Genomic DNA, 53,122 nt, shown 5'->3' with positions numbered 1-53,122 from the left:
AGGACGTGGCGCTCTTAGTCGGCCAGCGCTTGTCGGGGCTGACCAAGGCGCTTGCGCTTTTCTAATATGTTGTTTGAAAACGGTTCAATAATTCGATAAAATGACAGAGCAGCATAAAATAAAAACGGTTATTTTTTAGAAAATTCAATATTTTTTGTTACGTTTTTGCAACAACCGATGAAATTGACTGCAAAATAAGGTAAAATAAAGAGAAGGCAGTCTTCTTTTGGAAAGGAAGAATTGTTTTGGACATTGAAAAATTAATTGGAGAAGCAAAAAAAGCAAGAGAAAAAGCATATGTTCCCTACTCAAAATTCCAAGTGGGAGCAGCCCTTCTAACAAATGATGGCAAGGTTTACCATGGCTGCAATATTGAAAATGCCGCCTACAGCATGTGTAATTGTGCAGAGAGGACAGCTTTGTTTAAAGCGTATTCAGAAGGTGACCGCGTATTTACGGCTATGGCTGTTATTGCTGATACGAAAGGGCCGGTCTCGCCTTGCGGAGCCTGCCGGCAAGTTATTTCAGAGCTTTGCCCGAGGGATATGAAGGTTATCTTAACCAATCTAAACGGAGTAACCCGGGAGTTTACTGTTGAACAATTATTGCCGGGAGCATTTTCACCGGAGGACTTACATGAGTAATACGACAGAAACGCCAAAGCACAAATCCGGTTTTATTTCGATTATTGGCCGGCCCAATGTTGGCAAATCAACCTTTCTTAACAGGGTGATCGGCCAGAAAATCGCGATTATGAGCGATAAGCCGCAAACGACACGCAACAAGGTCCATGGAGTCCTTACGCAAAACGATGCACAGCTCATCTTTATCGATACACCGGGAATCCATAAGCCAAAGCATAAACTGGGCGACTTTATGATGAAGGTGGCAATTAACACACTAAAAGAAGTTGATCTTGTTCTTTTCATGGTGAATGCCGAAGAAGGATTCGGAAAAGGTGAGGAGTTTATTTTAGAAAAGTTTGAGTCAGTCCGAACACCTATTTTCCTTGTCATTAACAAAATTGATCAAATTCATCCCGATCAATTGCTGACCGTCATTGAATCCTATAAGGAAAAGCATGACTTTAAGGAAATTGTTCCTATTTCCGCACTCGAAGGAAACAATGTTGATGCATTGCTGGAGCAGATCAAAAAATATCTTCCCGAGGGCCCGCAGTATTATCCGGCTGACCAGGTAACAGACCATCCGGAGAGATTTATCGTATCCGAGCTCATCCGTGAAAAGGCTCTGCACTTAACAAGGGAAGAGGTTCCCCACTCCCTTGCCGTGGTAATGGATAAAATGGAACGTCGCGAAGACAGCGACGTCATCCATGTGATGGCAACAATTATTGTTGAACGCGATTCGCAAAAAGGGATCATTATTGGCAAGCAAGGAAAAATGCTCAAGGAAATCGGACAAAGAGCAAGGATCGATATTGAAAATCTCCTCGGCTCCAAGGTTTTTCTGGAGCTTTGGGTAAAAGTCCAGAAGGATTGGCGCAATAAAATGAACCAGCTCCGCGACTATGGTTTCCGCGAAGATGAATATTAAAAGGGTCGGGTAACTTAAGGGCTATCTTCGCCCTAACTAAGTTATTATTGAAGCTTCAAGTTTATGCATGTAACAGATTAACAAATTTTTCGTCTCATGATTTTTGAGTGACAGGCTATGATAAATGTAAAGGAATTGGGACCAGAAGTGCTAGTGAATAATCGAAAGGTGGGGGTTTTCGATGTTGGATTTTACCTGGAAGGTTTTTTCGCAGACAGGTAATATTGACACATATCTTCTCTTTAAGGAATTGGAGAAGGACACACAAGAAATACCCGGAAGTCAAGAAGTTGAGCTAGCAGAGGTAGATTTTCCCATCTCATAGGTTTGTCTAATGTAATGGATGGTGGCAGCTATGCTTCAAAAGTGCGAAGGCATTGTCATTAAAGCTACAGACTATGGTGAAACGAATAAAATTGTCACTTTATATACACGTGAATGGGGAAAGGTTGGTGTGATGGCTAGGGGAGCTAAAAAGACAAACAGCCGGCTCTCCGCAATCACCCAGCTTTTTACATATGGTTATTTTTTAATCCAAAAAGGAAGCGGTCTTGGCAATCTCCAGCAAGGGGAGCTTGTTTCCTCGATGCGGTCGATCCGCGAAGACATTTTTTTAACCGCCTACGCGAGTTATATTGTTGACCTGACAGATAAAAGCACGGATGAAAAGAAACCCAATCCTTATCTTTTTGAACTGCTTTACCAGACGCTGCAATACATGAATGAAGGATACGACCTTGAGATATTGACGAACATTTATGAAATGAAAATGCTGGGTGTCCTTGGTCTCCATCCTGTATTAAACCAATGCTCTGTGTGCGGAAGTACCGACGGGCATTTTTCTTTTTCCATCAAAGAAGGCGGGCTTATTTGCCATCGCTGTGAGCATCAAGATCCATACCGCTATCAAATAGCTCCTGCGACGGTAAAGCTGCTCCGCCTCTTCCAGGCTTTTGACCTTTCGCGGCTCGGGAATATCTCGGTCAAACAAGAAACGAAGGATGAGCTGAAAAAAGTGATATCGGCCTATTACGAAGAATACTCGGGGCTTCATTTAAAAACAAAAAAGTTCCTGGACCAAATCGATAAAATGCGTGATATGCTATCATAATATTGACAAACAGATTGGTTATTGCTAATATTCAAATTAAAATTAATAGGTTGCGGTGAAGGAAAAGAGTACCCAGCTCACCTCTATAAAAGCGATTCCGGGATGGTGCAAGCCGGAAAATAGAAAGCTCGGGGAAAGGCGTTCCGGAGCAACATTTTGCTTTTTGCAAAAATGAAGGCGGCTGCCGCGACGGCAGCAAATAGGGTGGAACCGCGGGTAACTCTCGTCCCTATGCGTAATGCATAGGAACGGGAGTTTTTTGTGCTTTCATTTCCTTATGTATTACATGTTAATCCCTGGCCACTGTGATATGAGTCACCTGAATGTGCAGTGTCCTGAATGTGGAAAATACGAAAATTTTAAAAGAAAGAGGTGGTCATGTGAACATTCAAAACATGATTTTGACATTGCAAAAGCATTGGTCCGGCCAAGGCTGTATTTTGATGCAGGCTTATGATGTCGAAAAAGGGGCGGGAACGATGAGCCCTTACACATTCCTGAGAGCGATCGGGCCTGAGCCGTGGAATGTCGCTTATGTAGAACCATCACGGCGTCCCGCTGACGGCCGCTACGGAGAGAATCCAAACCGTCTATACCAGCATCACCAATTCCAGGTTATTATGAAGCCTTCTCCCGACAATATTCAGGAACTATACCTTGACTCACTGAAGGCGCTGGGCATTGACCCGCTCGAGCACGATATCCGTTTTGTTGAAGATAACTGGGAAAATCCTTCACTCGGCTGTGCCGGACTAGGCTGGGAGGTTTGGCTTGACGGGATGGAAATCACGCAGTTTACCTACTTCCAGCAAGTCGGCGGATTGGAGTGCAAACCTGTCTCTGTTGAAATTACTTATGGAATCGAAAGGCTCGCTTCCTACATTCAGGATAAGGAAAATGTCTTTGATCTTGAGTGGACGGAAGGCTTTACCGTGCGCGACATTTTCCTTCAGCCCGAATACGAGCATTCAAAGTATACGTTTGAGACGTCCGATCCTGACATGCTCTTCAACCTTTTCAATATTTATGAAAAAGAAGCGCACCGGCAAATGGACGAAGGGCTTGTCCACCCTGCTTATGACTATGTGCTAAAATGCTCCCACGTGTTTAATATCCTTGATGCGCGCGGCGCGATTTCGGTAACAGAAAGGACCGGCTATATTGCCCGCTGCCGGAATCTGGCGCGGAACATCGCGAAAACATTTTATGAAGAACGGGAGAAGCTCGGCTTCCCGATATTAGCTCAGAAACGGGGTGAAAAAAGTGAATAAACGTGATTTATTGCTGGAAATCGGCCTTGAAGAACTGCCTGCCAGGGTGATTACAGACTCGGTAAATCAGCTTTCCGAAAAGGTTCAATCATGGCTGGAAGAGAGAAAAATCAGCTTTGATACGGTAAATTCGTTTTCAACTCCGCGCCGCCTTGCTCTTTTAATCACGAATGTTGATGAAACACAGGAGGATATTCACGAAGAAGCAAAAGGGCCGGCAAAAAAGATTGCTGTCAACGATCAGGGGGAATGGACGAAAGCAGCGGAAGGATTTTCACGCGGCCAGGGCAAAAGCGTTGATGATCTTTATTTTAAAGAGATTAACGGTGTCGAGTATGTTCACGTCAAAAAGTTCACGAAAGGCGAAAAAACAGCTGCCTTGCTTCCTGAATTAAAACAGGTGGTTACGAGTCTGACATTTCCAAAAAACATGCGCTGGGCAAACGAAGATTTAAAATATGTCAGGCCGATAAAATGGATTGTCGTCTTGTATGGCAACGAAGTGATTCCAATGACGATTGCGCGTGTAGTCTCAGGGAACAAAACGTACGGACATCGCTTTCTCGGCAAAGAGATTAGCCTTTCATCCCCTGATGAATATACGAAAGCGCTGCTCAGCCAGTTTGTAATCGCCGATGCAGCTGAAAGAAAACAGGCGATCATCACCCAAATCAGCCGGATTGCAGAGGAAAAGCAGTGGACGATTCCGATTGATGAAGAGTTGTTGGAAGAGGTTAATAACCTTGTTGAGTATCCGACAGCATTATTTGGCCAGTTTGAGCAGAGCTTTCTCGAACTTCCCGAAGAGGTGTTAATTACATCCATGAAGGAGCACCAGCGCTATTTTCCGGTAAAATCGCAGAGCGGTAACCTTCTTCCCTACTTCGTGACGGTCCGGAACGGGGATCATCAGCATCTTGAGAAGGTTGCAAAAGGAAACGAAAAGGTTCTGCGGGCCAGGCTGGCGGATGCAGCGTTCTTTTTCAGGGAGGATCAAAAGCTCAAGATTGAAACAGCGCTGCAAAAGCTTGATTCGATCGTTTATCACGAAGAAATAGGCACTCTTGCCAGCAAAGTCAGCAGAGCCAGAGAGCTTGTGAACCGGCTGGCAGACTTGCTTGGCTTTACTGAGCGTGAGCGCGAGGCAGCCGACAGGGCGGCACAAATTTGCAAGTTTGACCTGGTCACGCAAATGGTCTATGAATTTCCCGAACTGCAAGGGACGATGGGTGAAAAATATGCATTGCAGCAAGGTGAGGCACCTGAGGTTGCCGCAGCCGTTAATGAGCATTACATGCCCCGCAATGCTGAAGACCGCACTCCTGCTGCAAATGTCAGTGCAGTGCTTGCGGTTGCGGATAAGCTTGATACAATCGTTTCATTCTTTAGCATCGGCAAATTGCCTACCGGTTCCCAGGATCCATATGCGCTGAGGCGGCAGGCAACGGGCATCATCCAAACGCTGATCAACAAAGGCTGGCGGGTTCCTTTCGAGCAATTCCTTATTGAGGCGCTTCAGCTCATCATGAAAGAAAATATTTCGGCCAAGGAAAGAGAAAGCTTATTCACCGAGCTTGTCCAATTTTTCAAGCTGCGCATTAAACATCTGCTCCAGGAACGGGGCATTCGTTACGATTTAATTGAAGCAGTGCTTGGCGGGCGAATTGGCGCTCCGGCGTCACTCGTAAAAAAAGCTGAAATTCTTGACCGGAAAAAGGATGAACCCGGCTTTAAAGAAAGCATGGAGGCCCTTAGCCGTGTTTTGAATATCGCCGGCAAAGCTAATGCTGATGGTGAAATTCATCGCGAGCTGTTTGAAAATGAATACGAAAAAACGTTGTTCCAAAGCTATTTAACGGCGTCAGAACAAATGGACTCAAACGAGGGAGATGAAGAAGCATTCGAAGTGCTTGTTTCTTTAAGGGATCCGATTAACGATTATTTTGACCATACAATGGTTATGGCGGATGACCCGTCCCTTCGTGCAAACCGCTTGGCTTTGATGGGCAAACTGGCCCGGCTTATCAACAATTTTGCGAAAATGAATGAAATCATCGTAAAATAGATTTCCAAAAGCCTGTCCTGTTCGACAGGCTTTTCAACTTTTGATCATAATCATTCTTCCTATTTTCGATAAATGGTATATAATATTTCTATAAAAGTATGTCATTATCGGCTTGGACATAAATGAAAAGCGTTCCAGTCCAGCAGCAAGTATTTAAGAAGAACGGCTATTTTACAGGGATGCTAGGCGGTGAGAACAATCGAACTAACGAAACGGCAAGAATTAATATTGGAAATTGTGAAAGAAAATGGCCCGATCACAGGCGAGCATATTGCCGAACAATTAAATCTGACGAGAGCGACCTTGAGGCCCGATCTCGCCATTTTAACGATGGCAGGATTTTTGGATGCCCGGCCAAGAGTGGGTTATTTTTATACGGGAAAATCGGGGACGCAGCTGCTCACTGAAAACCTCAAAAAACTTTACGTCAAGGATTACCAGTCGATTCCGGTTGTCGTCAATGAAAATGTTTCCGTTTATGATGCGATTTGTACGATGTTCCTTGAAGATGTCGGAACGTTGTTTGTTGTCGATGAACGGTCGGTTTTAATGGGTGTCTTATCAAGAAAGGACTTGCTCAGGGCCAGTATTGGCAAGCAGGAGCTTACGAGCATACCGGTCCATATCATCATGACGAGGATGCCAAACATTACGATGTGTCATAAAGAGGACCTTTTGATCGACATTGCTAAAATTCTGATAGATAAACAAATTGATGCTTTGCCGGTCGTGAAAGAAACCGAACAGGGATTTGAAGTAACCGGACGGATTACGAAAACGAATATTACAAAAGCGTTCGTTTCGCTTGCTCATGATTGACAAAGGGGAGATTTAGGAAATGGGTAATTTGCCGATTATTTACGTCGTATCCGATTCCGTTGGAGAAACGGCCGAGCTCGTTACTAAAGCGGCAATCAGCCAATTCAACGGCAGCGACGTTACAATAAAACGTTTTCCATATGTGGAAGAGAAAACGAATATTGATGAAGTGATTACATTGGCGAAAACCAATCATGGAATGATTGCCTATACACTCGTCAAACCTGAGATGAGGGCATATATGCAGGAGGCCTCGGTGAAAGAGGGCATCTACGCATTCGATATTATCGGTCCGCTGATGGACCGCATCCAGCAAATTTGCGGGGAAACACCTTTATACGAGCCCGGCCTTGTCCGCAAGCTTGATGAGGAATACTTTAAAAAGGTTGAGGCGATCGAATTTGCCGTAAAATATGATGACGGCAGGGATCCGCGTGGAATTTTAAAAGCAGACATTGTTCTGGTCGGTGTGTCGAGGACTTCAAAAACACCACTGTCCCAGTACTTGGCGCTTAAACGGCTTAAGGTCGCCAACGTCCCGATTGTTCCTGAGGTAGATCCTCCGGAAGAGCTTTTTTATGTCTCCCCGGAAAAGTGCTTCGGTTTAAAAATTAGACCCGAGAATTTGAACAATATTCGCAGGGAGCGACTGCGCTCACTCGGATTAAATGATAAAGCCAGCTATGCGAATATTGAACGGATTAAAGAAGAACTGGTCTACTTTGACAAAATCGTGCATAAAATAGGCTGTCCGATCATTGACGTCACAAACAAAGCGGTAGAAGAGACGGCAAATATCATCCTTAATCTTTTTCAAAAGAGAAATTCTGTGAATTAGCACTTATTTTTGATAGGTGCTTTTCTTGTGGTTACCGATACACAATTTTTTCACATCTATTTTTTAAGCAATATTAATGGAAAAATGAACATTTCTATACTATAATAAAAAATTGTGATAAAAATACACATGATTAGGTTTAGACTTCAATCTGAACGAATAAACTATTTATTGTCAGATGTCAAGAAAACCAGCCAAAAAATATTCGACATATTTCCAATTCAGAAAGTTGTTCAAAGAAAGAAGGAATATCCGGGGGGATGTAGAATTACTAGTAAAATGGGCATTCCAGATTTATTTGTGGATGCAGATTCGTGTCCTGTTCAAAAGGAAATTGTCGAAATTGCAGCTTCTTTCTCAGTCGAGCCTATTTTTATCGCTTCTTATAACCATGTCAAACGGAACGATGGCGAAGCGGTCTGGAAGTACGTTGATGCAGGAAAGGAAGCTGTAGATTTGTACATCATGAATCATGTGAAAAAGGGTGATATTACGGTGACCCAGGATATCGGTCTCGCCTCGACCCTGCTCGGTATCGGGGTTTATGTATTATCTCCACGGGGAACTTTATTTGAAGAAAAGGACATTGATACAGCTCTTGATTTGCGGTATCTTTCCGCCAAAGCGCGCAGGCGCGGTATTTATGGAAAAGGTCCCAAGCCTTACACGGACAGGGACAGGTCAAGATTTGTCAATAAGCTGACAAACATTTTGTCGAAATTTGCAGGGATTCGTTGATTTTTCCAGAATATCTAAATAGTTAAACGGAGATGCACTCAACATGGCAGAACGAATTGCCGAAGAAAAATTAAATGAGATACGGCAAGCGATTGATATTGTTGATGTCATAAGCGATTATGTTCAGCTGAAAAAGCAGGGACGCAATTATTTCGGCTTATGTCCTTTTCATGGAGAGAATAGCCCTTCATTTTCCGTTTCGCCTGATAAACAAATATACCATTGCTTTGGGTGCGGGGCTGGCGGAAATGCCTATTCATTTCTGATGGAGGCAGAAGGTTTGACGTTTATGGAGGCTGCGATTAAACTCGCTGATAGAGCGAATATCGATCTTCAGCTGGATCTTTCTGCAGTGGCAGCAGGGAAACCGGTTTCGAAAGAGAACCAACAAATGATCGAGGCCCATGAACTGTTACGGAAATTTTATCATCATTTGCTTGTAAACACAAAAGACGGTCAGCATGCGCTTGAGTACTTGCTCGGCAGGGGATTTACGATGGAATCCATCAACAAATTCCAGGTTGGCTATGCGCTTGGCACATGGGATTTTGTCTATAAGTTTTTGGCGAAAAGAGGTTTCTCCACCTCATTGATGGAGAAAGCCGGCTTAATCATCAAAAGGGAAAAGGATGGAAGCTTTTTTGACCGTTTTCGGGACAGAATTATGTTCCCGATACTGGATAAAAGCGGAAATACGATTGCTTTTTCCGGGAGATCATTGGGGGCCGATGAGCCTAAATATTTGAATAGTCCCGAGACGGCAATCTTTAATAAAAGCAAAATTTTATATAATTTTCACCTGGCCCGCCCGAGTATTCGGAAGCTTCAGCAAGCCGTTCTGTTTGAAGGGTTCGCTGATGTAATAGCTGCAGACCGGTCAGGCGTCGAAAATGGAATAGCGACCATGGGTACAGCGCTCACTGATGAGCATATTGCCCTTATAAAGCGGAACGTCCAGTCGGTTATCATCTGTTATGATGCCGATAATGCAGGAGTAGAAGCTGCTTTTCGGGCAGCAACCGCCCTGTTCCAGGCAGGATGCTACATAAGAGTAGCACAGATGCCTGACGGTATGGACCCTGATGACTATATCAAGAAATTTGGTCCTGATAAATTTCGCAATGATGTAATAGGGGCCAGCATTCCTTTCATGTCTTTTAAGCTTCTGTATTATCGGAGAGGGAAAAACCTTCAAGATGAAGGAGATCGGCTCCAGTATATCGAAGAAGTATTAAAGGAAATCAGCCGCCTCGACAAAGCAGTCGAGAAGGATCATTATTTACGCCAGCTTGCATCGGAGTTCTCATTGTCCCTCGATGCGTTAAAGCAGGAGCAGCAGCAGTATACCCGTGCTGAAAACCGCAAAAAAACAAGCAAGAGCGCTGAAAGGCCCGCGAAAACATGGGCAGGGGCAATGAAAGCCGATCAATTGAAGCCTGCTTATCATACTGCTGAAAGAAGGCTGATTGCCCATATGCTCAGAAGCAGTGATGTCGCTTATAAAGTGCAGGAGCTGCTTGCAGGTAATTCATTTAATATTGATGAACATCAGGCAATTATTACGTATTTATTTGGCTATTACGAGGACGGGAGAGCTCCTGATCCAAGCGCATTTTTAAATTATCTTCAAGATCCCAGGCTGAAAAGGCTTGTTGCGGACATTGAAATGATGTCTATCAATGAAGAGATCAGTCAGCAGGAAATGTCCGATTATATCAAACAGGTGTTGAATTATCAAAAGATGTTAATGATAAAAGAAAAAGAGGCAGAAGAAAAGGAAGCAGACCGCCAAAAAGATTTTGCAAGAGCAGCCGCTATCGCGATGGAAATTATCCAGTTGCGAAAGTCGTTATAGATCCGAATAGTGTAGGTAAGTGTTTGGTGATTTTGGAAGGAGGGGGACATATGGCTGAAAAGTCAGCCCGTTCGAAAGAGGTCGAGTCAGATATGACCCTGGAACAAGTAAAAGAGCAGTTAACTGAAGTTGGAAAAAAAACCGGTGTATTAGCTTATGATGATATAGCGGAAAGATTGGCAAACTTTGAACTTGATTCAGATCAAATGGATGAGTTCTATGAATTCCTTGGTTTGCAGGGAGTTGAACTGGTCGGGGACAGTGAAGATGCCGACCCGAATATACAGCAACTGGCAAAAGGTGATGAGGAATTTGATTTAAATGACCTCAGCGTACCTCCGGGTGTGAAGATCAATGATCCTGTCCGCATGTATTTAAAAGAAATTGGCCGTGTTGATCTGCTTTCTGCCGAAGAGGAAATCTCTCTTGCAGAGCGAATCGAGCAGGGTGATGAGGAAGCGAAACGGCGCCTTGCTGAAGCTAATCTCCGCCTTGTAGTCAGTATTGCCAAGCGTTATGTCGGCAGGGGAATGCTATTCCTCGACTTGATTCAAGAAGGGAATATGGGTTTAATTAAGGCTGTTGAAAAATTCGATTACCGAAAAGGTTTTAAATTCAGCACTTATGCCACATGGTGGATTCGCCAGGCGATCACGCGCGCCATTGCAGACCAGGCAAGAACGATCCGTATTCCGGTTCATATGGTTGAAACGATCAATAAACTGATCCGGGTCCAGCGCCAGTTGCTTCAGGACCTTGGCCGAGAACCAACACCGGAAGAAATTGCGGAGGATATGGATCTCACTCCGGATAAAGTCCGGGAGATTTTAAAAATCGCCCAGGAACCTGTTTCGCTTGAAACACCAATCGGCGAAGAAGATGATTCACATCTTGGTGATTTTATTGAAGATCAGGATGCGACATCCCCTTCAGAGCATGCTGCTTACGAGCTCCTCAAAGAGCAGCTCGAGGACGTGCTGGATACATTGACAGACCGGGAAGAAAATGTACTGCGCCTCCGCTTTGGGCTTGATGACGGACGCACCCGGACACTCGAAGAAGTCGGGAAAGTGTTTGGCGTCACCCGCGAACGGATCCGCCAGATTGAAGCCAAGGCGCTGCGAAAACTTCGCCATCCATCCCGCAGCAAAAGGCTGAAGGATTTCCTGGAATAATCCATCTAAAAAATATGATTGTCACAAAGTAGTTTACTTCTTACAATGGAAGTAAACTATTTTTTTTTACCATGTTTCCAGTTTTCAACTGGAGCAGATGTTAGGAAGTGTACAATAAATGAATCAAAATCGTAAAAGTACGATTATTAAAGAGATTTTGTATTGGAAGGAAAACAGGCTGCTTCCCGAGCAATACTGCAACTACCTTTTGGCGCTATATACGGAAGGGAATCGCCCGGTCGAAAAACATAAACAGAGAATCGCTTCATTCAAAAACCGTTTTCCAAGCGTTGCTATTTTCCTTCTCATTCCAATTTTTATATTTGTCATTTATTTTACTGAATTGTCTTTCATTTTGCAAATGGCTCTTGGCGGAGTTTTTATCATCGCCGGTTTGTTTGCTGCTTACTATTTTTCCAGAAAAGGGATTTCATTTCAAGTGCCCTTAATTGTTTCGGCCCTGATTTTTCTTTTATTGTCTGTGGAGGGGGCCTCCGTGCTGGCGCCAAACCATGACGGGATTCTCTATACCATTTGTTCGGCAAACTGTCTGCTCTGGATTTTGATTGGCTGGAAATTAAAACTTCTTTATTTTAAACTGTCCGGCATTATTGGAACGGCGATCATCATTATTTCTATTTTTATATAATAATTTATTTTAAAAATTTTAAAATGTTGTGAAAATTCATATTTCCCTTTTATAATAAGAGTGATGAAAGCGCATTCAAAAATGGCGAGGGGGAAGTTCAATGAATTTTGATTTAACTTCAGAACAGGAAATGATCCGCAAAACAATCCGGGAATTCGCAGATGAAGAAGTGGCTCCCGGCGCTCTTGAGCGGGACCGTAATAAACAATTTCCGGCATCCGTTTTTAAAAAGCTGGCCGGCATGGGGATGATGGGTTTGCCCTTTCCTGAAGAGTATGGCGGAGGAGGCGCAGATACGGTCAGTTTCGCGATTGTAACCGAGGAGCTGAGCCGCGCCTGCGCTTCAACGGGAATTACGTATTCGGCGCATATATCGCTTGGAGGGGCACCAATATACTTATTCGGCACAGAGGAACAAAAACAAAAATACCTGGTTCCTATCTGCACGGGGGAAACTTTGGGGGCATTTGGCTTAACAGAACCGAATGCAGGATCCGATGCTGGGGGAACGAGAACAACGGCAGTTGAAAAAGATGGGGAATTTGTGATCAACGGCAACAAATGCTATATTACCAATGCCAGCTATGCCAGGCACCTTGCATTAACGGCTGTGACGGGTGAACAGGACGGACAAAAAGAAATCAGTGCGATTATTGTGCCGACAGATGCGCCAGGTTTTAAAGTGATCGACAATTATGAGAAGATGGGCTTGCACGCATCGAATACAACAGAACTGGTCCTGGAAGATGTGCGCGTTCCGACTGAGCACTTGCTCGGCAAAAGAGGGGAAGGATTCAAACAATTCTTAATCACTCTTGACGGCGGGCGGATTGGGATCGGGGCTATGGCGGTTGGAATCGCCCAGGCAGCTTACGATAAAGCTCTTCAATATGCCCATGAGCGCAAGCAGTTTGGCCGCTCCCTGTCAGCCTTTCAGGCGATCCAGTTTAAACTGGCGGATATGGCCATGAAAATCGAGCTTGCCCGCAATATGGTGTACAAAGCGGCCTGGCTGAAGGACAAAGGAAGGCCGTTCACGAAGGAAGCTTCGATGTGCAAGCTGTACGCTTCGGAAATCAGCATGGAAGTAACCGATCAGGCCGTGCAAATACACGGCGGCTATGGCTATATGAAGGAATACCATGTTGAACGTTATATGCGTGATGCGAAGCTGACCGAAATCGGTGAAGGTACATCCGAAATCCAAAGGCTCGTAATTGCGAGAACAATCGGCTGTTGAAAGCGTCCAGGCAAATCTTTATCATCAATTTCAGCCTGTAGAGAAAAGTTTTTTCTACAGGCGTTTATTTTGTCCAATTTAAGAACATCAAGTGACAAAGTTTACATTAGGGCTTTTCCTCTCAGCAATTTTAAAGTAAAATAGAAATTGTTTGTATACGATAATATTAAACTGAGATGTTGTTACATAAGGGAGGTAAACTCATGAATCGTAACCCGCTTATTCCATTTGCTCTCATAGCGGTATTGGGGATTGGCTTAATGTTCTTTCTTTCAGTTAAAGGCCTTGGTGATGCTGAAGAAATGGCGAAAAAAGCTGAGGGCGGCGAAGAACAAGCAGAGACTGCTGCTGCAAGCCCTGAAGAAATCTATCAAAAAAGCTGTATTGGCTGCCATGGCGGCGACTATCAAGGTGGAGCAGGCCCTGCATTAAAGGGTGTAGGCGACAGACTGTCCCAGGAAGAGATTGCTGATATCGTAGTCAACGGTAAAGGCAATATGCCACCCGGCCTTGTTCCGCAAGACCAAGCAGCAGAAATGGCTGAATGGTTGGCAGGTATAAAATAATATTATGAAAAAATCGGTCCTTTGCATCTGTAAAGGACTTTTTTTATACTTAAGGAGTAAATTTCACAATGTAATAAGCTGGACCGAAAAACGAATGAAGTTATCTAAGTAAACAGGAGTATGCCCCAGGAAACGGATACTACTATCTTAATTTTATATAACTGTTCGTTTTTTAATTAAAGAATTGCTTTATGAAATTCATTCTTAAAAAAAACTATTATTAATGGGTGACTGGATGAATACAGAGAATCTATCAGATCGTTTAAAAACGGTTGTGCAATATATCCCTGCAGGCAGCCGGCTTGCTGACATAGGATCGGACCATGCTTACCTCCCGTGCCATGCTGTTCAACAAGGCATCGTGTCATTTGCAGTAGCGGGAGAGGTGGCCGAAGGGCCGTATCGGTCGGCGAAAAAGCAAGTAGAAGAAGAGGGATTTTCCGAAAACATCATCGTACGCAAAGGAGATGGACTTGAGGTCATCTCCCCCGGCGAAGTTGACTGCATCACGATCGCGGGAATGGGTGGAACGTTAATTGCTTCAATATTGGAAAAAGGCAAAGAAAAGCTTCCGGGGATTAAGCGCCTGATCCTCCAGCCGAATATCGGCGCCATTTCGATCCGAAAATGGCTGATTGACAATGGCTGGAAGCTGATCGGTGAAGAAATTCTGGAAGAAGACGGAAAAATCTATGAGATATTGGCGGCGGAACAGGGTGATCCGCTTTCCGGTTACGGCGAGCCGCCCGAAGCGGGACTTTTGCTCGGACCGATCTTAATGGAAAGGCAAAATGATGCTTTCCGAAAAAAATGGCTTGCTGAAAAGGAAAACTGGGAACGGATTTTGATACAGCTCGAAAAAGCGGATGACAACAGCGAGGCCGCCGAAAAAAAGCAGGAGCTTCTCAGGAAAATCAAAATCGTGGAGGAGGCTTTAAAACAGTGAAACAAGTCAATGGTTTTGAGGTTATTCAAATGTTTGAAACATTCTCGCCAAAGAGCCTGGCGATGGAAGGAGATAAAGTCGGACTCCAGATTGGCAGGCTGAACAAACCTGTCGAAAACGTGATGATCGCCCTCGATGTGCTGGAGGAAGTCGTCGATGAGGCAATCGAGAAGAATGTCCAGCTTATTATCGCCCACCATCCGCTCATTTTTCGCCCGCTGCAGAAAATCGCGACAGATACTTATCAGGGAGCTGTGATCGAAAAGCTGATCAAGCACGAAATTGCTGTTTATGCGGCCCATACAAATCTGGATGTCGCAATCGGCGGCGTCAATGATATGCTCGCTGAAGCACTGGGCCTCGAAAACACGGAGCTGCTCTTTCCAACATACGAAAACAAATTGAAAAAACTAGTCGTGTTCGTGCCGGAAGAAAATGCGGCCGACGTCAGGGAAGCACTCGGAACAGCGGGTGCGGGGGCAATCGGCGCTTACAGCCATTGTTCGTACTCAAGCAGCGGAACAGGCCGGTTCTTGCCTGGTGCCGGTACCAATCCGCATATCGGCAGGCATGGAACCCTTGAGGCAGTGCCTGAAGCGAGGATTGAAACGGTTTATCCGGAGACAATCGAAAAGAAAGTACTGGGCGCAATGCTGAAGGCACATCCATATGAAGAGGTGGCCTACGATATTTATCCCCTCGAAAATAAAGGTGAGCTGCTAGGTCTTGGCAGGGTAGGCTACATAGAAGAGACGACATTGGAAGAGTTTGCCCGCCATGTTAAAACGGTCCTGGATGTTCCGGCAGTCCGTGTTGCCGGGAACTTGAATACGAAAGTCAAGAAAATTGCAGTGCTTGGCGGTGACGGCAATAAATATATCAATCATGCCAAATTTAAAGGGGCCGACGTTTATGTGACCGGGGATATGTATTACCATACCGCCCATGATGCGATGATGATGGGCCTTAATATTGTCGATCCCGGGCATAATGTCGAAAAAGTAATGAAACAGGGGACCGCGACTGTTTTAACGAGGTTGTCCAGGGAAAAAGGTTATGCAATCAACATCTTTCCGTCAACTGTTCATACAGATCCATTCCAGTTTATTTAAATGCGATAAAAAACCCTTGCCGCTCAGGCAAGGGTTTTATCAATCATGGCTTGGCCGCCAACTTTTTTACTTTTGGAAGAATCTTTTCAAGCGGTACTTTCTTTGCACGAACCCATGTGGATGAATCCTCCGGATCGTATTGTTCAAGAAAGGCGATCACTTCTTTTGTGATCGGCGTCGGTGTTGATGCTCCGGCTGTAACCGCTACTGTACTTGCGTCTTTAATCCAGTCCAGATCAAGCTCCGATATGTCGGCAATTCGATAAGCCTTCGTACCGGCTATTTCTTCGGAAACCTGGGCAAGCCGATTCGAGTTATTGCTCTTCGGGTCACCAACAACGATCAGCACGTCTGCTTGACCGGCCTGCTCGGCGACCGCTTCCTGGCGTACCTGGGTAGCGAGGCAAATTTCCTGATGCATTTCGACATGAGGATATTTTTCTCTAACCTTTTCCATGATATCTGCCACATCCCATTGGCTCATCGTCGTCTGGTTGGTGACGATGATTTTGTCACCGGCAACTTGAAGGGCATCGACATCCTCAATTGAGGAAACTAAATGGACGATCCCCGGAGCGACGCCAACGGCACCTTCAGGCTCGGGATGGCCCTTTTTACCGATATAAATGACCTGGTAGCCTTCTTTTTCTTTCTGGCGGATTAAATCATGTGTTTTCGTAACATCCGGGCAAGTGGCATCGATTGTAACAAGTCCTTTTTTTGCCGCAAGCTCCCTCACTTCAGGAGATATCCCGTGGGCTGTGAAAATAACAGTACCATGGTCAACCTGCTCCAATATTTCTTTGCGATTCTGTCCATCAAGCGTAATAATTCCTTCTTGCTCAAAGGCATCTGTCACATGCTTATTGTGGACAATCATACCGAGTATATAGATAGGCCTTGGCAAAGACTGATCCAAAGCTGCATTACGGGCAATAACCATCGCATCAACCACGCCATAGCAATAGCCGCGCGGTGATATCTTTAAAACCTTCATATTGAGTCCTCCCCATAAAAAAGCAAATACATGCTTATGATTAATTATATATAACTTATGGGAAGATTACAAAGCGGAATCACTAATGTATATCATTAGCAATAACCGGGAAAATGCACATGCAAAATTCTTTTTTATTGTTAGAATGAATTTCATAAAGCATACTTTAATTGAAAAACGAACAGTTATTTAAAATTAAGATAGTATTATTCGTTCCTGCGGCATACTCCTGCTTATTTAGACAATTTCATTCGTTTTTCGGTCCAGCTTATTACATTGTGAAATTTACTCTGTTAAAAAAATATTTTCGGTACAGAATTTCCATTTTTCGGCCGCCTTAATGGCGCATCTTCCTGATCCTGCGGGGACTCAGATTCTGATTCAAGATCGTCCCAGGATTCAGATTCTGATTCAAGGACGGATCGTTTTCGGCTGCGATCTTTCTTGGTTTTTTTTGCGTGATCCCCGTCATTTTCAGGAGCGTCCTTGAGCCCTTTATATAATTTCAACATCGCAGGGAAGTTTTTGACGAGCGGCCCGTATTGCTGGACAATCGGCCCGACCGTTTGCACGGCATTAAGTATTTGCTGGGTATTATTTAGAAATCCGTTTATGGCGGCCGGATTGGCAAGTGTTTTCAAAAATGAGCTTCCACCTGCTGCAGGAGAACTCGCACGGCCGCCCACGCCAAAAATACCGCCCCCGGGAGCACCTTGATATCCCGTTTGGCTCCCACGGCCAAAAATTTTTGCCAGCAGTCCCCCTCCTTGTTTCACCTGCCTCTGCGGACCCATCATTTGGCCGAATGGCCCGCCGATCCTGCCATGGTTGAATCCCGGTCCGGGTCGCCGGTTATTCATAAAGCCGTGGTTGATTCCTCCGCCAAACGGACCTCGATGTCTCGGCTGCATAGTCATTACCTCCTTCATTGTTATCTCTTATTGTTAACATATGCGTTCAAAATCATTTTGGTTTTGGGCAGAGGTGGAGCACAAAAAAGCTCCTTTCATTAATTGCTGGAAATTGGAAAATACTATAAGGGCCGTTTCCTCAACCTGGGAGGTCAAAATACCGCAGTGGAGATTTAATGAAAACTTTATTATAATTACAGGACGGGTAATAAGGATCGACCTTTAATTCATGATATGAGGAGTTAACCAAATGACTGAAACGAAGTTTTTACAATACAAGCTTAAGCCTTTCCTGGTAGAAGCCGTGGCCGATCTTGGCTTTCAGGAGCCGACTGAAATACAGCGCCGGCTCATTCCGATCGTGCTGAAGGGTGAAAGCGCAATTGGCCAATCACAGACAGGCACCGGAAAAACGCATGCTTATATCCTGCCGATTCTGAATAAAATTGATCCTGACAAACAGGAAGTGCAAGCCGTCATTACTGCACCAACCCGTGAACTGGCGAATCAAATTTATCGGGAAATCCTGAAAGTTACAAAGCATTGCGACGAAGACAAAATGATTTCTGCCCGCTGCTTCATTGGCGGAACGGACAAGCAGCGCACGATTGATAAATTGAAAACGCAGCCTCACATTGTCGTTGGAACGCCGGGAAGAATCAACGACCTAGTTAAGGAGCATGCGCTGATTGTTTATACAGCCTCCACACTTGTTATTGACGAAGCTGATTTAATGCTCGATATGGGGTTTATTGAAGATGTCGACCAAGTGGCGGCAAGGATGCCGGAACAGCTTCAAATGCTCGTCTTTTCGGCAACGATTCCGGAAAAGCTGAAACCGTTTTTAAAGAAGTACATGGAAAACCCGGCTTATGTCCATATTGAGCCAAAACAAATTGCTGCAGAAAAGATTACACATTACATCATTCCAGCGCGGCACCGTTCGAAGATTGACATCGCTTTTGAAAGCCTGCAGATCTTCAATCCATACTTGGCGATCGTTTTCACGAATACAAAAAAAATGGCTGATCAAGTCGCAGATGGTTTGCTTGCAAAAGGCTTGAAAGTTGGCAGAATCCACGGTGATTTAAGTCCGCGTGAGCGCAGGAAAGTAATGAAACAAGTGAACGACCTTGAGTTCCAGTACATTGTTGCGACTGATTTGGCGGCGCGAGGAATCGATATTGAGGGCGTCAGCCATGTTATGAACATCGAATTGCCGTCTGATTTGGATTTTTATGTGCACCGTGTTGGCCGCACCGCCAGGGCAGGTGCGTCAGGGGTCGCTTTAACGATTTATGAGGATTCCGACGAGGATGCCCTGAACCGGCTTGAAAAGCTCGGAATCCAATTTAAAAATGTTGATATCCAGAAGGGCGAATTGGTCGAAACCGGCGATCGAAACAAACGCAAAAATCGCCAGAAGCAGGCGGACGACCTCGATGTCCGGGCGAAGTCGATGGTCCGGAAGCCGAATAAAGTAAAGCCCGGCTATAAAAAGAAAATGCAGGCCGAGGTCGCTAAAATAAAAAAAAGGCAAAAGCGGGTGCAAAGAAAAAAATAACTTTTGCTTAAAATAGGGAGAGAAGAGAATATGTTGAAAATTGGTTCACACGTTTCGATGAGCGGGAAAAAAATGCTGCTTGCTGCGAGTGAAGAAGCTATTTCATATGGTTCAAATACATTTATGATCTATACAGGGGCACCGCAAAATACACGGCGAAAGAAAATAGAAGATCTCAATATCGAAGAAGGGTGGCGCCATATGGAAGCGAACGGCATTGATGAAATCATCGTGCATGCCCCCTACATTATTAATATTGGAAACGCCGTTAATGCGGCTACATTTGAGCTCGGGGTGAACTTCCTGAGGTCGGAAATTGAGCGTACCGAAGCAATCGGAGCGAAGCAAATCGTTTTGCATCCCGGCGCGCACGTGGGCGAAGGGACGGAAGCAGGCATTAAGAAAATAGTCGAAGGGCTTAATGAAGTATTGACAGGTAAAGACAATGTCCAGGTAGCGCTTGAAACGATGGCTGGCAAAGGCTCTGAATGCGGAAAAACGTTCGAAGAGCTTGCGATGATTATGGATGGTGTCAATTACAGCGATCATGTTTCGGTATGCTTTGACACATGCCATACCCATGATGCAGGCTACAATATTGTCGAGGATTTTGATGGAGTTTTAAATGAGTTTGATAAAATCATCGGTCTTGACAAATTGAAGGTACTGCACATTAATGATAGTAAAAATGCGCGTGGAATGAGAAAAGACCGCCATGAAAATATCGGATTCGGGCAGATCGGCTTTAAGGCTCTCAACTATATCGTTCACCATCCTCAGCTGGCGAACATTCCGAAAATCCTTGAAACTCCTTATGTTGGCGAAGATAAACTAAACAAAAAGGCACCTTACAAGCATGAAATAGCGATGCTGAGAGAACAAAAATTTGACGACAACCTTCTCGACAACATTATGCGCGGATAATAAAAAAAGCTGTGAGATTCACAGCTTTTTTTATGGTTTCAATTTGATTACTTAGTAAGTTCGAGAAAAATCCGGTTGACTTCCCTTGCTGTGTCCGGGCCGGCAACCTTGGCAATTTCTTTGATTAATGCAGTCCGCTCGGCATCATTAAAAATATTAATTTGTTTTCCTCTTAAGTATGTCGCCACTTTTTGCGCTTGCTGCCTGCTGACCTTAATTTGAAATTGTTTTGCATATTTCAGTAATTCGTCAGCGGAGATTGTATTGATTTTGTGATTAATGATGTTTTGAAAAATTTTCACCGTCGTCACCTCTTTAGCAACATATGAGCGCAATTCAGGAATCGTGACAAAAAGTGAAAATTCAATATGGACTGGGTTTTCTTTACTTTAAAACCCGGTTGTTGTATACTACAAAATGTAAATCGTAATGATTCTTAAATTAGGTGATAGGATTGAATATAACTGAGACGATTGTAAAGATAGATAATGTTTCGTACCGGTATGAGAAGGAACTGGTGCTTGAGGATATTAACCTTCAGATTCTAAAAGGCTCCTTCCTCGGTATTGTCGGTCCGAACGGTTCCGGCAAATCAACACTTCTAAAATTAATCCTCGGGCTTTTAAAGCCGCAAAAAGGGGAGATCTTCTTATTTGAAAAGGAGATCAGCCGCTTTAAGGACTGGCAAAAAATCGGTTTCGTATCGCAAAAGTCAAACTCGTTTAACACAGGGTTTCCGGCAACGGTTTTTGAAGTAGTTGCCAGCGGACTGACAAAAAAAATTGGCATGTTCCGGTTTATGGACAAGGAAGACAAATTGAAGGTTTTCCAGGCAGTGAAATCGGTCGGGCTTGAAAAATTCATCAAAAAAAACATCGGGGAATTATCCGGGGGGCAGCAACAGCGGGTCTTTATCGCAAGAGCACTTGTCAGTGATCCTGAGCTTTTGATTTTGGATGAACCGACCGTCGGGGTTGATGCGCAACATGTACAGGCTTTTTATCAAATGCTCGGCGGTTTAAATAAAAAACTCGGCATCACCCTTTTGCTTGTTACCCATGATATAGGCACGATAACGGATAAAGTTACCCATGTTGCCTGCCTGAATAAGCATCTCCATTTCCATGGCAATACCGAGGAATTTGAACACTTGAGAATGGATGAAATGTCCGAATATTACGGTCATGACGTCCATGTGCTGACACATGACCATGCTCCCCATGGAGGTGTCGAATGATTGCCAACATTCTTCAATACGAATTTCTGCAAAATGCCTTTTTGACTGGAATGATCATTGGGATCATCGCCCCGCTTCTTGGCGTTTTTATAGTTGTAAGAAGGTTATCCTTGATTGCGGATGCGTTAAGCCACGTCACCCTTGCCGGAATCGCAGCGAGCCTGCTTCTTGAGAAGCGTTACACAGCACTGGCCGGGCTGAATCCCCTCTACATGGGAATGGCCTTTTCGGTAGCCGGCTCCGTTTTTATCGAAAAGCTTCGCACCGTATACAAGCATTATCAGGAGCTCGCGATTCCGATTATCCTTTCGGGTGGCATCGGGCTTGGTGTCGTATTTATTTCACTGGCAGACGGTTTTAATACTGATTTATTCAGCTATTTATTTGGGAGTGTCAGCGCAGTAAGCCGGACAGACCTGTGGACGATTGTCGTGATCAGCCTGTTTGTGATTGCCGTTATTTTCATGCTTTATAAGGAGTTATTTCTATTATCCTTTGATGAAGAACACGCCAAGGCTTCCGGAATCGCTGCTAAAAGTATCCATTTTATCTTTATTGTTATGGTGGCTCTCGTCATTGCTGCGTCAATGAGGATTGTCGGGATCCTCTTAGTATCCTCGCTGATGACACTGCCTGTTGCTGCAAGTATTCGCATTGCCAGGGGATTCAAACAAACCATTTTTTATTCCGTGATCTTTGGCGAAACGTCGGTTCTTGGCGGATTAACACTGTCGTATTATCTTGATTTGGCTCCAGGCGGCACAATCGTGATGATCGCTGTGGCAATTTTAATGATTTCAATCCTTTTTAAAAAAGTTTTATTGGCAAGACCTGTGTAAGTTTCAGCAGGAAATTTTGGATGGATCCGGCTCAGGCGGCCGGTTCTTCCGATTCATTGCGGATTAAGAGGTGAATGAAATGAATGTGGACGAAGCATTAAAGCTATTGAAGGACCAGGGATACAAACACACAGGGAAAAGAGAAGAAATGCTGCAGCTTTTTGCTGCCAGCGATAAATATTTAACGGCTCGGGATGTTTTGGAGGATATGAAAGACGACTATCCGGGACTGAGCTTTGATACGATTTACCGGAACCTGTCTTTATTTGTTGATATGGGAATTTTTGAAATGACCGAGCTGTCAGGAGAAAAGCATTTTCGATTTTCTTGTACCCATAAACAGCATCACCACCATTTTATCTGTCTTGACTGCGGAAAAACAAAGGAAATTGAAACATGCCCGATGAAAGGCTTGAACGAAGATCTGAAAGGCTATGATGTCTCAGGGCATAAATTTGAAATCTACGGGCGCTGCCCGGAATGCTACCAATAAAAAAACGGCTGACTTCCAGCCGTTTTTTTATTGGTTATTATTTGCTGGCCTTCAACCAATTTTCAACCCAGATTGCCGCCTGCTGCCAATTTTGGACGCGGATAACCCCTTCAGGTATTGGATCGCGGTTGTACGGGGTATCAAAGAGGATTACCGGAATCCGGCATGCTTCATGAATCATTACGGCATTATCATGTTTGTCTTCAAAAAAAATATCGACGTTATATTTTTTGGCTGTGGCGACTTTATCATGTGAACCAATTAATTCAACATGGTGGTATGTTAAGCCTTGTTTGGAAAACCATTCTTCTGTCAAAGCAAGCAGGTCTCGCCTTCGTGCGCTGATAAAATAAAGCTCGTGATCCTTTTGCCATTTGGCTAATACGTCCCCCGCCCCTTCGGCGAGCGGTGAAGTGGAATAAATGAGCGGCTCGTTTTCGGCAAACCATGCGGCAAATTCGTGCTCTCCAATATTGACCAGCGGGTTTAAATCGTACTGTTTGATGTCTTCTAATGTTATGTTCATGCTGAATGCTTTGTTTAAATGAGGGATCATCGACGTCGGACAAGTAACTGTCCCGTCGATATCAATACCAAAACGTTTTCCCATGCTGATGATCCTGCTCCTGTCTTTCCATTGTTGCTTTTATATTATCAAAAGAACAGTGATTTCTAAAGACTTGAAGTGGAAAATCATTTTTCCGTGGGGAACACAGGAAAAATGTAGACAAACATTAACATAATGAAACTGTGTAAAGTCGCAAACAATATGAATGCTCCATTATGAAAGCGAGGGATTAACATGGCGGAAAAGCAACGACAAAATAAACAAAATAAAGGTGCAAAAAATAATCGTAATATATCCGATGTCGGGACCAGCTATAACGATACAAACTTTCGTGAAGAGACAGCAGCTGAGGTCGCTGCTCCAGTCCGTGTCGAACGGAATAAGAATAACAACAATGCAAATGGGGGAAATACGGGTGAAGTGGCTGCAAGCGGCCGGGGTATCGGCTACGCGGCCCTTGCGCTGTCGATTTTATCCCTGTTTGTGATGCCAATCCTTTTTGGGGCGGCCGGGATTATTCTCGGCTTTGTGGCGCTGAGAAGAGGGGCGGCCGGCCTTGGCGGCTGGGCGATTGGAATAGGTGCGATCTCAATTATAGTCGGGATGTTTGTCCTGCCGTTTTTCTAAAGCTTTTCAAGATAACGGAGCAATTGAAAAGCAAAAGACCCGGCCAAAGTTCGCCGGGTCTTTTACAATTATGGTTGGACAACTTCTTGTTGTTCCAGAGCTTTCGCTTCAAAATATTCTGCTGCAATCTTATCAATTTCTTTTTTTAGTTCCTCGACCATTGTCTCTTCCGGAACCTTTCTGACAATTTTTCCTTTGCGGAAAAGAAGTCCTTCGCCTCTTGCACCGGCGATGCCGATATCGGCTTCACGGGCTTCCCCCGGACCGTTTACCGCACAGCCCAGCACAGCTACTTTAATCGGCGCTTTAATTTTTTGGATATACTCTTCAACTTCATTCGCGATACTGATTAAATCAATTTCAATCCTTCCGCATGTCGGGCATGAAATCAAAGTTGCCGCATTGGAGGAAAGGCCAAAGCTTTTTAACAGCTCCCTGGCGACTTTCACTTCTTCAACCGGATCAGCACTTAAGGAAATACGCAGTGTGTTTCCGATTCCTTTGCTTAAAATAGCTCCAAGCCCTGCTGCACTTTTAACCGTTCCTGCGAACAGCGTTCCTGATTCGGTGATGCCGAGGTGAAGCGGGTAATCAAAAGCCCGTGCTGCCTTTTCATACGCTTCAATCGCAAGATTGACATCAGACGCTTTCATGGAGACGATGATATCGTGAAAATCAAGATCTTCAAGAATTTTAATATGGTGGAGAGCACTCTCAACCATACCGTCCGCAGTCGGATAGCCGTATTTCTCGAGGATTTTGCGTTCGAGGGACCCGGCATTCACACCGATTCGGATCGGAATTCCTTTCTCTTTGGCTGCTTTCACAACAGCCTCCACTTTTTCGCGTTTTCCGATGTTGCCCGGGTTTATTCTAATCTTATCGGCTCCGCCTTCAATCGCCTTTAAAGCGAGCTTGTAATCAAAATGGATATCGACAACAAGCGGGATATTGATTCGTTTTTTAATTTCCGGTATCGCATTTGCGGCGCGCTCATCCGGGCAAGCCACCCTGACAATTTGGCAGCCTGCCTCTTCCAAACGAAGTATTTCCGCAACGGTCGCTTCGACATCGTGGGTCTTTGTCGTTGTCATGCTTTGGATAAACAATTCATTGCTGCCGCCAATCGTTAAATTGCCAACTTTAACAGGGCGGGTTTTCGTGCGATGTATTATTTCACTCAAGCGAGATTCTCTCCTTTAAACATTGGATTCACAAGCTGTGTTATAACCAATATGCTTCCATTGTATCAATGAACTGCTGAATTTGACAAGGATATGATACCCTTGCTGATCAATATTCAGGGAACTTATACGATTTGCCAATCTGGATTTCATTTGGTTTCACTCCATCATTAAGGCCCTGAAAATCGGTAATCACTTGTTCAATAGGGACGGGAACAGCTTTATCTATGTGTTTTTCAATAATTGACAATACCGTATCGCCCGGCTTAACACTTGATTCAAAATAAGCGGGCTTTGTTTCCATCTTCGCCTCGGTTTTTTGTTCCTTTACACCCGGCAGAGTACCTGAGCTAAGATCAAAATAGATGACATATATCAGCAATACTGCAATGAGGAATCCTGCAATCCGTTTCATGATTAAGCGGCCTCCAGTCGAAATGGGAGTTTGTCCAATATATATGCGCGCGCTCAATCAATTAGAACAGATTTTTTTAAGCTATAGGAAAGTATAAACGTTTCTAAATATAGTTGGGCGTTTCGATGTCCAGCTCCAGCGCCTAGCCCCTCGAGTCGCTTCGGTCCTGCCAATGAAGTCAAAAAGCGACTTCACTGTCAGGCCCTCCAGCGCTTGTCGGGGCTGACCAAGGCGCTTGCGCTTTTCTTATACAAATTTTATTTTTTGGCATTGTAACGATAATGTTTCGTCAATTCGGACAATGCTTCGGATAACGTCGTCAGTTTCTCGCCTGCAGAATGGCTGAGCTTTACTTTTTCCATTTGCTGTTCGGAAGCAGCCATCATTTCTTCTGCACTGGCAACAGTTTGCTGTGAGACAGAAACGAAGCTTTCCGAGGCATGCTCCATTTTCGGCAGTGTATCGTTCAATCCTGACAGTGAAGCTTGCACATTAGCTATCATTGCATTAACCTCTGCAATTTCGAGCATTAAGCTGTCAAATGCCTGTCTGCTGACAGAGGCATTGTTTAAATGGCTTTCAAATCCATTCAGCATGTTCTCAAATTCATGGGAAGCTTTCCGGGAAACATTTTCCATTTCATGGATCGTGGCCGTAATTTCGTCAGCAGCGCGTGAAGACTGATCTGCTAACTTTCTGACCTCACCCGCAACGACAGCGAAGCCTTTTCCTGAATCACCCGCCCTGGCTGCTTCAATGGCAGCGTTTAGTGCTAACAGCTTGGTTTGTTCGGCAATTTCTTGAATTAAGTTTATGACTTTTGCAATCGAAGAGGAATGGTTCCTAACATCGTGAATGGTTCCAGTAACCCCTTGAAACTCATCTGCGAAGCCGGTTATGGACTCAGTCATTGCGGCAACACTCTTTTCTCCATGGGCAGCTGAACGGTTCATCGCGTCCGCTTTAGCGGTAATCTGCTCAATGTTCATAAAAATATTGTTGATCGACCTTTTCATTTCCTGGAACATAAGAACACTTTCCTCTGAACTGCCGGCTGTTTGTTCGGCTCCTGCTTTGACGACCTGAATCGCCTCTACTAACTGGTGATTTTGCGCGATCACATCGCTGGATATTTCCCTGAGCTCATTACCCGTCATCGACAGGTTGTTTGTTGTTCTGGAAATGTTAAATAGCAATTCCCTCATTTGCAAGACCATCGCCTGAAAGCTTTTAACCAATGAATTGATTTCCGGTGTGGACGCCTTCGCCTCTATTTGAAGCTCCAAATTGCCATCCCTGATTTCCTTCATCACTTCCCGCAGGTTTGATAAAGGTTTTGTTAAACTCCTGACAAGAAGCGCGATGATAATCGAGGTTGCGACGAGGCTGATCAAAACGGCAATGATCATGTATGTAGCCATTTCATTAATATTTTTTAAATATAATTGCTGAGGAATGACGATCGTATATATGCCATTTAGCTCTTGTATATTATAAAAAGAGATCGTATAAAGCTGGCCATTTATCTCCCGGTGAACAATTCCTTTTTCCAGCGAACGAATCTCGGTTAAAATAGATTCAGGAAAAGAGAGCTTCGAGTTTCGGCTAACCTGAAACGGTTCAGCCCCTTTTTCATTGATTAAAAAATATTCCCCTTTTAAATCGTCCTGTGCCAGCCCGGCATCCTGCGATTTAATTACTTGCTCCATTTTTTCGCTGAATTTTTCTTCCTTCCCAACGTAAATCAACATTAAGTTCTTTGCCATTTCACTAATGGTTTCAGCTTCTTTTTCGAGGCGCTGCTCCATCAATTGCACCGTCGTTTCTTTTGATTTCACAAAAGAAATATAAGCGATGCTTGATACCGTGACAAGCAGCAGGCTGAGGATAATCGCCAGCAATCTTGCCTGCAAAGACACTCTGGAAAGCATTCCGCCCCAGATTTCGCCACTTGCCAATTTTATCTGTTTAAGCCGCTCCAAATAAATGCACCCCTCCCATTAAATCCAATTTTATTATGAAGGAGAATTGTTAAGAAATTGTTAAGATTAAGTTTTTTTAATCTAAACTTGGATCGATTTGCCCGGACCTTTACTCCTAATCATTTTTTAAAGGATATATCGTTTGCAAAAAAATAACGAGGCCTAAACGGCCCCGCTATTCTTTTGCAGCAGGTTTTGGTATTTCCTTGATTGCCAAATAGAGAATCAGCAGCGAGGCGAACCAATTGATTAAAAATCCGCCTGGAACCGGGGTTTTCAGGGCTCCCATAATGGCAAAAAATATTGTTGGCAACGTTACGCTGTATGCAGCCATTCTCCACAAATGGCGGTATTGCAAATTCCTGCCTGCAAGGTTTTTTAACATTAATCCAAAGAGGGCAAGGATCGATATTTCGATAAATTTCATTGCGCTTGAAAATAAATAAATGACGAAGATCAGTACGGGAATAAGGATCCCCATCATTGAATCAAGATTCGTAATTAACTCGGCCACATCATTTTTTGTGAGATCTAAACCCAGCATGGAATACTGATGAACTTGGGTTTCACCGCCGGCTGCCAATACAAATTCATTTTGCAGAAGCGCAACAGCATTATCTTCAGCGCGCAAGTCTTTCTCGCTTACTGACCCCGTTGGATCGACGATGATCGTAAAACCATCTTTACTGATTGTAACAGGGCGATTCTCTTCGGAAGAAAGCTGACCGTTCTTGATAGTGAAATCCGGCACATCCTCTTGAATCGACTCCCGGGCAATATTCACGCCGTCAATTAATGCCGTGCCAAGATAGTACGATGATGGAATAATCGACAGGAGGGTAAGAAAGAAAATGTACAAGATCGTTTTGCCAATTCCCTGAAATCGAAATAATGCAATGTCTTTTGGCGAATACAAGCTTTTAAAAAACTGTTTAAATATATTCATATATATACACACCCTTACTTAAGTCTTGCTTTCTTATTGTATCTTTATCACTTTTTAAGCACAAGCTTTGTTGCTCCCGGCCGTTCGTTATTTTTTATCCCAGTCAGGATAAAACCGTGCCGGTGAAAATTTTATGCGAAGCTATATTTGTCGAAAAAAATAATAGTATATATAATAGCCATAAGTGTTAAATAATAAATTGAAGGATGAATGGTATGGAATATGTATATTGGGCGGCCGTTATATTAATGTTTATCGTTGCCTTTGCCGGGCTGGTTTTTCCGGTCATCCCGAGCGCTTTATTCTTGCTGGGCGGTTTCTTGCTTTATGGTTTGTTTTTCTCGTTTGAACCGTTGGGCTGGTTGTTCTGGATCATACAAGGACTGTTTGTGATTCTATTGTTTGGCGCCGATTATATCGCCAATTTAATAGGAGTAAAGAAATATGGAGGTTCGAAAGCAGGCGTGTGGGGAAGTACGATCGGGCTCTTGATCGGGCCATTTGTTATTCCGGTACTTGGAATTCTAATCGGTCCGTTTCTCGGCGCGATCGTTGCAGAACTGCTGATCAATAAAAAGGATATCCAATCCGCAGTGAAAATCGGGTTTGGCTCAGTGATCGGCTTCGTCAGCAGTGTTGTCACAAAAGGGATCATCCAGGCTGTGATGATTATCTATTTCCTGATTTTAGTAATGTGAAAGGGAAGGACATTTTCAGACCGTGATCGACGTTTGGAAATGTCCTCTCTTGGAACAATCAAAATGCAGGGCAGCACAGATTGCTAATTAACAGGCCCGGCATTAATTTACGCCACAAATTTCAAACGGACAGTTTTGGCAGTCAACTTCCTGGCGCAAATAATTTAAGTCTTTGACCAGAAACTTTTGCTGATCATAGGAAATTACATCGAGCTCCCGCAATTCCTTCAGCATCCTTTGGATAACTTCCCTTGTGCCATATGTTAAGTTGGCCAGCTCCTGGTGGGTCAGTGGAATATCGATGAGGATGCCTTCATCAGTCATCACGCCATAGCTGTTGCAGAGGCGGATAATGATCGAATAAAGACCGCCCTTTTTTCCGTGCATGATTAAATCCTGGCACTTCATCTGCGCTTTTAAGTAACGGGTGCTCAGCCATGTTGTCAGGGCATTTAACGCCCGGTGATCATGTGTAATATAGTGCTCAAAGTGTTCACGCTTGATCATTAGCATTTCGCAGTCGCTGATCGTTTTGGCAAAGAAATGATACTTGTCGGAATTTTTAAACAGCTGGTATTCAATCAGAAGTTCTTCGCCATTGAGGATTTTCAGAATAAATTCTTTTCCTTTTAAGTGAATTCTCCCAAGGGCAACAGTGCCATCCAAAAGGATATAAATATGCTGGACAGGATCTTTTTCCTGAAAAAGAATTGTGCCGGCTTTCACTTTCTGAACCGTTTCTTTATCGATAAAATATTGCAGCAGTAAACTATAAAGTGATAAATTTATCTCGCCCATATATGCCACTCCTTTTAGTCCTTACACTTTTGATTTAAAAGAAGTATTTATAACATGTCAATATGGTTTTTCCAATTAATGGCTGCGTTTTTCGGTGAAAGCAACTTATATCATTGACAGCAAAGGGATGACTGGAAAAATGACAACTTTTCGAAACAATTGCTTTAATGCCCATCCGCCTCGATTTCTTCCATAACGCATGAGATCTATGATCCAAAATTCATTTTTAACAGTGAAAATAGTGGAATTATTATAAGCATTTTATTTGAAACGCTTACCGAACTTTGGTAATCTTATGCTGAAGTGCTTAAGATCGAATCTTGAGCATTAACTTTACGATACATAAGGAGGAATTAATGATGGCTTTTGAATTACCGCAATTACCTTATGCTTACGATGCACTGGAACCACACATCGACAAAGAAACGATGAACATCCATCACACAAAGCACCACAACACATATGTCACAAACTTAAATAACGCGTTGGAAGGAAACGCAGAGCTTCTTTCAAAAACTGTGGAAGAGGTAGTTTCCAACTTGGACGCAGTTCCTGAAGCGGTTCGTACAGCTGTGCGCAATAATGGCGGCGGACATGCCAACCATACATTATTCTGGCAAATCCTTTCACCAAATGGCGGCGGCGAGCCGACTGGCGAATTGGCGGATGCAATCAACAGCAAATTCGGCAGCTTTGAAGCTTTTAAAGAAGAATTTTCAAAAGCGGCAACTACTCGTTTTGGCTCCGGCTGGGCCTGGCTTGCAGTCAATAATGGCGAACTGGAAGTAACAAGCACGCCAAACCAGGATAATCCTTTAATGGAAGGCAAAACACCGGTTCTTGGACTTGATGTTTGGGAGCACGCTTATTACCTCAAATATCAAAACCGCCGTCCTGAATACATCACCTCATTCTGGAACGTTGTAAACTGGGATGAAGTTGCCAAGCGTTACAGCGCTGCGAAATAATTTATCAATGAAGACCCCTGTCACGATTTTTTCCGGCAGGGGTTTTTTAAATCTATTACAATTCTTAGTAAATTTGTGATTGGAACTCAGGATCGATACAATTGAAGGAAAACTCCGTATTTAGCAACTAACCTTCTGAACCTCCATCCCCTTTTTCACCGGAAAGTGCATACAAGAGTTGATTTTGTTGAAAACTACCCCTGTGATACAAAGGGGAGTTTTTTGATGAAATTGAACAAATTGATCGGAGATGTCGAGCTTACAAGAGATTTAAGTTTATTGCTGCTGATAGGCGGCCTTTATTCATTAAGTGTTGCCCTTTCCAATACCTTTGTTAATATTTATCTGTGGAAACAATCAGGCGAATTCACCGATTTGGGATTGTATAATTTAGCGGTCGTCGTGCTTCAGCCGATCACTTTCGTTTTGGCGGGAAGATGGGCGAAGAAAATTGACCGGGTCATTGTTTTGCGGATTGGCGTCATTTTTTTAGCGTCATTTTATTTAGCGGTGCTGTTTATCGGAACCGATGCTTCGAGCTTCTTGCTGCTGCTCGGGGGGCTGCTGGGGATCGGCTATGGTTTTTATTGGCTCGCCTTTAATGTGCTCACCTTTGAAATAACCGAACCGGAAACACGCGATTTCTTTAATGGTTTTCTCGGAATCTTAAACTCGATTGGAGGAATGATCGGCCCGATCGCTGCCGGTTTTATCATTTCGCGGCTTGAGAATTTTACCGGCTATTCAATCGTTTTCGGTTTGTCGTTAACATTGTTTTCCGCAGCAGTTTTTTTTAGCTTCTTTTTAAAAAGAAGGCCTGCAAAGGGACATTTCTGGTTTCAGCGCATCCTTTCCGAACGACAGAATAACCGGAATTGGCGGCTGATTACAAACGCGCATTTTTTTCAGGGGCTGCGTGAAGGCGTCTTTGTATTTATCATCTCCGTGTTTGTATTTATTTCAACAGGAAGTGAAATGGCGCTTGGTGCTTTTGGGTTGATTAACTCGGGGATTGCCTTTATCGCATACTATATTGTATCAAGGATGATTAAAAAGAGAAACCGGAAAAAGGCGATTTTGTTTGGCGGTTTGATTTTATATGTGTCGATCTTCCTGGTTGTCTTCGAACCGACCTTTACAAAGATGCTGGTGTACGCAGCGGTCATCGCGATTGCCTATCCGCTTCTTCTCGTTCCATATGTGTCGCTCACCTATGATGTGATAGGCAGGGGATGGAAAGCTGCGGAAATGAGAATCGAATATATTGTCGTCCGCGAGCTCTTTTTAAATTCAGGAAGGATCGTTTCAATTGCTTTGTTTCTGTTGGCAATTACCTTTTTTAATAACGAAAAGAGCATTCCTATCCTGCTGCTGATTCTTGGAGCCGGCCACAGCCTCATCTATTTATGTGTCCGCAATATTCATTTTTCTTCAACATGAGGGGAACTTCGACAAATTTCCTGTTTTTTTATGGAAAATACGGTTAACAATAGATAAATCGCTCTTTTTCTTATAGAATAAATGATAGAAAAATGAAATCCTTGTACAAGGGAAGTGTGGAGAGTTGAACAAAAAGAAAAAGAAGACGCATGTGCCGTTTCGGCTGAACATGTTGTTCTTTGCTGTGTTTTTGCTTTTTTCATTATTGATTTTGCGATTGGGCGTTGTCCAAATTGTATATGGTGACGATTATAAACGTGAGATTGAACGGACCGAAGATAAAATCGTCAGCAATTCGGTGCCGCGGGGGAAAATGTTTGACCGGAACGGAAAGGTCATTGTTGATAACACGCCGCTGAACGCGATCACATATACGAAATATCAAGGAACGAAACAGCAGGAGATTCTGAAAGTCGCCGAGAATCTGGCCAAGCTTATTGATAAAGATACAAGTAAAGTACGTGAACGCGATCGCAAGGATTTTTGGATTTTGAAAAATCCCGACCGCGCTGCCGAAAAAATTACCGACAAAGAACGAGCTTTATTTGAGGAGAAAGAGCTGACGGATAAGGATCTTTACAAACTGCAGCTCGAAAGAATTACCGAAGAAGAAATTAATGAATTCAGTAAAGATGAGCTTGAAGTGCTCGCTATTTACCGGGAATTGAGCTCAGGCTATGCCCTGACGCCGCAAATTGTCAAAAACGAGGGAGTAACCCCGGAAGAATTTGCGGTTGTCAGCGAGAACCTCGAACATTTGCCCGGAGTTGATACGACGACGGACTGGGACCGTTTTTATGCATTCGGAGATACGCTGAAGTCCGTGCTTGGCAAAGTGTCCGATGCGGATAAAGGTTTGCCCGAGGATCAGCTTGATTATTACCTGTCACGCGATTACAGCCGCAATGACCGCGTCGGGATCAGCTATATTGAGCAGCAATATGAGGATGTTCTGCACGGCCAAAAAGCGAAGGTGAAAAATATTACCGATAAAGCGGGCAATGTCCTGAAAACGGAAGTCATTTCTGAGGGCAAGCGCGGCAAAGACCTGGTCCTCTCCATTGACATGGACCTCCAGCTCGCGGTCGAGAAAGCGATTGAAGAAGAGCTTTGGGCTGCAAAAGGCGAACCCGGCACTTCCCTGTTGGACCGGGCCTATGTGGTGATGATGGATCCCAATACGGGTGAAATCCTGTCCATGGCAGGCAAGCGGATTGTAAAAAATGAAGAAACTGGGCAGGATGAAATGCAGGATGATGCGCTCGGAAATATCACAACCACCTACAACGTTGGTTCAGCTGTCAAGGGTGCGACGGTTTTAACGGGGTATCAAACAGGGGCAATTGGACCTGGAAGCCGCCACCTTGACGCACCGATGTATATTAGAAGTACACCAGTAAAAAAATCGTGGACAAACATGGGTACTGTTGATGATCTCTTTGCGTTAAAAAGATCTTCGAACGTCTATATGTTCAAAACGGCGGTCACGATCGGCGGCGGGGAATATATTCCGTACGGTCCGCTTAGGTTGAACCCGCAGGCTTTTGATACGATCCGTGACTCATTCAGCCAGTTCGGCCTTGGCGTCAGAACCGGGATTGATCTGCCGAACGAAACGATTGGCTTTAAAGGGATGGACACAAGACCGGGTTTCCTGCTTGACTTAGTAATCGGGCAATATGATACGTACTCCAACATGATGCTTGCCCAGTATGTTTCAACGATTGCAAATGGCGGCCACCGCCTTGAGCCGCATTTGGTGAAGGAAATCAGGGAGCCGGTCATGGAAAATAACCAGCTTGGACCAATTATGCAGGAAATCAAGCCAAAGGTTCTGAATAAGCTGCCGATGAAAGAAGAGTGGATCGACCGCGTCCAGGAAGGGTTCCGCCAGGTAGTCCAGGAACCGGGAGGTACAGCATACACCTGGTTTCCGCTCGAATATTTGCCGGCCGGGAAAACGGGAACAGCCGAAGCTTTTTATGACGGGCCGCTAAGAAAGAATTTTGGCAAAGAAGCTCCCGAAGTCATGAACTTAAGCTTTGTCGGTTACGCTCCGCATGAGAACCCCGAGGTCGCCATCGCCGTGTTGGTGCCGTGGGCTTTCCAGGGTGACAAAGACCATAAAGCCAACCTTAAAATAGGAAAGAAAGCATTTGATGCATACTTTAATTTAAAGAAGCAGCGTCTTGAACAAAATATGAACCCGGCAAATCCTGTCCAGGAAGAGGAAAATATTGAAGAGGTTCAGGCAGGACAGGAAACAGCACGGGAAGAAAATGAACAAAGCGTCGACAACTAATATGCGAATACAGTAAAAAACTGCTTTCGAAAACTGAAAGCAGTTTTTTTAATGGGTAAATAACTTAAATTTCAGTCATTCATGGGGCATTCTCAGTTTTTAAAAGAAAGATTTAATTCTGCAATTGTGGGTATAATTAAAGTAAACTTTCCAAAAATAAACCGCCTGAGAAATCGCTTGCCAAATTATTAATTTAACCCGCTTTCGACATTTTTACACAGTTTTCAGCGAAATTTACAAAACCTTTACAAAGTGTTAAAACGCGATTAATAGTTTAGCTTTAATGTATTACATGTAGGACAAAACAACCATATCTCTTAGGGGGACCAAAAGAAATGAAAAAGTTTAAGTTCTTGGCATTATCAGCAGTGATGAGCACAGTGCTTGCATTCACTGCAGCATGTGGAAACGGAGCTGAAGGGGACAATGAAAACCCTGATACAGGCAACGGTACTGAAAATGCACAATTATCAGGTGATATCAATATCGACGGATCTTCAACTGTATATCCGATCATGGAGGCAGTTGCTGAAGAATATCAAATGGAACAACCGGACGTTAAAGTATCTGTAGGATTCTCCGGAACAGGCGGCGGTTTTGAAAAGTTTATTGCCGGCGAAACGCATATGTCCAACGCATCCCGTCCAATTAAAGATGAAGAAAAAGCCCAATTAGAAGAAAAAGGCATTGAATTTACAGAATTTCAACTTGCCTTTGACGGCCTTTCAGTCGTTGTAAACCCTGAAAATGAATGGGTTGACCACCTGACAGTAGACGAGCTTAAAAAAATGTGGGTTAACGATGGTACAACAAAAAAATGGTCTGATATCCGTGAAGGATGGCCGGAAGAAGAAATTAAGTTTTATTCACCAGGAACAGACTCCGGAACTTACGATTATTGGAACGAAGTGATTCTTGAAGACGAAGAAATGGTTCAAGGTGCAACACAATCTGAAGATGACAATGTTCTTGTTCAAGGAGTGGCAAATGACAAGAATGCGATCGGATTCTTCGGTTATGCATACTACGTTGAAAATAAAGACAGCTTAAAAGTAGTGCCGATCGATGGCGGCGAAGGTCCGGTTGAACCGACAAATGAAACAATTGAAAGCGGAGAATACGCACCACTTTCCCGCCCGTTATTTACTTATGTAAGCAATGAAGCGTTAAAAGAAGAGCATGTATATGATTACATGACCTACTTGCTTGAAAACGCAGGCGAGCTTGCAGAAGACGTTGGTTATGTAAGCCTTCCTGAAGAAGACTATACTAAAGCATTGGAAACACTTGAAGGATTGAAGTAATATTGGTTTTAACAAGATGGGAAGCCTTCCTTGGTGCTTCTCATCTTGTCATGTGATGAAAGGGGTTTTTAATTTTGGCTGGCAATAAAATGTCAACAGCACAGTCTCTCTCAGTTCGTGAGCTAATTCAAGCAAAAAAGCAGAGAAAAGGCACGCCGAACATCGTTGAAAAAATAGTCCCGATTATTCTGTTGGGAACAGCGGTTATTTCAGTTTTAACAACCTTTGGCATTATATTTACGCTTATTTTTGAAACATTTGAGTTTTTCCGCCGTGTTTCACTAGCGGAATTTTTTACTTCTACCAAGTGGTATCCGTTTTCGGAAACATCGGGGTCATACGGAATTTTACCGCTTGTCGCAGGCACCTTAAAAGTAACGGCCATTGCATCGGTTGTTGCAGTACCGATCGGGATCGCATCTGCCATTTACTTGAGTGAGTATGCTTCAGACAAAACACGCCGGATTATCAAGCCGATTTTAGAAGTGCTGGCCGGTATTCCAACGATTGTGTATGGTTTTTTTGCATTGACATTTGTGACTCCACTTTTGCGCAGTTTCATACCGGAAATAGATTTCTTCAACGCGCTAAGCGCAGGGATTGTTGTAGGAATCATGATTACGCCGATGGTGACATCTCTTTCGGAAGATGCCATGTCATCGGTGCCCCGCGCGATGCGTGAAGGAGCATTTGCGCTAGGTTCTACTAAATTTGAAGTAGCGGTAAAAGTCGTGTTGCCTGCCGCAGTTTCAGGAATTGTAGCATCTGTTGTGTTAGCTCTTTCCCGTGCGATCGGTGAAACGATGATCGTGACATTGGCAGCCGGGTCAACTCCGAGCCTTGCATGGGATGTAACTTCATCCATTCAAACGATGACAGCCTATATCGCGCAGGTCAGCTCCGGAGACGCCGGTTTTGGGACAACGATTTATTACAGCATTTATGCAGTGGGTATGACTTTATTTATTTTCACACTCGCGATGAACCTGCTTGCACAGTTTATCTCTCGCCGCTTCAGGGAGGAATACTAATATGAAACTAGTGGATCAAAAAATTGTTGAAAAGAAAATGCCAGCGCGGATTATGCGCAACAATCTTTTCAAAGGAATATTCTTCATTGCAACATGCTTTGGATTAGTGGTTCTGGCCGTTCTACTATATCGGATATTCACTCAAGGAATTGGTTATCTGAATATGGACTTTTTGCAGAACCTGCCTTCAAGAAGACCTGAGCAGGCTGGAGTAAAAACAGCGTTAATCGGGACAATATGGCTGATGGGGGTCATTGCGCCTGTTTCCTTATTTCTTGGAGTAGGCACGGCATTATATTTAGAGGAATATGCGAAGAAAAACAAATTTAATGACTTTGTTAAAGTAAATATTTCGAACCTGGCTGGCGTGCCATCAATCGTATTTGGTCTGCTCGGCTTAACCGTTTTTGCGCGGGCTCTTGCTTTGGGTAATAGCGTACTCACAGCCGGATTAACGATGAGCCTGCTGGTTTTGCCCGTTATTATTGTGGCATCGCAGGAGGCCATTCGCGCGGTGCCAAGAGAGCTTCGTGAAGCGTCCTATGGAATGGGAGCGACAAAATGGCAAACCATCGTCCGGGTCGTGCTCCCGGCAGCGATTCCAGGAATTTTAACCGGGGGCATTCTGGCTCTTTCCCGTGCGATCGGTGAAACAGCTCCGTTGCTTGTAGTCGGAATTCCATTGTTTATTGCGTTTACGCCAACATCGATTTTCGATACTTTTACTGTTCTGCCAATGCAGATTTATAACTGGACGAGCCGTCCGCAGGAAGAATTTCATGCTGTTGCAGCAGCGGGGATACTGATTCTTCTTGTCCTGTTATTGTTGATGAATTCAATTGCGGTTATCATCCGCAATAAATTTCAAAAGAGATATTAATACTGGGACGTTAAAGAGACTTTCTTTTTGGATGAAGGAGGAAATCAAATGAGTACAACAAAAGAGAAGACAGTTGCGATAAATACGGGGAATGATCAAAGAAATAACGCGGAAAATGCCGGGAATGGCGTCGTTTATAAAACTTCAGGATTGAACCTCTGGTATGGTGAAAACCAGGCTTTAAAAAATATTGACCTTGATATTTTCGAAAACGAAGTAACAGCGATTATTGGCCCATCAGGATGTGGGAAATCAACATATATTAAAGTGCTAAACCGGATGATTGAGCTGATTCCTGGTGTCCGCACTTCAGGAACGATTTCTTACAGAGGGCGCAATATTCTCGATCGGGATTATAAAGTGGAGGACTTGCGCACCCAGGTTGGGATGGTGTTCCAAAAGCCTAATCCTTTCCCAAAATCGATTTATGAAAATGTAGCATATGGACCAAGAATTCACGGGATTCGGGATAAAAAGATCCTCGATCAAATCGTTGAAAAGAGTTTAAGGGGCGCAGCGATCTGGGACGAAGTGAAGGACCGCTTAAACCAGAATGCTTATGGGTTATCAGGCGGACAGCAGCAGCGTTTATGCATAGCGCGCTGCCTTGCAATTGAGCCGGATGTCATCTTAATGGACGAACCAACATCTGCCCTTGACCCGATTTCAACATTAAAGGTTGAAGAACTTGTTCAGGAGTTAAAGAAAAACTTCAGTATTATTATCGTTACGCATAATATGCAGCAGGCAGCACGTATTTCCGATAAAACAGCCTTTTTCCTGAATGGAGAGGTAGTTGAATTTTCGGATACGGATAAAATTTTCTCTACTCCGGCAGATAAACGGACCGAAGATTATATTACCGGCCGATTCGGGTAATGAGCCTTATAAGAAAAATCGTGCGAAACAACTCGCGCGATTTTTCATCATATCAGTAGTTGTATGCGTTTTTAAAAAGCCTGATCGTTTCGATACAGGAATTACTATTGGTGCTCTTGGTTAGCCAGCGCTTGTCGGGGTTGAATGATAGGAACAAGCCGGTTTTTACTTATTCCACAAGGCACCTCCACTTTTCTTATATTACGGCATGATGAAGGGAGACAATCAGATGGTTGTACGGGAAAAATTTCAGGAAGAACTGAACGATTTACAAAGCAAGCTTAATGAATTGGGGCAATTGGCAAGTGAGGCTTTAACAAGATCGCTTGAGGCTTTAGAAACAAAAAATATTGAGCTGGCACTTGAAATAATGGAAGACGATACGAAAGCCGATATTTTGGAAGAGGAAATCAATGATCTTGCCATTTTGCTGATTGCCAAACAGCAGCCGGTAGCGATTGATCTGCGCAGAATTATCGTCGCCATTAAAATTGCGACCGACATTGAAAGAATCGCCGATTTTGCTGTCAATATTGCTAAATCGACGATCAGGATTGGCAATGAGCCGCTTATAAAACCAATCGAGCACATTAAGGAAATGCACAAGCTAAATTTAGAAATGTTACAGATTGCTTTAGAAGGCTATACGGAAGAAGATGTTGTGAAGGGCAAGAAGGTTGCCGAAATGGATGATCATGTTGATGAGTTATATGGAGAAGCGATTAAGGACCTGCTCCAGCTAAGTATTCAAAAGCCTGAATTCCTGCCGCAAATTACCCAGCTCTCATTTATATGCCGCTATCTTGAAAGAGCTGCCGATCATACAACAAATATTGCCGAGAGCATTATTTACTTGGTTAAAGGACGCCGCTACGATTTGAATAGTTGATAAGAAAAGCGCAAGCGCCTTGGTCAGCCCCGACAAGCGCTGGAGGGCCTGACAGTGAAGTCGCTTTTTGACTTCATTGGCAGGACCGAAGCGACTCGAGGGGCTAGGCGCTGGAGCTGGACATCGAAACGCCCAACTATATTTAGAAACGTTTATACTTTCCTATAGCTTAAAAAAGGAGCAAGCTCACGCCTGCTCCTTTAATTTTTCGTAATCAATCTCCCAATCTCTTCATAATCCATTCCCTTATTGATCTCAAAGGTTCCGACCTGGATTTTCGTGCTGTACCCGGAACGCTCCATAAATAGCTCGAATTCCCGGGGGTTTTCGATGATGGTCTGCTCGGCAAGAAGGGTGGCAATTTCCGATGAGGTCATGCCGCTTGTAACTACAAGCTGATACGCAGGCGCTGATTGCTCAGGATTCTGTTCTGGTTGTTCGCTGTTTGCCGCTTGTTCTTCCTTTTTTTCGGTCGTGTCAGGCGGATTGGCTTCTGTTTGCGCTTTACCAGCCCGTTTCAGTTCCAGAAAATGATCTTGCGATAAAACGACATAGCCTTCAGCTTCGAGCTTCTCGATCGATTGATCAACAGACTGGGCCGGCTTTCCATCAATAAAAAAATAATACGAACCGATGCAGCTGACTGTAAATAAAATGCCAACCGCAAATGATCTTACACTTCGCTTATTCATAACGCGTCCCCTTATCCTAATTCCTGAAGAATCGAATTTACTTCACTTGTCGACAGAGACGATTGCCTGGCAATTTGTTCGGTGGTTAAGCCTTGCTGGGCAAGGGAGATAACCTGATTTTTTAAAATGGCATGGATTTGCTTTTTTTTCGGAACAAACGAAGGCTGCAAATCTTCATAAACAAGAAGTTCTTCCTCGAGAACAGCCAGCTTCTTTTTAATTTGGTAGATTTCCTGCATTTGCTGCAATGAAAATTCGTCCAGATCGTCGCGGACTTCCTTGTGCGGGTCTTTAAGAAACATCGAAACAATAATTAATAGTATTGAAAGGGCAAGCATCCCTAACATTAAATACTCCATAAATACACCTCAGTTGGGTTTCATTTGTCTATGACAAAAATATTTTACCATTAGAAACAGCAAATTTCGACGTTATTCGCATCAAAAATTTTTCAGAAAACGTTGTCGGAAAAAGAAGTCTAAATATTTTGCCGCTGTCGAAACGTCGGCTTGTTAAGATAGCTTTCTGAAAAAATCGAAATTTTTACATCAAATTCCATCTGTGCTCGCCCGGGTGTATACAAGATCCGACAAAATGCGTTTATTGTGGGCTTTTCCTTTCAATGCTAACATGAAAGTAAACCTTTTTTCATAATCGGAAGCGTTCATGCATATAATATATATTTTAGCCAAAAGAAAATGAGGTGTGGAAATGATTGAGGAAATTATCAAACTTCGCAGGAACGGGCTGTCGTTTCGTAAAATAGCCCTCGAGCTTGGCTCAACTGTTGGAAGGGTCCAATACCAGTGGAAAAAATATATGAATGAAGAACGTAATGGTTTGCGGACTGCCGTTGTATCCGGACCCCGGCAAATCGATATCAAAGCTGGAAACGGCTTTTCCGCACTGCGTGATTTTGCTGCTCTTCCAGCGCCTGACGAGCTGGTTTTGTGGATCGTTTCTGCTGACAAGGTTTATGCTTTTTGGAGGCTCTCTCCCTTTATAAAGAACCTCGTAGAACAATACTTTGATCAGGATTACGGCGATTTTTTAACAGTGCTGCGCCTGTATGATATCACTTCAATTATATTTAATGGGAATAATGCGCATGGATACCATGAAATGATGGTTCCGGAAGATGTGCAAAACTGGACTTTTAAAGGGCTAAAACCAAATCGTTCCTACTGTACAGAACTTGGCGTGAAGCTGTCCGGAACAAGATTTTTTCCTTTGTTGCGTTCCAATTCGGTGCATATGCCAAGAACTTCTGTGCACCAGAGCCGGGAATTATTTAAAGAAATTACAACATTTATGGAAAAATCCGATTCTCCTCCCAATTGGATTGAGCATGTCAGCACCTACAGCTATTATGAGAAAACGAGTAGAAAAGAGGAGCGAGAATGATAAAAGTGAATTTTCAGCTTGTCTTATATTCAGACTTTTCCTATTTAGATTTTGAAAATTGCCTGGAAGCACAGAAAGAGCCAGTGTATAAATTTTCTATCGAACTGATTCGCTTTCTCGACTATTTGCAAGCTTTCAACCGCGAAGCATTATTCCAGCTTGCCTTACCACCCGTTTTTTACGAACTGGCCGATCAACCCGCTTTTCGGAAAGCGTTGACGGAATATTTGGAACAAAAAGATGAAAATAAAAATATTCTTAAAGCATGGGCAAACTGGGAATATCGGATATCGGTACCAATACGGCTGCTGACCCGGGACGGAAAGCTTGAGCTTCTTGCCAGTCCGGTGACGGGGGCTTTGCTGCCGTTTATTTCTACACCTGCCGGAATAAGGTCACAAATAAACGAAGGGCTCTCGATTCTTGAGGATTATTTCCATGTAAAGCCGAAAGGATTTTGGTTTCCCCGTGGTGCATACATGCCAGGGCTGGATTTGTATTTACTGCATGAAGGGTTTCAGTTTAGTTATTTACATGAAAATACGGTAAAGTATGGAGATCCGCTCCCCAAGGCAGCCGGAGCTGAGGCGGTTCAGACTCCAAGAGGATTGACGGTTTTTCCAATCTGTGAGATAACAAGCGAAGACGTGGGGATGGTGATCGGCCGGAAAGCAGACGAACTGGCTTCTAAAAGCACCGGGCCGGTATTGTCAGCCGCGTTCGAACTCACTGCTTTTACAAGCAATATTGACAACTATATCGGGCAAATCATCAGTCTTGCCGATGACCAAATCATTTGCTGGCAGCGGGCGGATATTGTTCAAGAAGAGCTTGAACAAATTCACCTCAGTACCTCGGCACTGCCTTTTGGCGAATCCGAAAAGCTGTTAGAGGAAAGCCTTCTTCCTTATTTTGAAGAAAGCTTTTTAATCGAAAAAGAGCTTGAACAGTTAGCTGGCAAGATTGAGGGGACCGGCGAAGAGAAAGCGGCCATGAAGCAAATGATTGTTGAATGGTGTTTATTAACCGGGCAGATAGCGAACGTAAGACATTTCAAAAAAGCGTATGCTGATAAGCATATTTTCAACTACAAGCAATTAAAATCAGCTCTTTTGGCAGGGACGATCCGCAATCGAACCGACCTTCCAAGCGGCTTTCCGCCAGCTGTTTTAACCTCCTTGTCTGTTGATACATGGATAAATGAAGTAAAGCCGGAGCAAGGGCTTCAAATGCGCGAACAAAAGCGTAAAATTCTCATGTTAACGTGGGAGTATCCTCCTAATATTGTAGGGGGCCTCGCAAGGCATGTGCATGGATTGTCGGTCAGCCTCGCAAAGCTGGGCTATGAAGTACATGTGATCACTGCACTGGTTGATGGCCTGGTCCGCTTTGACATAATCGAAGGTGTTTACGTCCACAGGGTAAAACCATATAACGAAAAAGACAGCGATTTCCTGGCGTGGGTCGGAGGATTAAATATAGCGATCGCTTCAAAAGCGGCCGAACTCTCATCACTTTTCCATTTCGATTTTATTCATGCCCATGACTGGCTAACCGGCAGTGCTGCCGCCGCTCTCAAAAAATTATTGAAGCTTCCTTTAGTAGTGACGATTCACGCAACGGAGCATGGACGCAACAATGGCATTTATACCGAAATGCAGCGGTCGATCCACAAAAAAGAGGCAAAGCTGCTTGATTTATCGGATCATGTTATTGTCTGCAGTGAATTTATGAAAGAAGAACTCGGCCACATTTTTGGGACGAATTCGGAAAAGATATCTGTGATTGCCAATGGAATCGAGAAAGCGGCCCGGACGGAGAATGACAGGAAAGGATTGGACGGGCTTCCAGTCTGCCATGAAAAAAAACTTATTTTCTCGATTGGGAGAATGGTGGCTGAAAAAGGATTTGAGACACTGATTGAAGCCGCAACCCAAATGAGACACCTCGAGGATGATATTTATTTTATCATTGCCGGGAAAGGGCCCATGCTTGAGGTTTACAGGAAAATGGTAAAAGATTATCAGCTTGAGAATTTCGTGTATTTAGTCGGATTTATTAATGACGAGCAAAGAAACGCCTTGATGGGGGAATGTTCGATCGCCATTTTCCCGAGCCTGTACGAGCCGTTTGGAATTGTTGCCCTTGAAGCAATGAGCTTTGCCAAGCCGGTGATTGTTTCAGAAACAGGCGGCTTAAAAGGATTTGTTCAGCATGGTAAAACTGGATTGCTGATGGCCCCGGGCAGTTCCGGGAGTCTGATCCAACAAGCGGAATGGCTTCTTGGCAATGAGCAAAAGGCAATTGAAATTGGCGAACAAGGCAGAAAAATGGTTGAAAGCTTATTCAGCTGGAACCGGATCGCCGAGGAAACAAAGCGGGTTTTTGACGAAGCTCTTTTAAACTTTAGAATTTAGCTGTTCATTAATCTGGAATAAAAAATAAAATGTAAAAGGTGCAAATGAACATGAAAACAAAAGATGGTCCATTCTTTCAGGAAAACGAGCCAGTACAATACAGGGAAACGGAACAGCTTAAAGCAAAGCCGGGGATTTGGATCAACGGAAGAATGTATTGGGCAGATAGCGGGTATGAAAAGCTTATACCCGAAGAATTGCTTTCAATCAAAATGAATAGACACCATCCCCACTCGAAAATTCGTTTTTATGATATTTATGTAACAAATCATTCACTCGAGCCAACCAAAATCAAGCTTCTCATGATGCATTCTTATGAAAATGCCGGAAAAGATCATGTTGCATTTGTTTCACCCGTGAAGAACGTAATCTTTCACCTGACCGAAGACCAAGTGTTTTTAATAAACGGTCACTATAACGGTCGACCCATGGAGGAATCGACAGTCCAACCGCTCTGGAATATTGCTTCAGAGGCTTTTTGGAGCTGCGCAGAAAAAGGGCAGCTCCGCTATCAGCCAATGGCGAAAGGATTGGCAGTCAGCATTTTCTCCCTTTCCTTGAAATTGGCGGCCAAGCAAACCGTCACAGCGAACGCGTGGATGATGAAAGGTTCGTCACAGGACGAGCTGTTTCATTTAAATCAGGCACTTTTAAAAAACAGACTAGCATTTTCCTTTAAATAATGGTATTATAGAAAAGTCGTATGCACGAACTAGTTAGGTATAGTTTGGAGGGAAATAACATGCGTGTAAACATTACATTAGCTTGCACAGAGACTGGTGATCGCAACTATATCACTACAAAAAATAAACGCAATAACCCGGACCGTCTTGAGCTAAAGAAATATAGCCCAAGATTAAAACGTGTTACTTTACACCGCGAAACAAAATAAGCAGTGGGAGCTATTCCTGCTGTTTTTTTGTATAAAAAAATCGACTTTTACCATAGAAAGTCAGCGGTGAGACTGAGCACTTTAAATTTCAACGAGAGAACAGGGAGCCCGTTTTTAATCCGTGCTTCAGATTAAAACCCGCTGTTAGCCAGCGGGTTTTCTTTGTGGATAGTATTGTAAAAAGGGAGTGGGTCCATGAACAGGAAAAGTGAGATTCGGAAAATGGTAAAAGAACGGCTCGCTGCACTTAACAAACCATTGTATGAGGATAAATCGTACCGGATCGCAACAAAGCTGTTTCAAGATCGAAGCTGGCTGGAAGCAAAGACGATCGGTGTAACGATTTCAAATTTTCCGGAGGTTGATACATATCAAATCATTCGCAAAGCATGGGAGCTCGGCAAGCGTGTTGTTGTGCCGAAATGCGTTCCGGCGCAAAAGCAATTGATCTTCCGTACGCTCGAGAGCTTTGCCCATCTTGAATCAGTGTTTTTCGGATTATACGAGCCTGTTGAGGAGCTGACAACTCCGGTTGATGGCGAAACCATCGATTTATTAATTGTCCCGGGCCTTGCGTTCGGACGGAGCGGTTTTCGAATTGGCTTTGGCGGCGGTTATTATGATCGCTTTTTAGCCGGTTATCACGGTGAGACAATATCACTCGCTTTTCGAGAGCAAATGTTCGAAGAGCTTCCGGTGGAGGAACACGATCTGCCTGTTGCAAAAATTATTACTGAGACAGAAGTCATCGTTGCCGATGAGTAGCACATTGATTTTAGGGTTATTCGTCGTGGCTGCTGCCGTTCTCGCCTATTTATCACGTTCATTATCAAAAAGCGGGGCACTGGCCTCTGTCCTGATAGGATTTGCCATTGGTGCTGGAACTGGTCTGCAGGGATTAATCTTGTTGGGAGCCTTTTTTATCAGTTCAAGTTTATGGTCAAAATATCGGGCGGGAGAGAAAGCTTTTGCCGATAAACACGAAAAGGGTTCAAGGAGAGATTGGAAACAAGTGCTTGCGAATGGAGCTATTCCGGCAGGATTTGCCTTGCTTCACGATTACACGCACGATCCAGTCTGGGTTATCGGTTTTTCGATCGCTCTTGCTGCCGCCAATGCTGATACATGGGCGTCTGAAGTCGGCTCACTCAGTAAAACCGATCCGATTCTGATCAGGAATTTCCAGAGGGTTGAAAAAGGGACCTCCGGTGCTGTCACTGTTACGGGCACGGCAGCGGCTTTGTGCGGCTCGCTGCTGATTGCCATTTTAGCTACGGGTTTATTTCGATTTGAGTTTATCATTGCTTTACTGATTTTCTTGCTCGGTTTCATCGGGAATCTTTTCGATACCTTCTTGGGAGCATATCTTCAAGCCGCATATCAGTGCAATCAGTGCCGCTCAGTGATCGAAAAGAGCAGCCATTGCGGGAAACAGGCGCAGCTTATTAAGGGCTTTCGGCTGTTTGATAATGACGCTGTCAACTTTTTATCATGTTTGATTGCCGCTGCAGCGGGAATGCTTGTATATATAATGGTTCCATAGCAAAATGGCAGCACTCCAACAAGTGGTGAAAATAAGTTAACGAACAGAGGAGTTTCCTATCCATTTTTAATCGGTCATTAATAAATATGTAAAAAAGGGGTAATGGTATGCAAAAAGGAGTAAATCGGGTAGCGCTGATCGGAACTGGATCTGTCGGATCCAGCTATGCTTTCGCTCTTTTAAATCAAGGGGTTACAGAAGAGCTTGTCTTAATTGATCTAAACAAGGAAAAATCTGAGGGAGATGCGATGGATCTTAACCACGGCATGGCATTTGCCCCATCCCCGACAAAAATATGGTATGGAGATTATTCAGATTGCCGGAACGCCGACCTGGTCGTTCTATGCGCCGGGGCAAACCAGAAGCCTGGGGAAACGCGGCTTGACCTTGTTGAAAAGAATACGCGGATTTTTCAATCGATTGTCGAACAGGTGATGAATAATGGGTTTGACGGAATCTTTCTCGTCGCAACCAATCCGGTTGACATTTTAAGCTATGCGGTATGGAAATTTTCAGGGCTGCCAAAGGAACGGATAATCGGGTCTGGAACGCTATTGGATACTGCGCGCTTCCGCTTTCTGCTCGGGGAGTATTTTCACATTGATACCCGTAATGTTCATGCATACATTATCGGTGAGCATGGTGATACGGAGCTTCCGGTCTGGAGCCATGCCGACATTGCAGGCAGGTCTGTCTCTGATTTGGTTGCAAGCCATGCCGGGATTCGCAGCGAGGATTTGGAGGATTTATTTATCAATGTGCGTGACGCTGCATACCAGATCATCCAGCGAAAGGGTGCCACTTATTATGGCATTGCGATGAGCCTCGTCCGGCTCACTAAAGCCATTTTACAAAACGAAAACTCCGTCTTGACGGTCTCCGCTTATCTGGACGGAGAATACGGGCATAAAGATATATTTATTGGCGTGCCGGCCGTTGTCAATCGAAACGGAATAAGGGAAATTGTTGAACTGGATCTAACCGAAGAGGAGAATGAGAAATTCACCCATTCTGTAAATGTGCTTAAAAAGACAATGGACCCTGTCTTAAAAAGGAATCATTAATTGAAGGGGACCATTGGCTTAGACCGACTTTCTACTGTTAATTAATTATACTGCCGCCGATTTCAGCGCGGATAAAAAAAGCGGATCTTCCTCAAACTATACGAGGAGGGATGTTTATGATCAGGACAATTTCTTCAATTTTTTTAATTGGAACCGCAGTCTATTTTCTGTTTAAAAATCGCTATAAGTTGGTCAATTCGGTGATGCGGCGTCCCGTTGGCCGAAGGTTTTTCGTTGCTTCCCTGATGAATATTCCGGGAGTCAAAAACAAAATGATGAAAACCGTATTCTCAGGACCTGCCAGAGGTAAGTGAAAAGACCCGTGCAGGTCTTTTTTCAGGATACAAAGGAAATATTCAAAAGAGCAATTGTGACAAATGCGCTGATGATTTTTCAAAAAAACGGGATATATGAACTGTTTTTTTACGATAAAATAAGATTTATACAGGGACCGTGCTGAGACAAAGAAAGTAGGGGAAAAATTGAGCTTTCGTGAAGATTATTTATTTTGGAGACTGGCCCATTATTTAATTTCGAAGCAGCATTACCGGATCGTTCAGTTATCCAATGAGCAAACCGGGCTTTGGCTTGAAAAAATTGAACAAAAACAGGCGCAAATCATCAGACTGTTAAGATACAATCTTGATTGGGGGAATTGGCTGCAGCGCGATATTGAATTAACGGCGGCGAATGGAGAAAGGATCCGCAAGCAGCTTGGCCACCGTGAATTGAATATGGTCAATATTTATGTAACCCCATATCCCCCGGTAGACGATTATTCATTTCGCATTGAGAAACCGTATTCACACCCCGATTTACCAAAAACGATCGTCTCAACCCATATCATTGATCGGGCGAACGGGCTTTCAGCACTGGAAGCTGTTGGACAATATTTTGACGACTCCATTTCATTCCCCGTCAATGGGGAATATACAGAACAGGACGTCGAGACGGTTAAGCAAGCGGCATTGGCTGAGGCTGTAAATAAGGTAAAAAAAGAAAAAGCGTTGTTCGGGTACGGCAGCCCGTTCTTTTCCTACATCTTTATTGCTATTCAAGTAATGATGTTCCTTGTTCTTGAATTGAATGGAGGCAGTACAAATACTGCAACGCTTGTTGAATTCGGTGCGAAGTCCAATCCGCACATTATCGCAGGTGAATGGTGGCGGTTTTTTACGCCGATTGTCCTTCATATCGGCATCCTGCATTTATTCATGAATACGCTGGCTCTTTTCTATCTCGGCCCCTTGATAGAAAGGATTTACGGCAACATACGGTTTCTTGTGATTTATTTATTTGCCGGGTTTACAGGGTCGCTTGCCAGCTTCGCCTTCAGCCCAAGCTTATCTGCCGGGGCAAGCGGAGCCATTTTCGGCTGTTTTGGCGCGCTTCTTTATTTTGGGCTTATTCATCCAAAGCTTTTTTTTCGGACGATGGGCATGAATGTGATTGTCGTGATCGCCATCAATCTTGGATTGGGATTTGCCATTCCGGGAATTGATAATGCCGGCCATATCGGCGGTCTTGCCGGCGGCTTTTTAGCTGCTGGTGTCGTTCATTTTCCGGAAAAGAAAAGACTTTTACTGCAGTTGCTGTTTTTGCTGTTGAGTTTTGGCTCAGTGCGCTGGCTGTTAAATTACGGATATGAAGAAACAGCAAGAACAATGGATGAACAATCGGTGCTCTCTCTTGCCGGGAAATATGCGCAATCACAGCAATACGATAAAACCTATAAAACGCTTATCAACTATCCTGAAAGTGAAAATCGTTCAGCCCAGTTTTTGTACGCACTGGCCTTTACTGAATTGAAGCTGGGAATGAATGACGAGGCGAAAGGCCATTTGCTTGAAACGATTGAGAAGGAACCGCGCTTTGATGAAGCTCATTATTATTTAGCATGGGTTCTCTTTGCTGAACAAAACGTTCAAGAAGCACAAACCCATGCGGAAAACGCCGTGAAAATGAAACCATCCAACCAGGAGTATCACGATTTATTAACAAGAATTAACGCTTATCCTGAATCCGCTGGCGGAGGATAACGGGTTCACGGTCAGCTGTTTCAAAAGCAACCAATAAGTGAGATTGATCTTTTGCAAGCAAAATCAAAGGCATGGAACTGTCGATTGGATCAATGATGGTTCCATCCTTTTTTTGGATGCCTAAAAAATAGTTTTTGTACAAACCTTCCCACAAATGCCCGGGAATCTCGTTTGTCCGTACAGCAAACACCAGAAATGCTTGCCGGGTATGTTTAGCCTGCTACTTGTCAATGATGGAAGTATCAATAATCAGGTAAAGTTTGGATTGGCTGGATAAATGTTCTTTGAGGTGAAGGTATGGATCTAAGGGAAAAAGTACCGGTAAATGAACAAATAGAAGAAAATATTGCTTTTATGCGGAAAGAGCTCGGGGTCGGCAAAAGCTTTGATGTGATTCAGATTGATGTGGAATATGCTGAAAGAAAGATGGCTTTTTATCTGATAGATGGACTGGTAAAGGATACAATTTTGCATTTCATGATGCGGCAGCTGATGGAGCTTAAAAAGGAACAGCTTGCCAATCAGCCGTTGGAAAAGCTCCTTAAAATGCATATTCCCTATATAGAAGTGGAAACGACCGATGATCTGAATTCAGCGGTTGATACTGTTTTGGCTGGACCGACGGCACTGCTGGTGGACGGCATTGACAAGGTGATCCTGATTGACGCCCGTACTTATCCGGTGCGGGGACCTGAGGAACCCGATATTGAAAGAGTGGTCAGGGGATCAAGAGATGGCTTTGTTGAAACAATTGTTTTTAATACGGCGTTGACAAGAAGAAGGATCAGGGACCGCACGTTAAGAATGGAGTATATGCAGGTTGGCCGCCGCTCAAAAACAGATATGGCGATCTGCTATATCGAGGATATTGCCGACCCGGACATTGTTGAAAAACTGAGAACTTCCTTGTCAAACATCGACACGGATGCATTGCCGATGGCGGAAAAAACGGTTGAAGAATTTGTGACCGGACGGCATTGGAATCCGTATCCGATGGTCCGCTACACAGAGCGGCCGGATACAGCAGCAGCCCACTTATATGAAGGGCATGTAATCTTGATCGTGGATGGCTCACCAAGTGTCATTATTACGCCAACTACGTTCTGGCATCATCTTCAGCATGCCGAGGAGTATCGAAATAAACCAATGATTGGAGCTTATTTAAGATTTGTCCGCTTTATAGCCGTTTGGGCTTCAATCTTTCTGCTCCCTCTTTGGTACCTTTTCGCTGTAAATCCTGAATTGCTGCCTGAAAATCTTTCTTTTATAGGCCCGAATGATGCGGGCCAGGTTCCGCTCCTGTTACAATTTTTACTCGCTGAAGTGGGAATTGATATGCTCCGAATGGCGGCGATTCATACTCCATCATCGCTGGCGACCGCGCTGGGGCTGGTAGCCGCGCTCATGATCGGGGAAGTGGCGATTGAGGTCGGACTATTTACAAACGAAGTAATCCTGTATCTTGCTATTGTTGCAATCGGAACGTTCGCGACCCCGAGCTATGAGATAAGCCTTGCGAACCGGATTGTCCGCATTTTCCTCATGCTGGCAACAGCCATGTTTGATGTTTACGGATTTGTAATCGGTACTGCGCTATTTATTATATTGCTGGCTCGAATGCAATCGTTCGGGGTCCCGTATTTATGGCCATTCATTCCGTTCAACGCGCGGGCATTTCGTGACGTACTGATCCGTGCGCCCATTCCTTTGAAAAACAGACGGCCGCGCATGCTGCATCCGAAAGATCCAGACCGGTAGAGCGGATCTATCCCGTCAGCGCAAAATTAAGCCAATTTAAGAAGTCTTCTATATGGAAGGCTTTTTTAATTGCGAAACTGGCTGATATTCCTCTTGAGCAAGCCATCGCTTTAGACTATACTTTAATCATGACGGCATGTTCTAATATTCACAATCTGTGAGGTTGAAAAATGAAATCGATATACGATGTCCAACAATTTTTTAAAAAGTTTGGCACGATCATTTACATAGGGGACAGGCTGGCCGACCTTGAATTTATGGAAGCTGAATTGAAAGAGCTCCACCAATCACAATTAATTGATGAAAAACAATTTCAATCAGCATTACTATTGCTCCGCAATGAAATAGCCAGAGAATATGATAAACGAAAAAATCGCTAAAAGAAAAGGTGAAGAGGATGTCAGAAAAATGGATCGCAGGTGTTGACCTGGGCGGAACGACTACAAAGCTTGCTTTTATCAATTTGTACGGTGAAATTATACATAAATGGGAAATTCCAACCGACACCACAAATGGCGGGAAAAATATAACGACAAATATCGCAAAAGCGATTGATCAAAAACTGAACGAGCTTGACCAGCCAAAAGAAAAGCTGCTCGGCATTGGAATGGGAGCTCCCGGCCCGGTAAACTTAACAACCGGGGTTATCTACGAGGCGGTTAATCTCGGCTGGAAACACGAATATCCGTTAAAGGATTTACTTGAAGTTGAAACTTCCCTTCCTGCAGTGATAGATAATGATGCGAACTGTGCAGCGCTTGGAGAAATGTGGAAAGGCGCCGGGAACGGGGCGAAGGATCTCGTCTGCGTCACTCTCGGTACCGGTGTTGGCGGCGGTGTGATTGCAAATGGCGACATTGTCCAGGGGGTTAACGGGGCGGCAGGAGAGATTGGCCATATTACGTCGGTCATCACGGGAGGAGCTCCGTGCAACTGCGGAAAAACAGGTTGCCTTGAGACCGTAGCATCCGCAACAGGAATTGTCAGGATTGCTTCCGAAAAACTTCAAGCCGCAGAGGGCAAAGGCGAACTTTTTGAAATCTTTACGCGCACTGGGGCGATTTCAGCAAAAGATGTTTTTGAGGCAGCAGCCAAACAGGATCCACTTGCTGAACAAGTTGTTGCCGAGGTTGCTTTTCATCTCGGGCTCGCGTTAGCCAGCATTGCCAATACATTGAACCCTGAAAAGATCGTGCTTGGCGGCGGTGTTTCCAAGGCAGGAGATATTCTGCTCAATCCTGTACGGGAGCACTTTGCAAACCATGCCTTTCCACGGATAGCCAAAACCACGCAATTGGCCCTCGCTACATTGGGAAATGACGCCGGGGTCATCGGGGCCGCCTGGCTTGTCAAAAATAAAATTGATTAATATACGGGTCTTGGCAGAAGAGCTTGGGAATTTTGGCTGGATAGTCCAAAATTCCTTTTTTTTTAGCTATAGGAAAGTATAAACGTTTCTAAATATAGTTGGGCGTTTCGATGTCCAGCTCCAGCG

55 protein-coding genes and 1 other annotated feature are annotated in these 53,122 nt (G+C 44.0%); of the genes, 43 read left to right on the top strand and 12 right to left on the bottom strand.

Going from position 1 to position 53,122, the window contains the following annotated elements:
* Positions 1-245: 245 nt before the first annotated feature.
* From CU633_RS13070 to CU633_RS12995, 16 genes are all read left to right on the top strand, one after another.
* Positions 246-644 carry a cytidine deaminase gene (locus CU633_RS13070; protein ID WP_101661033.1) on the top strand — a complete coding sequence of 133 codons (399 nt, stop codon included), beginning with the start codon at positions 246-248 and terminating at the stop codon, positions 642-644.
* Positions 637-1,557: a GTPase Era gene (gene era / locus CU633_RS13065; protein WP_101661032.1), complete on the top strand. Its 921-nt coding sequence runs from the start codon at positions 637-639 to the stop codon at positions 1,555-1,557. Before CU633_RS13070 ends, era begins: the two co-directional genes overlap by 8 nt.
* A 181-nt stretch (positions 1,558-1,738) precedes the next feature.
* Positions 1,739-1,882, top strand: coding sequence for a YqzL family protein (locus CU633_RS13060; protein ID WP_101575572.1), 144 nt, complete (start codon positions 1,739-1,741; stop codon positions 1,880-1,882).
* A 30-nt stretch (positions 1,883-1,912) separates the two neighbouring features.
* Positions 1,913-2,668, top strand: coding sequence for a DNA repair protein RecO (recO, locus tag CU633_RS13055; RefSeq protein WP_101661031.1), 756 nt, complete (start codon positions 1,913-1,915; stop codon positions 2,666-2,668).
* Positions 2,669-2,714: 46 nt separating this feature from the next.
* Positions 2,715-2,902 (top strand) — a binding site (T-box leader).
* Between the two features lie 146 nt (positions 2,903-3,048).
* On the top strand, positions 3,049-3,939 hold the full coding sequence (glyQ, locus tag CU633_RS13050; protein WP_101661038.1) for a glycine--tRNA ligase subunit alpha: 891 nt from the start codon (positions 3,049-3,051) through the stop codon (positions 3,937-3,939).
* A complete protein-coding gene (gene glyS / locus CU633_RS13045) occupies positions 3,932-6,004 on the top strand; it encodes a glycine--tRNA ligase subunit beta (RefSeq protein ID WP_101661037.1) in 2,073 nt (690 codons plus the stop codon). The genes glyQ and glyS overlap by 8 nt, the downstream gene beginning before the upstream one ends.
* 189 nt (positions 6,005-6,193) lie before the next feature.
* The gene (locus tag CU633_RS13040; protein WP_101661030.1) at positions 6,194-6,823 is read left to right on the top strand and encodes a helix-turn-helix transcriptional regulator; all 630 of its coding nucleotides are present in this window, start codon (positions 6,194-6,196) and stop codon (positions 6,821-6,823) included.
* Between the two features lie 19 nt (positions 6,824-6,842).
* Complete coding sequence (locus CU633_RS13035) at positions 6,843-7,661, top strand: pyruvate, water dikinase regulatory protein (RefSeq protein WP_101661029.1); 819 nt, start codon at positions 6,843-6,845, stop codon at positions 7,659-7,661.
* Between the two features lie 279 nt (positions 7,662-7,940).
* Positions 7,941-8,399 carry a YaiI/YqxD family protein gene (locus CU633_RS13030; protein WP_101661028.1) on the top strand — a complete coding sequence of 153 codons (459 nt, stop codon included), beginning with the start codon at positions 7,941-7,943 and terminating at the stop codon, positions 8,397-8,399.
* A 43-nt stretch (positions 8,400-8,442) separates the two neighbouring features.
* Positions 8,443-10,254, top strand: a complete 1,812-nt coding sequence (gene dnaG / locus CU633_RS13025) for a DNA primase (protein ID WP_101661027.1) — start codon at positions 8,443-8,445, stop codon at positions 10,252-10,254.
* A gap of 50 nt (positions 10,255-10,304) precedes the next feature.
* A complete protein-coding gene (gene rpoD / locus CU633_RS13020; RefSeq protein ID WP_101661026.1) occupies positions 10,305-11,429 on the top strand; it encodes an RNA polymerase sigma factor RpoD in 1,125 nt (374 codons plus the stop codon).
* Positions 11,430-11,547: 118 nt separating this feature from the next.
* Complete coding sequence (locus CU633_RS13015; protein WP_101661025.1) at positions 11,548-12,078, top strand: hypothetical protein; 531 nt, start codon at positions 11,548-11,550, stop codon at positions 12,076-12,078.
* 100 nt (positions 12,079-12,178) lie between these two features.
* Entirely contained in the window at positions 12,179-13,318 is a 1,140-nt protein-coding gene (locus CU633_RS13010; RefSeq protein ID WP_101661024.1) for an acyl-CoA dehydrogenase, read from the top strand.
* Between the two features lie 203 nt (positions 13,319-13,521).
* Complete coding sequence (cccA, locus tag CU633_RS13005; protein WP_101661023.1) at positions 13,522-13,884, top strand: cytochrome c550; 363 nt, start codon at positions 13,522-13,524, stop codon at positions 13,882-13,884.
* 235 nt (positions 13,885-14,119) lie between these two features.
* Complete coding sequence (locus tag CU633_RS13000) at positions 14,120-14,830, top strand: tRNA (adenine(22)-N(1))-methyltransferase (RefSeq protein ID WP_101661022.1); 711 nt, start codon at positions 14,120-14,122, stop codon at positions 14,828-14,830.
* Entirely contained in the window at positions 14,827-15,942 is a 1,116-nt protein-coding gene (locus tag CU633_RS12995) for a Nif3-like dinuclear metal center hexameric protein (protein ID WP_101661021.1), read from the top strand. Before CU633_RS13000 ends, CU633_RS12995 begins: the two co-directional genes overlap by 4 nt.
* Before the next feature lie 43 nt (positions 15,943-15,985).
* Here CU633_RS12995 and CU633_RS12990 read toward each other — a convergent pair whose 3' ends face one another.
* Positions 15,986-16,939 carry a 4-hydroxy-3-methylbut-2-enyl diphosphate reductase gene (locus CU633_RS12990; RefSeq protein WP_101661020.1) on the bottom strand — a complete coding sequence of 318 codons (954 nt, stop codon included), beginning with the start codon at positions 16,937-16,939 and terminating at the stop codon, positions 15,986-15,988.
* Between the two features lie 293 nt (positions 16,940-17,232).
* A complete protein-coding gene (locus tag CU633_RS12985) occupies positions 17,233-17,850 on the bottom strand; it encodes a YqfQ family protein (protein WP_257958723.1) in 618 nt (205 codons plus the stop codon).
* A gap of 250 nt (positions 17,851-18,100) precedes the next feature.
* Here CU633_RS12985 and CU633_RS12980 point away from each other — a divergent pair, with 250 nt between their 5' ends.
* Both CU633_RS12980 and CU633_RS12975 read left to right on the top strand, forming a co-directional pair.
* Entirely contained in the window at positions 18,101-19,414 is a 1,314-nt protein-coding gene (locus tag CU633_RS12980) for a DEAD/DEAH box helicase (RefSeq protein WP_101661019.1), read from the top strand.
* 30 nt (positions 19,415-19,444) lie between these two features.
* Positions 19,445-20,338, top strand: coding sequence for a deoxyribonuclease IV (locus CU633_RS12975; RefSeq protein WP_101661018.1), 894 nt, complete (start codon positions 19,445-19,447; stop codon positions 20,336-20,338).
* Positions 20,339-20,385: 47 nt separating this feature from the next.
* Here CU633_RS12975 and CU633_RS12970 read toward each other — a convergent pair whose 3' ends face one another.
* Positions 20,386-20,640, bottom strand: a complete 255-nt coding sequence (locus tag CU633_RS12970) for a DUF2624 domain-containing protein (protein ID WP_101661017.1) — start codon at positions 20,638-20,640, stop codon at positions 20,386-20,388.
* 152 nt (positions 20,641-20,792) lie between these two features.
* On the opposite strand from CU633_RS12970, the gene CU633_RS12965 reads away from it, so the two are divergent.
* From CU633_RS12965 to CU633_RS12955, 3 genes are all read left to right on the top strand, one after another.
* Positions 20,793-21,575 carry a metal ABC transporter ATP-binding protein gene (locus tag CU633_RS12965; RefSeq protein WP_101661016.1) on the top strand — a complete coding sequence of 261 codons (783 nt, stop codon included), beginning with the start codon at positions 20,793-20,795 and terminating at the stop codon, positions 21,573-21,575.
* Positions 21,572-22,414, top strand: a complete 843-nt coding sequence (locus CU633_RS12960) for a metal ABC transporter permease (RefSeq protein WP_101661015.1) — start codon at positions 21,572-21,574, stop codon at positions 22,412-22,414. The genes CU633_RS12965 and CU633_RS12960 overlap by 4 nt, the downstream gene beginning before the upstream one ends.
* A 79-nt stretch (positions 22,415-22,493) precedes the next feature.
* Positions 22,494-22,907, top strand: coding sequence for a Fur family transcriptional regulator (locus CU633_RS12955; RefSeq protein ID WP_101661014.1), 414 nt, complete (start codon positions 22,494-22,496; stop codon positions 22,905-22,907).
* Positions 22,908-22,944: 37 nt separating this feature from the next.
* Here the strand turns inward: CU633_RS12955 and CU633_RS12950 are convergent, their stop codons facing one another.
* The gene (locus CU633_RS12950) at positions 22,945-23,517 is read right to left on the bottom strand and encodes a 5' nucleotidase, NT5C type (RefSeq protein WP_101661013.1); all 573 of its coding nucleotides are present in this window, start codon (positions 23,515-23,517) and stop codon (positions 22,945-22,947) included.
* 192 nt (positions 23,518-23,709) lie between these two features.
* On the opposite strand from CU633_RS12950, the gene CU633_RS12945 reads away from it, so the two are divergent.
* Positions 23,710-24,102: a hypothetical protein gene (locus tag CU633_RS12945; RefSeq protein WP_101661012.1), complete on the top strand. Its 393-nt coding sequence runs from the start codon at positions 23,710-23,712 to the stop codon at positions 24,100-24,102.
* A 68-nt stretch (positions 24,103-24,170) separates the two neighbouring features.
* Here CU633_RS12945 and ispG read toward each other — a convergent pair whose 3' ends face one another.
* The 4 genes from ispG to CU633_RS12925 form a co-directional block, all read right to left on the bottom strand.
* On the bottom strand, positions 24,171-25,277 hold the full coding sequence (gene ispG / locus CU633_RS12940) for a flavodoxin-dependent (E)-4-hydroxy-3-methylbut-2-enyl-diphosphate synthase (RefSeq protein WP_180954958.1): 1,107 nt from the start codon (positions 25,275-25,277) through the stop codon (positions 24,171-24,173).
* Between the two features lie 118 nt (positions 25,278-25,395).
* The gene (locus CU633_RS12935; RefSeq protein WP_101661010.1) at positions 25,396-25,701 is read right to left on the bottom strand and encodes a hypothetical protein; all 306 of its coding nucleotides are present in this window, start codon (positions 25,699-25,701) and stop codon (positions 25,396-25,398) included.
* Positions 25,702-25,958: 257 nt separating this feature from the next.
* A complete protein-coding gene (locus CU633_RS12930; protein ID WP_101661035.1) occupies positions 25,959-27,632 on the bottom strand; it encodes a methyl-accepting chemotaxis protein in 1,674 nt (557 codons plus the stop codon).
* A 226-nt stretch (positions 27,633-27,858) separates the two neighbouring features.
* Positions 27,859-28,629 (bottom strand): DUF1189 domain-containing protein, encoded by a 771-nt coding sequence (locus CU633_RS12925; protein WP_101661009.1) that lies wholly within the window; start codon positions 28,627-28,629, stop codon positions 27,859-27,861.
* A gap of 215 nt (positions 28,630-28,844) precedes the next feature.
* Here CU633_RS12925 and CU633_RS12920 point away from each other — a divergent pair, with 215 nt between their 5' ends.
* Complete coding sequence (locus tag CU633_RS12920) at positions 28,845-29,327, top strand: DUF456 domain-containing protein (RefSeq protein ID WP_101661008.1); 483 nt, start codon at positions 28,845-28,847, stop codon at positions 29,325-29,327.
* Between the two features lie 102 nt (positions 29,328-29,429).
* On the opposite strand, the gene CU633_RS12915 is transcribed toward CU633_RS12920, so the two are convergent.
* Complete coding sequence (locus tag CU633_RS12915; RefSeq protein ID WP_101661007.1) at positions 29,430-30,125, bottom strand: Crp/Fnr family transcriptional regulator; 696 nt, start codon at positions 30,123-30,125, stop codon at positions 29,430-29,432.
* A 359-nt stretch (positions 30,126-30,484) separates the two neighbouring features.
* Between CU633_RS12915 and CU633_RS12910 the strand changes: the two genes are divergently transcribed.
* The 8 genes from CU633_RS12910 to phoU all read left to right on the top strand — a co-directional run bounded on the left by CU633_RS12910 (position 30,485) and on the right by phoU (position 39,818).
* Entirely contained in the window at positions 30,485-31,093 is a 609-nt protein-coding gene (locus CU633_RS12910) for a superoxide dismutase (RefSeq protein WP_101661006.1), read from the top strand.
* Positions 31,094-31,318: 225 nt separating this feature from the next.
* Positions 31,319-32,533: an MFS transporter gene (locus CU633_RS12905; protein WP_374703370.1), complete on the top strand. Its 1,215-nt coding sequence runs from the start codon at positions 31,319-31,321 to the stop codon at positions 32,531-32,533.
* Between the two features lie 169 nt (positions 32,534-32,702).
* The gene (locus CU633_RS12900; protein ID WP_374703371.1) at positions 32,703-34,835 is read left to right on the top strand and encodes a peptidoglycan D,D-transpeptidase FtsI family protein; all 2,133 of its coding nucleotides are present in this window, start codon (positions 32,703-32,705) and stop codon (positions 34,833-34,835) included.
* Positions 34,836-35,170: 335 nt separating this feature from the next.
* On the top strand, positions 35,171-36,139 hold the full coding sequence (locus tag CU633_RS12895) for a PstS family phosphate ABC transporter substrate-binding protein (protein ID WP_101661003.1): 969 nt from the start codon (positions 35,171-35,173) through the stop codon (positions 36,137-36,139).
* Between the two features lie 89 nt (positions 36,140-36,228).
* On the top strand, positions 36,229-37,170 hold the full coding sequence (pstC, locus tag CU633_RS12890) for a phosphate ABC transporter permease subunit PstC (RefSeq protein ID WP_101661034.1): 942 nt from the start codon (positions 36,229-36,231) through the stop codon (positions 37,168-37,170).
* A gap of 1 nt (position 37,171) precedes the next feature.
* A complete protein-coding gene (gene pstA / locus CU633_RS12885; protein WP_101661002.1) occupies positions 37,172-38,050 on the top strand; it encodes a phosphate ABC transporter permease PstA in 879 nt (292 codons plus the stop codon).
* 48 nt (positions 38,051-38,098) lie between these two features.
* On the top strand, positions 38,099-38,929 hold the full coding sequence (gene pstB, locus CU633_RS12880; protein ID WP_101661001.1) for a phosphate ABC transporter ATP-binding protein PstB: 831 nt from the start codon (positions 38,099-38,101) through the stop codon (positions 38,927-38,929).
* A 229-nt stretch (positions 38,930-39,158) separates the two neighbouring features.
* Positions 39,159-39,818, top strand: a complete 660-nt coding sequence (gene phoU, locus CU633_RS12875) for a phosphate signaling complex protein PhoU (RefSeq protein WP_101661000.1) — start codon at positions 39,159-39,161, stop codon at positions 39,816-39,818.
* A 200-nt stretch (positions 39,819-40,018) separates the two neighbouring features.
* Here the strand turns inward: phoU and CU633_RS12870 are convergent, their stop codons facing one another.
* Together CU633_RS12870 and CU633_RS12865 are read right to left on the bottom strand one after the other, a co-directional pair.
* On the bottom strand, positions 40,019-40,510 hold the full coding sequence (locus CU633_RS12870; protein ID WP_101660999.1) for an endolytic transglycosylase MltG: 492 nt from the start codon (positions 40,508-40,510) through the stop codon (positions 40,019-40,021).
* Positions 40,511-40,521: 11 nt separating this feature from the next.
* A complete protein-coding gene (locus tag CU633_RS12865; RefSeq protein WP_101660998.1) occupies positions 40,522-40,869 on the bottom strand; it encodes a hypothetical protein in 348 nt (115 codons plus the stop codon).
* Positions 40,870-41,221: 352 nt separating this feature from the next.
* Between CU633_RS12865 and CU633_RS12860 the strand changes: the two genes are divergently transcribed.
* The 9 genes from CU633_RS12860 (at position 41,222) to CU633_RS12820 (ending at position 49,869) form a co-directional block, all read left to right on the top strand.
* Positions 41,222-41,914 carry a DUF4912 domain-containing protein gene (locus CU633_RS12860; protein ID WP_101660997.1) on the top strand — a complete coding sequence of 231 codons (693 nt, stop codon included), beginning with the start codon at positions 41,222-41,224 and terminating at the stop codon, positions 41,912-41,914.
* The gene (locus CU633_RS12855) at positions 41,911-44,331 is read left to right on the top strand and encodes a glycosyltransferase (protein ID WP_101660996.1); all 2,421 of its coding nucleotides are present in this window, start codon (positions 41,911-41,913) and stop codon (positions 44,329-44,331) included. The genes CU633_RS12860 and CU633_RS12855 overlap by 4 nt, the downstream gene beginning before the upstream one ends.
* A gap of 50 nt (positions 44,332-44,381) precedes the next feature.
* Positions 44,382-45,014, top strand: a complete 633-nt coding sequence (locus tag CU633_RS12850; RefSeq protein ID WP_101660995.1) for a hypothetical protein — start codon at positions 44,382-44,384, stop codon at positions 45,012-45,014.
* Between the two features lie 59 nt (positions 45,015-45,073).
* Entirely contained in the window at positions 45,074-45,223 is a 150-nt protein-coding gene (gene rpmG, locus CU633_RS12845; RefSeq protein WP_101575611.1) for a 50S ribosomal protein L33, read from the top strand.
* Positions 45,224-45,418: 195 nt separating this feature from the next.
* Complete coding sequence (locus CU633_RS12840; RefSeq protein ID WP_101660994.1) at positions 45,419-45,988, top strand: 5-formyltetrahydrofolate cyclo-ligase; 570 nt, start codon at positions 45,419-45,421, stop codon at positions 45,986-45,988.
* The gene (locus CU633_RS12835; protein WP_101660993.1) at positions 45,981-46,766 is read left to right on the top strand and encodes a DUF92 domain-containing protein; all 786 of its coding nucleotides are present in this window, start codon (positions 45,981-45,983) and stop codon (positions 46,764-46,766) included. Before CU633_RS12840 ends, CU633_RS12835 begins: the two co-directional genes overlap by 8 nt.
* A 107-nt stretch (positions 46,767-46,873) precedes the next feature.
* Positions 46,874-47,830: an L-lactate dehydrogenase gene (locus tag CU633_RS12830; protein ID WP_101660992.1), complete on the top strand. Its 957-nt coding sequence runs from the start codon at positions 46,874-46,876 to the stop codon at positions 47,828-47,830.
* A 116-nt stretch (positions 47,831-47,946) separates the two neighbouring features.
* Entirely contained in the window at positions 47,947-48,144 is a 198-nt protein-coding gene (locus CU633_RS12825; RefSeq protein WP_101660991.1) for a hypothetical protein, read from the top strand.
* Positions 48,145-48,312: 168 nt separating this feature from the next.
* Positions 48,313-49,869 (top strand): rhomboid family protein, encoded by a 1,557-nt coding sequence (locus CU633_RS12820; protein ID WP_101660990.1) that lies wholly within the window; start codon positions 48,313-48,315, stop codon positions 49,867-49,869.
* On the opposite strand, the gene CU633_RS12815 is transcribed toward CU633_RS12820, so the two are convergent.
* On the bottom strand, positions 49,835-50,059 hold the full coding sequence (locus CU633_RS12815) for a hypothetical protein (RefSeq protein ID WP_101660989.1): 225 nt from the start codon (positions 50,057-50,059) through the stop codon (positions 49,835-49,837). The genes CU633_RS12820 and CU633_RS12815 overlap by 35 nt on opposite strands.
* A 107-nt stretch (positions 50,060-50,166) precedes the next feature.
* Here CU633_RS12815 and CU633_RS12810 point away from each other — a divergent pair, with 107 nt between their 5' ends.
* From CU633_RS12810 to CU633_RS12800, 3 genes are all read left to right on the top strand, one after another.
* Positions 50,167-51,627, top strand: a complete 1,461-nt coding sequence (locus CU633_RS12810) for a spore germination protein (protein ID WP_101660988.1) — start codon at positions 50,167-50,169, stop codon at positions 51,625-51,627.
* A 170-nt stretch (positions 51,628-51,797) separates the two neighbouring features.
* Positions 51,798-52,007 (top strand): YqgQ family protein, encoded by a 210-nt coding sequence (locus tag CU633_RS12805; RefSeq protein WP_101660987.1) that lies wholly within the window; start codon positions 51,798-51,800, stop codon positions 52,005-52,007.
* 17 nt (positions 52,008-52,024) lie between these two features.
* Entirely contained in the window at positions 52,025-52,996 is a 972-nt protein-coding gene (locus CU633_RS12800; RefSeq protein ID WP_101660986.1) for an ROK family glucokinase, read from the top strand.
* Positions 52,997-53,122: the final 126 nt, after the last annotated feature.

The sequence above is a fragment of the Bacillus sp. V3-13 genome (genome assembly GCF_002860165.1).
In the GTDB taxonomy this organism is placed as follows: domain Bacteria; phylum Bacillota; class Bacilli; order Bacillales; family Cytobacillaceae; genus Bacillus_BJ.
Note: the sequence above shows the minus strand (reverse complement) of the source record. Positions and strands in the feature narration are given on the sequence as shown.

What these genes read in the sequence shown, in the direction of transcription:
- rpmG (WP_101575611.1), top strand. Translation starts at nt 45,074, where the DNA reads ATGCGTGTAAACATTACATTAGCTTGCACAGAGACTGGTGATCGCAAC.
- CU633_RS12935 (WP_101661010.1), bottom strand. Translation starts at nt 25,701, where the DNA reads ATGAAACGGATTGCAGGATTCCTCATTGCAGTATTGCTGATATATGTC.
- CU633_RS12850 (WP_101660995.1), top strand. Translation starts at nt 44,382, where the DNA reads ATGAAAACAAAAGATGGTCCATTCTTTCAGGAAAACGAGCCAGTACAA.
- CU633_RS12955 (WP_101661014.1), top strand. Translation starts at nt 22,494, where the DNA reads ATGAATGTGGACGAAGCATTAAAGCTATTGAAGGACCAGGGATACAAA.
- CU633_RS12915 (WP_101661007.1), bottom strand. Translation starts at nt 30,125, where the DNA reads ATGGGCGAGATAAATTTATCACTTTATAGTTTACTGCTGCAATATTTT.
- CU633_RS12925 (WP_101661009.1), bottom strand. Translation starts at nt 28,629, where the DNA reads ATGAATATATTTAAACAGTTTTTTAAAAGCTTGTATTCGCCAAAAGAC.
- CU633_RS12950 (WP_101661013.1), bottom strand. Translation starts at nt 23,517, where the DNA reads ATGGGAAAACGTTTTGGTATTGATATCGACGGGACAGTTACTTGTCCG.
- CU633_RS12865 (WP_101660998.1), bottom strand. Translation starts at nt 40,869, where the DNA reads ATGGAGTATTTAATGTTAGGGATGCTTGCCCTTTCAATACTATTAATT.
- era (WP_101661032.1), top strand. Translation starts at nt 637, where the DNA reads ATGAGTAATACGACAGAAACGCCAAAGCACAAATCCGGTTTTATTTCG.
- CU633_RS12825 (WP_101660991.1), top strand. Translation starts at nt 47,947, where the DNA reads ATGATCAGGACAATTTCTTCAATTTTTTTAATTGGAACCGCAGTCTAT.
- CU633_RS12975 (WP_101661018.1), top strand. Translation starts at nt 19,445, where the DNA reads ATGTTGAAAATTGGTTCACACGTTTCGATGAGCGGGAAAAAAATGCTG.
- CU633_RS12905 (WP_374703370.1), top strand. Translation starts at nt 31,319, where the DNA reads ATGAAATTGAACAAATTGATCGGAGATGTCGAGCTTACAAGAGATTTA.
- CU633_RS12800 (WP_101660986.1), top strand. Translation starts at nt 52,025, where the DNA reads ATGTCAGAAAAATGGATCGCAGGTGTTGACCTGGGCGGAACGACTACA.
- CU633_RS12985 (WP_257958723.1), bottom strand. Translation starts at nt 17,850, where the DNA reads ATGCAGCCGAGACATCGAGGTCCGTTTGGCGGAGGAATCAACCACGGC.
- pstA (WP_101661002.1), top strand. Translation starts at nt 37,172, where the DNA reads ATGAAACTAGTGGATCAAAAAATTGTTGAAAAGAAAATGCCAGCGCGG.
- CU633_RS13035 (WP_101661029.1), top strand. Translation starts at nt 6,843, where the DNA reads ATGGGTAATTTGCCGATTATTTACGTCGTATCCGATTCCGTTGGAGAA.
- CU633_RS13030 (WP_101661028.1), top strand. Translation starts at nt 7,941, where the DNA reads ATGGGCATTCCAGATTTATTTGTGGATGCAGATTCGTGTCCTGTTCAA.
- CU633_RS12860 (WP_101660997.1), top strand. Translation starts at nt 41,222, where the DNA reads ATGATTGAGGAAATTATCAAACTTCGCAGGAACGGGCTGTCGTTTCGT.
- CU633_RS12830 (WP_101660992.1), top strand. Translation starts at nt 46,874, where the DNA reads ATGCAAAAAGGAGTAAATCGGGTAGCGCTGATCGGAACTGGATCTGTC.
- dnaG (WP_101661027.1), top strand. Translation starts at nt 8,443, where the DNA reads ATGGCAGAACGAATTGCCGAAGAAAAATTAAATGAGATACGGCAAGCG.
- pstC (WP_101661034.1), top strand. Translation starts at nt 36,229, where the DNA reads ATGTCAACAGCACAGTCTCTCTCAGTTCGTGAGCTAATTCAAGCAAAA.
- CU633_RS13010 (WP_101661024.1), top strand. Translation starts at nt 12,179, where the DNA reads ATGAATTTTGATTTAACTTCAGAACAGGAAATGATCCGCAAAACAATC.
- CU633_RS12945 (WP_101661012.1), top strand. Translation starts at nt 23,710, where the DNA reads ATGGCGGAAAAGCAACGACAAAATAAACAAAATAAAGGTGCAAAAAAT.
- CU633_RS12835 (WP_101660993.1), top strand. Translation starts at nt 45,981, where the DNA reads ATGAGTAGCACATTGATTTTAGGGTTATTCGTCGTGGCTGCTGCCGTT.
- CU633_RS12930 (WP_101661035.1), bottom strand. Translation starts at nt 27,632, where the DNA reads ATGCTTTCCAGAGTGTCTTTGCAGGCAAGATTGCTGGCGATTATCCTC.
- CU633_RS12895 (WP_101661003.1), top strand. Translation starts at nt 35,171, where the DNA reads ATGAAAAAGTTTAAGTTCTTGGCATTATCAGCAGTGATGAGCACAGTG.
- rpoD (WP_101661026.1), top strand. Translation starts at nt 10,305, where the DNA reads ATGGCTGAAAAGTCAGCCCGTTCGAAAGAGGTCGAGTCAGATATGACC.
- CU633_RS12990 (WP_101661020.1), bottom strand. Translation starts at nt 16,939, where the DNA reads ATGAAGGTTTTAAAGATATCACCGCGCGGCTATTGCTATGGCGTGGTT.
- CU633_RS12870 (WP_101660999.1), bottom strand. Translation starts at nt 40,510, where the DNA reads ATGAATAAGCGAAGTGTAAGATCATTTGCGGTTGGCATTTTATTTACA.
- cccA (WP_101661023.1), top strand. Translation starts at nt 13,522, where the DNA reads ATGAATCGTAACCCGCTTATTCCATTTGCTCTCATAGCGGTATTGGGG.
- pstB (WP_101661001.1), top strand. Translation starts at nt 38,099, where the DNA reads ATGAGTACAACAAAAGAGAAGACAGTTGCGATAAATACGGGGAATGAT.
- CU633_RS12840 (WP_101660994.1), top strand. Translation starts at nt 45,419, where the DNA reads ATGAACAGGAAAAGTGAGATTCGGAAAATGGTAAAAGAACGGCTCGCT.
- CU633_RS12910 (WP_101661006.1), top strand. Translation starts at nt 30,485, where the DNA reads ATGGCTTTTGAATTACCGCAATTACCTTATGCTTACGATGCACTGGAA.
- CU633_RS13000 (WP_101661022.1), top strand. Translation starts at nt 14,120, where the DNA reads ATGAATACAGAGAATCTATCAGATCGTTTAAAAACGGTTGTGCAATAT.
- CU633_RS12810 (WP_101660988.1), top strand. Translation starts at nt 50,167, where the DNA reads ATGGATCTAAGGGAAAAAGTACCGGTAAATGAACAAATAGAAGAAAAT.
- recO (WP_101661031.1), top strand. Translation starts at nt 1,913, where the DNA reads ATGCTTCAAAAGTGCGAAGGCATTGTCATTAAAGCTACAGACTATGGT.
- CU633_RS12960 (WP_101661015.1), top strand. Translation starts at nt 21,572, where the DNA reads ATGATTGCCAACATTCTTCAATACGAATTTCTGCAAAATGCCTTTTTG.
- CU633_RS13015 (WP_101661025.1), top strand. Translation starts at nt 11,548, where the DNA reads ATGAATCAAAATCGTAAAAGTACGATTATTAAAGAGATTTTGTATTGG.
- CU633_RS12980 (WP_101661019.1), top strand. Translation starts at nt 18,101, where the DNA reads ATGACTGAAACGAAGTTTTTACAATACAAGCTTAAGCCTTTCCTGGTA.
- CU633_RS12900 (WP_374703371.1), top strand. Translation starts at nt 32,703, where the DNA reads ATGTTGTTCTTTGCTGTGTTTTTGCTTTTTTCATTATTGATTTTGCGA.
- phoU (WP_101661000.1), top strand. Translation starts at nt 39,159, where the DNA reads ATGGTTGTACGGGAAAAATTTCAGGAAGAACTGAACGATTTACAAAGC.
- CU633_RS12805 (WP_101660987.1), top strand. Translation starts at nt 51,798, where the DNA reads ATGAAATCGATATACGATGTCCAACAATTTTTTAAAAAGTTTGGCACG.
- CU633_RS12920 (WP_101661008.1), top strand. Translation starts at nt 28,845, where the DNA reads ATGGAATATGTATATTGGGCGGCCGTTATATTAATGTTTATCGTTGCC.
- CU633_RS12855 (WP_101660996.1), top strand. Translation starts at nt 41,911, where the DNA reads ATGATAAAAGTGAATTTTCAGCTTGTCTTATATTCAGACTTTTCCTAT.
- CU633_RS13060 (WP_101575572.1), top strand. Translation starts at nt 1,739, where the DNA reads ATGTTGGATTTTACCTGGAAGGTTTTTTCGCAGACAGGTAATATTGAC.